The sequence below is a fragment of the Komagataeibacter intermedius TF2 genome (assembly GCF_000964425.1).
Taxonomy (GTDB): Bacteria; Pseudomonadota; Alphaproteobacteria; order Acetobacterales; family Acetobacteraceae; genus Komagataeibacter; species Komagataeibacter intermedius.
Genome location: NZ_BANF01000032.1, coordinates 1 through 41,334, shown reverse-complemented (window position 1 = coordinate 41,334; position 41,334 = coordinate 1). Strand labels below are relative to the sequence as shown.

Genomic DNA, 41,334 nt, shown 5'->3' with positions numbered 1-41,334 from the left:
GTCATCTATCTCCTCATGGATGGCATCAGCCAGAAGCTCGCCAGGCGGTTCCGCAGTGTGGATAATGGCGGCAATGACGGTCTGCCCGGACCGCAGGCTTCCACGTGACCCCCCTGTCCATCTTTGTCCGCAGGCCGGTCGCCACCATCCTGCTGACCGTGGCCCTGATCATCGGGGGGGTGATCGGGTACCTGACGCTGCCGGTGGCGGACATGCCCAATGTCGATTTCCCGGTCATTCAGGTGCAGGCGCAGCAGGCCGGTGGCTCACCCGAGGAAATCGCCAGTTCCATCGCGGCCCCGCTGGAGCGGCATCTGGGCGCGATCGCGGACCTGACGGAAATGACATCGCAGTCATCGGCCAACCAGGCGCGGATCACGCTGCAGTTCTCGCTTGACCGCGACATCAATGGCGCAGCCCGTGATGTGGAGGCCGCGCTACAGGCAGCGCATGCGGACCTGCCGTCATCCCTGCGGCAGAACCCCAGCTATTCCAAGGCCAACCCAAACGGCGCGCCGGTCATGATCCTAGCGCTGACATCGCGCACGCGCACCGCGCCGCAGTTGTATGACCTTGCCTCCAACGTGCTGCAGCAGCACCTGTCGCAGATACAGGGCGTGGGCCAGGTTGAGATCGGGGGCAGTTCACTGCCGGCCGTCCGGGTGGAAATGAACCCGCTGGCGCTGTACAAATTCGGTATCGGGTTTGAAGACATCCGCGCGGCCCTTGCATCGGCCAATGCCCATACGCCCAAGGGCTTCATTGACCAGGGCGACCACCGTTTCGTGCTGGCGACCAATGACCAGGCGCATAACGCGCAGGCCTACCGCGACCTGATCGTGGCCTATCACGACAGTCGCCCCGTCCGGCTGGAGGACGTGGCCTATGTCCATGATGGCGTGGAGGACCTGCGCAACGCCGGGTATGTGGATGGCAAGTCCGGGGTGCTGGCCATCATCTTCGCGCAGGCCGGGGCCAACATCATCAACACCAATGACCAGATCCGCGCCAAGCTGCCGACGCTGCGCGAGGCCCTGCCGGCGGATGTGGACCTTGGCAAATTCATGGACCGGTCCACCACTATCCGCGCGGCGCTGGCCGATACGCAGTTCACGCTGGTGCTGTCGGTCTGCCTTGTGGTGCTGGTGGTGCTTCTGTTCCTGCGTTCGCCCCGCATTACCATCATTCCCGCCATTGTCGTGCCGACATCCATCATCACCACCTTTGGCGTCATGCGGCTGATGGGATACTCGATCGACAATCTTTCGCTGATGGCGCTGACCATTTCCACCGGCTTCGTGGTGGATGACGCCATCGTGGTGGTGGAAAACATCAGCCGTCACATGGAAGCGGGCATGGACCGCCTGCAGGCCACCCTGCTGGGCACGCGCGAAGTGGCGTTCACGGTCATGTCCATTACCGTATCGCTGATTGCGGTGTTCCTGCCCATCCTGCTGCTCAGTGGCGTGGCGGGGCGGCTGTTCCATGAATTCGCCATGACGATGTCGATCACCATTGTCGTCTCCATGGGACTGTCACTGTCACTGACCCCCATGATGACGGCCCACCTGCTGCGCCAGCATGAAGTTCCCCGGTCAACCGGCGTGTTCGGACGGATTGGTATGTGGCTGGAAGCCGGCATAAATGCGACCCAGCAGGGATATGCCCGGTCGCTGGAATGGGCCATCACGCACCGACGGATCACCATCCTGTCCCTGCCCGTGACCATTGCCATCATGGTCGGCCTGTTCATCAAGATGCCCAAGAGCCTGTTTCCCGAATCAGACACCGGCATGCTGATGGGCCACCTTATGGGGGACCAGTCCATTTCGTTCCAGGCCATGCAGGGCAAGATCGCCACGACGCAGCAGGCCGTCCTTGCGGATCGGGATGTTGTCCATGTCATGGGTTTCATGGGGGGGCGCGGCAGTTCCAACCAGGCCAATATGTTCGTGACCCTGAAGGACAAGTCGCTCCGCAACGATACGCCCGCGCAGACCATTGCCCGCATAACGCGCCGGCTGCGCAACATGACGGGGGCGACCTTCTACATGTCCGCGCCCGGGCAGCTGCGCATCGGCGGACGGCAGAGCAATGCGGCCTACCAGTATTCGCTTCACTCCGATTCCTCGAAGGATCTGTACAAATGGACGCCGCTGCTGGTCACCGCGCTGCAGAAACATCCCGAACTGTCCGACATTTCATCGGACGTGCTGCAGGGCGGGTCGGCGCTGGATGTGCAGATCGACCGTGATACCGCAAGTCGCCTGAACATTACGCCACAGCTTGTATCCAACACGCTGTATGACGCCTATGGGCAGCGTTCGGCCTCGGTCATCTACAATTCCCTCAACCAGTACCGCGTGGTCATGGAAGTCGAGCCGCGGTTCTGGCAGGACCCCACGACACTCAAGCAGGTATGGGTCAGTGTCGCCGGCGGTACGGCGGGGGGCGGAACGCAGTCCAACACCATCCGGGTCAAGACCGATACGGGCACCACGCAATCGCAGCTGAGCGAGCAGTCCTTCCGCAACCAGATCGCCAATACGCTGGCGGGTGGGAACAGCACATCCACCGGGTCCGCCGTCTCCACCAGTTCGGAATCCATGGTGCCGCTGACATTGGTTTCCGTGCTGAAACCCACCAAGACGGCGCTAAGCATCAATCATGACGGGCAGTCGGTTTCCACCACGGTTTCGTTCAACCTGAGCAATGGCGTCCCGCTGAGCCAGGCGGTGCGGATCATCAATGAAGAAACCGTGCGCCTGCACATGCCCGCCAATATCCAGGGCAATTTTGCCGGCAACGCCGCACAGTTCCAGAAATCGGTCAACAATGAACCGCTGCTGATCCTTGCGGCCCTTGCCGCAGTGTACATGACGCTGGGTATCCTGTACGAAAGCTATGTGCATCCGCTGACCATTCTGTCCACCCTGCCTTCGGCCGGGGTGGGCGCGCTGCTGGCGCTGCAGTTTTTTGGCGAGGCATTTTCCCTGATCGCCATGATCGGGGTGATCCTGCTGATCGGCATCGTCAAGAAAAACGCCATCATGCTGGTGGATTTCGCCATCACTGCCGAGCGCGATGAAGGCCATACCGCGCTGGAGGCGATCCGTACCGCCTGCCTGCTGCGCTTTCGCCCGATCATGATGACCACCTTTGCCGCCGCCCTGGGTGCGCTGCCCCTGATATTCGGCCACGGCTATGGTTCCGAACTGCGCCGCCCGCTTGGTATCGCGATTGTGGGCGGGCTGGTCGTCAGCCAGGCGCTGACCCTTTACACGACACCGGTTGTCTATCTCTATCTCGACCATCTGGGGATAGCCTGCCGCACGCACTTCAACCGGCTGTATGGACGGCTGTCCCGACGCCATCGTCTTTCCCACCAGCAGGATTCCTGATCCGGATGACACCTTTCCCGCCATCCCACGCCCGCGCCGCCATCCGTCCATCTTCCACCGTCCGCCGTTCCGCGCGTCTTGCGCTGGCGGCCCTGCCGCTTCTGGCGCTGGCAGGGTGCATGGTCGGGCCGAAATACCATCGTCCTGCCGCCATCGTTTCCCCCCGTTTCAAGGAACTGCGCCCCGAACCAGGATGGGAAATGGCCAACCCGAAGCTGGCTGAACTGCCCAAGCATGACTGGTGGACCATCTATAACGATCCCGTCCTGAACGGGCTGGAATCGCAGGTCGCGATTTCCAACCAGAACATCAAGGAATACGAAGCCAGTTACCGTAACGCCCGCGCCCTGATCGACAGCGTGCGCGCGCAGCTTTTCCCGACCATAAGCGGCAGCCTGGGCTTTGACCGTGACGGGCATGGCGCGGGTTCGCTATCCTCGTCGGGCAGCAATTACGCAAAGGCGGGTTCGACCTACAACACCTATGACATCGGCCCCAGCGCCAGCTGGGACCTGGACATATGGGGCAAGATCCGGCGGCAGGTGCAGGAACAGGTGACCGCGGCACAGGCCAGCGCCGCCGATCTGGCCAATGCCACGCTGTCATATCAGGCACAGCTGGCGACGGCCTATTTCAACATGCGCTACCAGGACAGCCTGACCGACCTGCTGCAGCGCTATGTCAATTTCAACGAACAGGCGCTGCGGATCACCCAGAACCAGTTTGACGCTGGCACAGCCGATCCTACCGCCGTCCTTCAGGCGCGCACGACGTTGGAACAGAACCGTGCATCACTAATACAGGCGGGGATCAACCGCGCGCAGTATGAACATGCAATTGCCGTGCTGATTGGCAAGCCGCCCGCCGATGTCACCATCGCGCCTGCGCCGCTGTCGCGCGCGGTGCCGCCCATTCCGGTCTCGGTGCCGGCCGACCTGTTGCAGCGCCGCCCCGACATTGCCGCGGCCGAGCGCACGATGGAGCAGTACAACGCCATGATCGGCGCGGACATGGCCGCGTTCTATCCCGACATCACCATCAACGCCAGCTATGAACAGAGCGGCGGCGACCCCGTGACCTCTCTCATGTCGGCAATGAACCGCGTCTGGTCACTGGGGGCATCCGCAACCGAAATCCTGTTTGAAGGCGGGTCGCGTACCGCCGCCGTGCATGAAGCCAATGCCCAGTACGACAATGCTGTCGCCACCTACCGCCAGACCGTACTGACGGCATTGCAGAACACGGAAGATCAGCTGTCCAACCTGCGCATCCTGGCCCAGCAGTCCGTGCAGCAGCAGAAGGCGCTGGATTTTGCCAACCGCACGGTAGAGGTCTCGCTGAACCAGTACCGGGCCGGAACGGAAATTTATACGACCGTGATCACCAACGAGAACTCGGCCCTGAGCGATGCCGAAACCCTGCTGGGAATCCAGCAGCAGCGCATGGTCGACAGTGTCAGCCTGGTGCAGGCGCTGGGCGGCGGATGGGATGCGTCACGCCTGCCATCGAAAAACTCCTTGCAGAAGGACAACCCCCTGCTGCCGTCCTTCATTCAGAAGGACACCAACAAATAGATCAGAAAAAACCCCCTGCACCAACGGTGACAGGGGGTTTTTCGTGGGTAGCGGGTTGCTAGTTAAAAAGCGATCTGGCCGAGAGCAGCACGATCAGGACCACAATCACAAAAGCCAGAATGGCGACAAAGAACAGTATTTTCGCCATTCCTGCCGAAACGGCGGAAATGCCACTGAAGCCAAACAGCCCGGCGACCAGTGATACAATCAAAAAAAACAGCGCCAGTTTCAGCATGGCATTTTTCCCTGCAAATCAGTCATGCTGCCCCAACGCGACAGCACCAGATATGTTGCCTTCAGCCCCGGCGCCGCAGGAACACGCTTGCCAGAAAGCCGAGCACGGACGCCCCCAACAGCGTAAACAGCGGGCGGTCGGCTGTCACGTCACGCACGGTATCCAGAATTTCGCCCAGGCCCCGCTGAGCCACGCCACTCGCGCCCTGCAGGCGCGCGGATAGCGGGGTGCCGGCATCTCCGACAAAGCCATCCAGACCATCCTGAAGCCGGCCAATACCTTCTTCCAGATGCGCTTCAAAATTGGGGGGATTTGTCATGTTCCGTATTCCCTTGCTTGCCATCGGGGAGACAGGAAAGCCCGTCTCCCGCTGCCCAATGCCTTCATACCCGCAGGCAACAGACCCGTTGGTCCAGACTTATCATATCTCCGATGCCTGCCAATAGGCCGCATCCGCGCCCGGATCGTCCTCACCCGCGATCAGTCGGCGCATGCGCTCGGCCATGGCGCGCATTGCTGGGGCGGTGTGATCGCGTGGCCGTGCCCCAACGGCAAAATCCCCCCGCAGCCCGGCAGGATGTCCCTCCAAGATGATGACCCGGTCCGCAAGGATCAGGGCTTCGTCCAGATCATGGGTCACAAACAGTACGGTTCCCTGCCGCCGGGCATGGATCCGCAGCAGTTCGTCCTGCAGGGCACTGCGTGTAATGGCGTCCAGCGCGCCGAAGGGTTCGTCCATCAGCAGCAGGTCCGGTTCGACCGTCAGCGCGCGCGCCACCCCCACGCGCTGGCGCTGCCCACCCGAAAGCTGGCGTGGCCACCGCTCCGCCATGTCCGCAAGCCCGACAAGATCCAGCGCCGCCATGGCCCGTTCCCGCCGCTGCAGCCGTGTCAGGCCCAGCCCCTCCAGCCCCAGTTCCACATTCCGCCGCACACTGCGCCACGGCATGAGCTTGGCATCCTGAAACACCATGGCCGCCGGGCGATGGGCTGCCGTCGGGGATGGACGGAGGCTGACCGTGCCCTCGCTGGGGCGTATCAGCCCCATGATGACGCGCAGCAACGTGGATTTGCCAACACCCGATGGCCCCAGCACCGCGACGAATTCACCCCGCCTGATGTCCAGATTCACATGCCGGAGGATGAAGCTGCGCCCATGGTCATGCGACAGGCCGATATTTTCCAGCCTGACCACCACATCCCCCGGGATGGCGGCTGTCGTGACATGATCCGTAACCACCGCGTTCATCCCTGCCACCCCAGCAGCCGCCTGCGCACCAGCATGAAGACCGTGTCGGTCAGGGCATAGAGCAGCGCCATGGTCAGCATGTAGACCACCACAAGGTCGGTCGCCAGCAGGCTGGACGCCTGCATCATCCGCGCGCCAATTCCCGGTACGCCAAACAGTTCGGCCGCGACAACGGACATCCATGCCTGCCCCAGCCCCGTGCGCAGCCCCGCCAGCACACCGGGGGCCGAAGCCGGGATGACGACCGTGCGCAGTCGCGCCCAGAACCCGCCATGGCCGAAAGAGGCGGCAACTTCATACAGGTCCGGGTCGATGGCCTGCACGGCCCCGTACGCAGCATAGAAATTGATCCAGAAAACCGAAATGGCGATTACGAAGGTCGCACCGGCGGTATCCAGCCCGAACCACAGGATGGCGAATGGCACCCATGCCAGCCCCGGTATGGGCCGCAATACCCGCACGACACCGGACAGCAGTCCGTCCAGCAGGGGCACCGTCCCGCATAACAGCCCGATGAGCGTGCCCAGCACCGAACCGATAACCAGCCCCATCAGGTAATGGGTCAGGCTGTCGCGAATGGCCTGAACCCATGCGCCGCTACGTACTTCCCCCAACCATGCCGGACCAAGGCTGCTCGGCGCGGGCACCAGCCCGGATGGCACCCAGCCAAGCCGGATTGCCGCCTCCCATCCCCCAAACAGCACGACAAGGCCCAGCGCGCCCAGCAGCGGGCGCATCCAGATGGAACGGGTCAGCGTCACTGGGAAATCTGCCGGTAACTTTCGAGGTCGAACAGCGCGGACACCGGTTCCGCCTTGTGCAGCAGGCCAGTCTGCACCTCAAAGTCCTGCAGCTTGCTGACCGCATCCACAATGCTGGCAGGATCGGATACGTAGCTGGAAGCCGAAACCTTCAGCGCCTCGATGATGATGTCTCTGGGCAGCATGCCGCCCCCCAGCGCCTGCTGCACATAGGGTTCCGCCTGTTCCGGATCCGTGGCCAGCAGGTGCGTCGCCCTGACGAAGCTGGTCAGGAACGCAGTCTTCCACGCTGCGCGGTCTGGCGCGTCCTCGTTGACGATTGCCAGCACCGAGCCCGGCTGTCCCGGCATGATGTCATGTCCCGACGCCAGCACCCGCATGCCGGGCATACGGTGGCGGATAATGGTCAGCGCCGGTTCACGCAGGATGGCGCCATCCACCGCGCCTGCCAGGAACGCCTGCTGGGCGGCATCAATATCAATGCCGACAATATCCGCCACATCGGCCGGTTCCAGCCCGTTCCGGGCCTTGAGCCAGTAGCGCAGCAGCGTATCGGGCACGGACCCCAGCGGCTGGGCCGCGATCTTGGGCTTGTGACCTGCCTTTGTGGCAAAATCCGCAAAACGCTGGCGCAGCGCATCAGGTGTCAGGGCGACGGGCTGTTCCGGCAGGTCAGCAGCCAGCGCCCCGCGGGAGACAACTTCCAGTTCCTCCGTCGCGGCACTGGCGACAACCTTCACATCCGCGCCGTGCGCCCGGGCCTGCAGCAGGGGCAGCACGCCCGCCACATAGGCGTCAATCTTGCCCGATACCAGCGCCTGAATGGCCTGTGGGCCAGACTGGAAACGGACCAGCTGCATGTCGATCCCCGCATCCCGCGCCCAGTTCTTGCCCTGCATGACAAACAGCGGCGCCGAACCAATGACCGGAATATACCCAACGCGCACCGTTGCCGCGTGAACACTGCCGCACAGACCGATCATGGCGGTCACGGCATAAAGTCCACGGCGTATGGCACGCCCCAAAACTGATCCTGTCATGGCTGAAGCCCTGTCTGCTGCGCAGGCCCGATCCTGCGTATCAATGTAATATCGAAATATACATAATCGCGATTGAATATCTATATAACGATAAAAAAATGTTGGATTCTGTGGCGACATAAAAAAACCCGACCAGAGGCCGGGCTTTTTCACGCAGGAACCGAAGTTCCTCAGGCTGCCAGGTGATCTTCCTGGTTGGCTTCGGGGCGCGGACCGCTGTCCTTGCCCTTTGCCGACACATCGCGATCAACCAGTTCGATCACAGCCATATCGGCTGCATCACCGTGGCGCATGCCCGCACGCAGCACGCGGGTGTAACCACCCTGACGTGCCTTGTAACGGTCGGCCACCGTATCGAACAGCTTGGACACGATCTTGTCGTCACGCAGCTGGGCGAAAGCCTGACGGCGGGCGTGCAGGTTGCCACGCTTGCCAAGGGTGATCAGCTTTTCCACAACCGGGCGCAGCTCTTTCGCCTTGGGCAGCGTGGTGGTGATCTGTTCGTGCTTGATCAGGGCGACGGCCATGTTGCGAAACATGGCCAGTCGATGGGACGAGGTAACGCCGAGCTTACGGCCGGCAACACCGTGACGCATGATGTAATTTCCTGTTTTATCCGGTTCGGAGGATCAGAACGGCTCGTCGAGCCTCTTTGCCAGATCTTCGATATTTTCCGGCGGCCAGGCCGGGACATTCATACCCAGTGAAAGCCCCATGGCGGTCAGGACTTCCTTGATCTCGTTGAGCGACTTGCGACCGAAATTCGGGGTGCGCAGCATCTCCTGCTCGGTCTTCTGAACCAGATCACCGATATAGACGATGTTGTCGTTCTTCAGGCAGTTCGCGCTACGGACCGACAGTTCCAGTTCGTCAACCTTGCGCAGCAGGTTACGGTTGAACGGCAGGTCATCCTGCGGCTCTTCCGTACGCACGGTGCGCGGTTCATCAAAGTTGATGAACAGCTGAAGCTGGTCCTGAAGGATACGCGCGGCAAGCGCCACGGCATCTTCCGGTGTCACGGCGCCATTTGTCTCAACCGTCAGCAGCAGGCGGTCGTAATCGGTGACCTGACCCACGCGGGTCTGCTCCACCTTGTAGGACACGCGCCGCACGGGCGAGTAGATGGCATCAACCGGGATCAGGCCAATCGGCGCATCTTCCGGGCGGTTGGCCGCCGCGGGGACATAGCCCTTGCCCATGTTCACGGTGAATTCCATCCCGAACTTCACCCCTTCGTCCAGGGTGCAGATCACCAGATCGGGATTCATGACTTCGATATCATGACCGGTCTGGATCTGCCCTGCACGCACTTCGCCCGGCCCCGTGGCCGTCAGCACCATGCGCTTCGGTCCCTCACCATGCATTCGCAGTGCGAGCTGCTTGATGTTGAGGACGATGTCGGTCACGTCTTCACGAACACCCGCCACCGACGAGAATTCATGCAGTACGCCGTCAATCTGGATTGCCGTAACCGCAGCCCCCTGCAGGGACGACAGCAGAACCCGACGGATCGCATTGCCCAGCGTCATGCCGAAACCGCGTTCCAGCGGTTCGGCCACGACGGTCGCAATACGTGAAGGTTCCGCCCCCGGTTCGACTTCCAGCTTTTCCGGCTTGATCAGGGATTGCCAGTTTTTCTGGAGGACCAAGGTAATGGCCTTTCAAGACTGATCTGCCACCAGGTCCGGTAACAGATGGTACCCCGCACGGGGGTACCGGAATGACAATCTTCCCCCGCATGCGGGGGAATACGACTAAGCAGAATGCGGTTCAGACGCGACGACGCTTGCGCGGACGGCAGCCGTTGTGCGGAACCGGCGTCATGTCACGGATGGCCGTGATCGAGAAACCGACTGCCTGCAGGGCGCGAAGTGCGCTTTCACGCCCCGACCCCGGACCGGAAACCTCGATTTCCAGCGTTTCCATGCCGTGTTCACGTGCCTTGCGGCCCGCATCCTCGGCGGCAACCTGCGCCGCATACGGCGTGGACTTGCGCGATCCCTTGAAGCCCTGGGCACCAGCGGACGACCAGGCAATTGCATTGCCCTGCGCATCCGAAATGGTGATCATGGTGTTGTTGAAGGTGGACAGCACATGCGCCACACCGGAAATGATGTTTTTCCGCTCTTTCTTGCGAATACGCGGAGCCGCAGCTTTCGCCATAGTTTTCTCGATCCTGTCAGTTCAAACGGCGCATGGGGCGGGCGGCCACCATGCTTACATACCGGACAATCCGCTGATTAGCGGGTCGCCTTCTTCTTGCCCGCAATAGCCACGGCCTTACCCTTGCGGGTACGGGCGTTGGTATGAGTCCGCTGACCATGGACAGGCAGTCCACGCCGGTGACGCAGACCACGGTAGCAGCCAAGGTCCATCAGACGCTTGATGTTCATCGCCACTTCGCGGCGCAGATCACCTTCCACGCGATACTTGCTGTCGATCAGTTCACGGATCTTGCCGATCTCGTCATCAGACAGCTCGTTCACGCGCCGCTCAGCCGGGATTTCCAGCTGGTCGCAGATCGCCTGGGCCTTGGTAGCCCCGATACCATAGATATAACGCAGGCCAATGGTGACCCGTTTGTTGGTTGGGATGTTCACGCCGGCAATACGTGCCACGCCACTTACTCCTCGTCCGCCCTGTTTCAGGGCACTAACTATCAGGCAGGGCTGCTTCACACCACCTGCCCGATTGGCAGGAGCGCCGTGAACATACCGGTTTCAAAACCGGCCAACCCCATCATCATTCATTCCGGCCATACGAGCCGCGCCATCATGGCCGACTCATACGACGCTCATACCTTGAGGGCGCGCAATATACTGCTGCCCCCATGCGAGTCAATTATTTTGCATCACTTCTTCGTGATACGATCGATAACAGCGAAGACTTCCTTGGTCACTGCATCGATATCCGCCATCCCGTCAATACGGTACAGCCGCTTCTTTTCCTCGTAATACGGGAGGATCGGCGCGGTCTGTTCGCGGTAGGCCTTCAGGCGTGCTGCCACGGTGTCCCGCCGGTCATCTTCCCGGCGAATGAACTCATGCCCGCCACAGACATCACATGTGCCTGCCACCTTCGGCTTCCTGAACAGATCGTTATATCCCGCGCCACATTTTGCGCAGGTGTAACGACCCGCAATACGGTCCGCCAGAGCGTTCTCATCCACATCCAGCAGCAGCACGGCGTCGATATGCTGGCCACTGCGTGTCAGCATCTGGTCCAGCGCCCCTGCCTGCGCCCGCGTGCGCGGGAACCCATCCAGGATGAACCCCTTCGCACAATCAGGCTGGCGGATGCGGTTTTCAATCATGGCGATGATCAGGTCATCCGGCACAAGCCCGCCTTCTGCCATGATGGTCTTGACCTTCTGTCCCAGCGGGCTTCCCGCCGCGACTTCCGCCCGCAGCATGTCACCCGTCGAGATCTGGGCGATTCCATACCGTTCTTCCAGCCGCTTTGACTGGGTGCCCTTACCGGCACCCGGCGGACCAAGAAAGATAATATTCACCGCATTCTGCCCTTTCTGCCCCGTCCCCGGCGCATAAGTCCCTGATACTGGTGCGCGACCAGATGCGACTGCACCTGCGTCACCGTATCGATCGTCACCGTCACGATAATGATCAGACTCGTGCCACCAAAATAGAAAGGCACGTTGTAATGGCTGATCAGGATCTGCGGCAACAGGCAGACCGCGACAAGATAAAGCGCGCCAATGGTCGTGATGCGCGTCAGGATCCGGTCAAAGAAAGCAGCGGTATTCGCCCCCGGACGGATACCCGGTACAAACCCCCCCTGCTTGCGCAGGTTCTCCGCTGTTTCCTGCGGGTTGAAGGTAACCGCCGCATAGAAATAGGAGAAGAAGACGATCATCGCCGCATAGAACAGCATGTACAGCGGCTGTCCCTGCCCCAGTTCCTGTCCCAGGAAGGAGAGCCAGCCCGGCATGGAGCTGTTGTTGACGAATCCGGCAATCGTAACGGGAATAAGCAGCACGGAGGACGCAAAGATGGGCGGAATCGAGCCCGCCGTATTCACCTTCAGCGGCATATGGGTCGAATCACCCCCGAACATTCGCTGACCGACCTGTCGCTTGGGGTACTGGATCACCACGCGCCGCTGCGCCAGTTCCATGAATACGATGAAGGCGATCGTCACCGCCGCCAGCACCAGGAAGACCAGCACGAAGAACGGCGAAAGCGCGCCCGTGTAGCCAAGCTGGAACAGGCTGGCCAGTGCATTGGGCAGGTTTGCCACGATACCGGCAAAGATGATCAGCGAGATACCATTCCCGACCCCCCGCGACGTGATCTGTTCACCCAGCCACATCAGGAACATGGTTCCGCCCACAAGGGTCAGCACACATGACACGATGAAGAACAGGCCGGGAGAGACAACCGCAGATCCGGCCTCGGTATGCATGTTCTCCAGCCCGATGGCGATACCATACGCCTGGAACAGCGCAATCACGACCGTCAGGTAACGGGTGTATTCGTTCAGCTTGCGGCGTCCGCCTTCCCCTTCTTTCTTGAGAGCCTCAAGGGAAGGGATTGCTGCCGACATGAGCTGTACGATGATCGAGGCACTGATATAGGGCATGATGTTCAGTGCAAACACGGTCATACGCCCCAGCGCACCACCGGTAAACATATCGAACATGCCCAGAATCCCGCCCTGATGCCGGGCCAGAAGCTGCCCCATCACCGTCGCATCGACGCCAGGAACGGGGATATAGGTGCCAATCCGATATACGATCAGCGCACCCAGCGTGAACCAGATACGCTTTTTCAGCTCCGTTGCATTGGCAAAGGAATTGAAATTCAGATTGGCAGCCAACTGTTCGGCCGCGGAGGCCATGCGCCCATCCTTTCACAAGAACAGCGCCACCGCTGGAGGCGGGACGCTGTCATGATAAAAAAAACCGCAAAAAGTAATAAAGCGATGCGCCCGCCGAGTGCAAGCAGCATCGCTTTTATTATGCTCCGGGTACAGAACGTGCCTGTTCCCGGGACCGGTCATTCCGCGGCAGGAGCCTGCTGCTTCTGCGCCTTGACCTGCACCTTTCCGCCCGCCTTTTCGACAGCGGCGATGGCACCAGCCGAAGCACCCGACACTTCAATTGTGACGGCATGCGTCAGTTCACCGTCCGCCAGAAGGCGGATACCGGCGAAACGGCCGGAACCGGCTAGACCAGCCTTGGTCAGGGCTTCTTCCGTCACCACAGCCTTGGCATCGACCTTGCCTGCCGCGATCGCCTTGTCCAGCGCACCCAGATTCACGATCGCATATTCCTTGCGGAAGATGTTCTTGAATCCACGCTTGGGCAGACGACGGTAGATCGGCAGCTGGCCGCCTTCAAAACCGTTCAGGGACACACCGGAACGCGCCTTCTGACCCTTCACACCCTTGCCCGACGTCTTGCCCTTGCCAGAGCCGATGCCGCGACCAAGACGCTTCTTGGTATAGCGCGCGCCTTCGTTGTCACGAAGTTCGTTCAGGTTCATCTCAATCCTCCACCTTGATCAGGTGGGACACCTTGCGGATCATACCGCGAACCGAAGGGGTATCCTCCAGCTCGCGCGTACGACCAATCTTGTTCAGGCCCAGGCCGATCAGCGTAGCCTGCTGACCCGGCTTCTGTCCGTTCCCGGAATGCACCTGGGTGACGCGCACTTTTGCCTTGGTATCAGACATCGGCCGTAGCCTCCGTCGTTACCGCAGCCTCACGGCGCCCCAGAATGTCCGAAACCTTCTTGCCACGGCGGTTGGCAACCGAACGCGGGCTGGCGCAACGCTCCAGCGCGGCAAACGTTGCCTTGACCATGTTATGCGGGTTCCGGGTCCCGAGGGACTTCGCCACCACGTCATTGATGCCCAGGCTTTCAAACACTGCGCGCATCGGACCACCGGCAATGATGCCCGTGCCCGCATCAGCGGAACGCAGAACAACCTTGCCCGCACCGAAGTGACCAGCCACATCGTGATGCAGCGTACGGCCTTCCTTCATGGGAACGCGGATCATCGTCCGCTTGGCGCGGTCGGTTGCCTTGCGGATCGCCTCGGGAACTTCACGGGCCTTACCCGCGCCGAACCCGACACGACCCTTCTGGTCACCAACAACAACCAGGGCTGCGAATGCAAAGCGACGACCGCCCTTTACCACCTTCGCAACGCGGTTGATCGTGACCAGCTTGTCGACCAGATCATCGCCTTCGCGGTCGCGATCGCGACCACCCCGGCCGCCTTCTCTCGGTTCACGTGCCATTATGCGTGACCCTTTCGTCAGAACGAGAGACCGCCCTCACGGGCAGCCTCCGCCAGGGCCTTGATACGCCCATGATAGAGATACGCGCCGCGGTCGAAAACGACCTTCGACACACCTGCAGCCACCGCACGCTCCGCCAGAAGCTTGCCGACTGCGCCCGCTGCCTTGACGTCCGTACCACCCTTGAGGGTCGTACGCAGGTCCTTGTCCAGGCTTGATGCTGCGGCAAGGGTCCGGCCAGCGGCATCGTCGATCACCTGCGCGTAGATGTTCTTGCCCGAACGGAACACCGACAGACGCGGACGACCACCGCTCTTGCGGCGAAGCTGGAAACGCAGGCGCTGACGCCGCCGTTCCCGCAGATCCTTCTGCGTGCTCATTATTTCTTCTTACCTTCCTTGCGACGGATGGTTTCCGTTTCATAACGGACACCCTTGCCCTTGTAGGGCTCGGGCTTGCGGAAGCTGCGAATGTCCAGTGCGACCTGACCAACCCGCTGCTTGTCAATACCTTCGACCGTGACCGCCGTGGGACGTGGGGTCGTGATCTTGATCCCTTCGGGAATCGCATAGACGATGTCATGCGAATAACCGAGGTTCATGACCAGGTTCTTCCCCTGCACCGCGGCACGATAACCTGTCCCGGAGATTTCCAGCGTCTTGGAAAACCCTTCGGACACGCCCTTGACCATACCCGCGATCAGGGAACGGGTTGTTCCCCACATCATGCGGGCCTGTGCCTGGGTATCGACCGGCTTGACGGCAACCTTGCCATCCGCAACATCAACCGAGACGTGGCTGGACAGCGGCAGCCTGAGTTCACCCAGCTTGCCTTTTGCCGTCAGCACACCGTCAGCAATGGAAACCTGAACGCCCGACGGTAATTCGACGGGATATTTGCCCACTCGCGACATTTATCCCTCCTTAGAATACACGACAGAGGACTTCACCGCCAACATTGGCAGCGCGGGCCTCCGCGTCGGACAGAACACCGCGCGGCGTCGACAGGATCGACACGCCCAGCCCGGCATACACACGCGGCAGTTCCTTGATCTTGGAATAGACGCGGCGTCCCGGCTTGGACACACGGTGAATTTCTTTGATGACCGGCTCACCATCGAGATACTTCAGCTCGATGCGCAGCTGGGCCACACCTTTACGCAGTTCCTCGCGGGAAAAACCACGGATATATCCCTCGCGGCGCAGGGCCTCGAGAACACTGGCGCGCAGCTTGGAAGCCGGCGCCACGCATGCAGCATGCCGTGCACGCTGCGCATTGCGGATCCGGGTGAGCAGATCACCCAAAGGATCAGAAAGTGACATCGTTCCCTGCCCTTACCAGCTCGATTTGACCATGCCCGGGATCTGACCATTAGAGGCCAGGTCGCGCAGGGCGATACGGCAGAGTTCGAACTTTCTGTAATTGGCGCGAGGACGCCCCGTCAACTTGCAGCGCAGACGCACGCGGACGCGCGAACCATTGCGAGGAAGTTCAGCAAGCTTGAGCGATGCATCGAAGCGATCTTCAACCGGCAGAGACCGGTCCATGATGATGTTCTTCAGTGCAGTCCGCTTAGCCCGGTCCCGGTTTGCCATGCGCTCGCGCTTGACATTCCGGTTAACGGCGGAAATTTTGGCCATGCCTTGTTTTACCCTCCGGAACCTGTCGGGCCATTCCCAACGGTTTTCCAAACAACGTGTGTATTAGGTCTTCTGGACTTCAGACGGAAGCCCTTTCGCTACATTTTTATGCAGCGAAGGGCAGATCAAACGCCTTGAGCAGAGCCTTTGCTTCCGCATCCGTCTTCGCGGTGGTCACGAAGATGATGTCCATGCCACGGATTTCGTCAACCTTGTCGTATTCGATTTCCGGGAAGACAATCTGTTCCTTCAGGCCCATCGCAAAGTTGCCACGACCGTCGAAACCCTTGTTCGCCGGCAGCCCGCGGAAATCACGCACGCGTGGCAGGGCGATCGTCACGAAACGATCCAGGAACTCGAACATCTGCGCACGACGCAGTGTCACCTTGCACCCGATCGGCAGCCCTTCACGGATCTTGAAACCGGCGATGGCCTTCTTGGCCACGGTCTTGACCGGCTTCTGACCTGCGATCAGGGTCATTTCCTTGACGGCCGCGTCCAGCTTCTTCTGATCGCCGGCAGCTTCACCCACGCCCATGTTCAGGACAATCTTCTCAAGACGCGGAACCTGCATCTCGTTCTTGTACCCGAACTGCTCACGCAGCTTCGCGCGCATCTCATCCTGGTAGCGCTTCTGCATGCGCGGCACAGGACGGGCTTCTTTCACTTCAGACATACCCGCCTCCTCAGCCTTCGATAACTTCGCCGGTCGCCTTGGCGACACGAACCTTGCGACCATCTTCCAGAACACGGAAGCCGACCTTCGTCGGGTCACCGCTCTTAGGATCGATCAGCTTCAGGTTGGACAGGTGAACCGGCATTTCCTTCTGGACAATGCCGCCCTGCTCACCCATGCGGGAAGGACGGGTGTGACGCTTTGCAATCGCCACGCCGCGCACGACAGCCTTGTTGGCTGCGGGCAGGACTGTAACAACCTCGCCACGGGTTCCCTTGGAACCGCCGGTGGTGACCAGAACCTGATCACCCTTCTTGATACGAGCAGCCATTACAGCACCTCCGGTGCCAGCGAGATGATCTTCATGAACTTGCGCGCACGCAGCTCGCGCACGACCGGGCCAAAGATACGGGTGCCAATCGGCTCCTGCTGCTTGTTGATCAGCACGGCCGCGTTGCGGTCGAAGCGGATGGCGCTGCCATCGGCGCGACGTACGGGGTAAGAGGTACGGACGATCACCGCCTGGTGCACGTCGCCCTTCTTGACCTTGCCGCGGGGAATGGCTTCCTTGACGGACACGACAATCACGTCGCCGACCGAGGCAGTCTTCCGCTTGGAACCGCCCAGCACCTTGATGCACTGCACCTGACGGGCACCGGAATTGTCGGCCACGTCAAGGTTGGTCTCGGGATGGATCATGGTCTATGCCCTTCTTTACGCCTGCGCACCAGACGTGGCACCGGCGGCAGCCGCGAGCGGCTGGCCATTCCGGACAACGACAGTCCAGGTCTTGCGGCGGGAAATCGGCTTGCATTCTTCAATGCGCACCGTGTCGCCCACCTTGCATTCATTCAAGCCGTCATGCGCCGCATACTTTTTTGAGCGACGAATGAACTTCTTATACAACGGATGGATAACACGACGATCGACAAGAACCGTTACGGTCTTGTCCATCTTATCGCTGGTTACCCGTCCGGTCAGGACGCGCCTTGGCATCGCCCGTCTCCCTTCAGGACTTTACGGCCGGCGCGTGGCCAGCGGAACTCTTCTTTACAACCTCGGTTGCAACAGTCTTCACACGCGCGATTTCACGACGAACCTCGCGCATGCGGGACTGCCCCTCGGTCTGACCGGTCGCATGCTGGAACCGAAGATTGAACTGCTCGCGCTTCAGATCGACGAGAAGCGTATCCAGTTCTTCAACAGTCTTGGCACGCAGATCGGCCGGCTTTGTTGCCTTTGCCATCTCACGCCTCTCCGATACGGGTCACGAACTTGGTCTTGATCGGCAGCTTCGCCGCACCCAGAGCCAGCGCTTCACGCGCGACTTCCGGCGACACGCCTTCGATCTCGAACAGGATTCGACCCGGTTTCACACGAGCCACCCAATATTCAGGCGACCCCTTGCCGGACCCCATACGCACTTCTGCTGGCTTTGTCGAGACCGGAAGATCAGGGAAAATTCGAATCCAGACACGACCGGCACGTTTCATGGCGCGGGTAATGGCACGACGGGCAGCTTCGATCTGACGGGCAGTGATCCGTTCAGGCTGCAGAGCCTTCAGGCCAAAAGCCCCAAAATTCAGGGTTGTGCCACCCTTGGCCAACCCATGAATACGCCCCTTGTGGGCCTTGCGGTACTTTGTCCGCTTGGGAGAAAGCATTTTCTAAATCCTCACGCGCCGCCTGGCGCATCTAGGTCCATTTGACCCCGCAATTAGCGCTGCGGGGCCTGTTCGGCGGCGCGACGGTCCTGCGCCAGCGGATCATGGGCAAGAATCTCGCCCTTGAAGATCCAGACCTTCACACCACAGGTGCCATAGGTCGTCTTGGCGGTCGCCACACCATAATCAATGTCCGCACGCAGCGTATGCAGCGGCACGCGGCCTTCACGATACCATTCAACGCGCGCGATTTCCGCGCCGCCCAGACGGCCCGAGCAGTTGATCCGGATCCCCTGCGCACCAAGACGCATGGCGGACTGCACGGCACGCTTCATGGCGCGACGGAAGGCAACACGACGTTCCAGCTGCTGGGCGATGTTCTCGGCCACCAGCGTCGCATCGATTTCCGGCTTGCGGATCTCGACGATGTTCAGCGCGACATCGGTCTTGGCCATACGGGCCAGATCCTTGCGCAGCACATCGATGTCCTGACCTTTCTTGCCGATCACCACGCCCGGACGCGCCGCGTAGATGGTCACGCGCGGCTTCTTGGCCGGGCGTTCGATCACCACGCGGGACACGCCGGCGCCCGACAGCTTGCGACGCAGGTAGGACCGCAGCTTCAGGTCATCATGCAGCAGACGCGCATAGTCGGCATCAGCATACCAGCGGCTGTCCCATGTCCGGTTAATACCGAGCCGCAGCCCGATCGGATTAACTTTATGTCCCATGGATCAGGCCGCCTTCTTTTCGGTTTCAGCTTCGGGCTTCTTTTCCGCCACGACAATGGTCAGATGGCTGAAGAACTTCTCGATGCGGGCCGAACGGCCACGACCACGTGCGTGGAAACGACGCATCACGATCGACTTGCCCACCTCTGCACGGGCAACAACCAGCTGGTCAACGTCCAGCTGATGGTTGTTCTCGGCGTTGGCGATCGCGCTTTCCAGGGTCTTCTTGACCTGCTGGGCGATACGACGCTTGGAGAATGTGAGGGTAGCAATCGCCTGCGCAGCCGGCTTGTTGCGGATCAGACCCGCAACAAGGTTCAGCTTGCGCGGGCTGATGCGGATGTTCCGCGTCAGCGCCTGCGCCTCGGTTTCCGCGAGCGTGCGCGGATGCTTAGGCTTGCTCATGATCAGCCCCGCTTCGCTTTCTTGTCCGAAGAATGACCCGTGAAGGTACGGGTCGGTGAAAACTCACCGAACTTGTGCCCCACCATATTCTCGGAAACCTGCACCGGCAGGAATTTATGCCCGTTATAGACGCCGAACGTCAGTCCGACGAACTGCGGCAGGATGGTGGATCGACGCGACCAGATCTTGATCACTTCGTTACGGCCCGACGCGCGCGATGCATCGGCTTTGTTCAGCAGATACCCGTCCACGAACGGGCCCTTCCAGACGGAACGTGCCATCTTAAATGCCCCTTACTTGCCGGTCTTCCGGCGACGGATAATCAGACTGTCCGTACGCTTGTTGACCCTGGTCTTGTAACCCTTAGTCGGCTTGCCCCATGGCGTAACCGGATGACGACCGCCCGAGGTCCGCCCTTCACCACCACCATGCGGGTGATCAACCGGGTTCATGACGACACCACGGTTATGCGGACGGCGGCCCAGCCAGCGGTTACGGCCGGCCTTGCCCAGATGCTGGTTCATGTTATCCGGGTTGGACACGGCACCGATGGTAGCCATGCACTCCGCACGGACGACACGCAGTTCACCGGACTGCAGCTTGATCTGGGCATAGCCCACATCCTTGCCGACCAGCTGTGCGTAGGTACCAGCGGAACGGGCAATCTTGCCACCACCACCGGCCTTGAGCTCGATGTTGTGGATGATCGTTCCCACCGGAACCGCCGACAGGGGCATTGCATTGCCCGGCTTGATGTCAGCCCGGGCGCCAGCAACGACCTGGTCACCTGCCTTCAGGCGCTGCGGTGCGATGATGTAGGCCAGTTCGCCATCTTCATACTTGATGAGGGCGATGAAGGCCGTGCGGTTGGGATCATACTCAAGACGTTCCACCGTGCCGACCACATCGAACTTGCGACGCTTGAAATCGACATAGCGGTAGGACTGCTTATGTCCGCCACCAATAAAACGCGAGGTGGTGCGACCGTGGTTGTTACGGCCGCCGCTCTTGTTCTTCCCCTCGGTCAGGCCCTTGACGGGCTTGCCTTTCCACAGCTCCTTGCGGTCGATCAGAACCGTTCCGCGCAGGCTGGGGGTAACTGGATTAAAGTGCTTCAATGCCATTTCTTGTCACCCCACGTCAGACCAGCTTCGCGGTCAGGTCAATGGACTGACCTTCTGCAAGCTGGACAAACGCCTTCTTCACATCCGAGCGCTGGCCGGGACGTCCCTTGAAGCGCTTGGCCTTACCCTTCTGGATGAGCGTGTTGACACCCAGAACCTTCACACCAAACAGCGTCTCGACCGCTACCTTGATTTCCGGCTTCGTCGCATCGATCGCAACCTTGAAACCGACCTGATTCTTCTCGGACAGGGCCGTGGCCTTTTCCGTGATCAGGGGCGCGCGGATAATGTCGTACATCGCTTCGCGCGACATGCGTTCCGCTTTCTTGCGGATTGCCGGGATGTTGGTCATGCCAGACGCTCCTTCAGTCCCTCAACACCTGCGCGGGTGATTGCCAGCACATCGTGGTTCAGGATGTCATAGACATTCGCACCGATGGTCGGGAGAATGTCGATCTTCGGAAGGTTACGCGCGGCACGGCCGAAGTTTTCTTCAACGGCGGCATCCACGATCAGGGCGGAAGTCCAGCCCAGAACCTTCAGCTTCTTCGCAAGCTCAGCCGACTTGCCCGAGGCGGTCGCCGCATCAAGCACGACCAGCTTCCCTTCCGCCGCCTTCTGCGACAGCGCGGAGATCAGGCCCAGACGGCGCACCTTCTTGGGCAGGTCATAGCCATGATCACGCACGACCGGACCATGGACCACACCACCGGTGCGGTACTGCGGCGAACGCAGTGAACCCTGACGGGCGCTGCCGGTGCCCTTCTGGCGGTACGGCTTCTTGGTCGTGCCGGAGATTTCCCCCATGCCCTTGACCTTATGCGTACCGGCCCGGCGCTTTGCCAGCTGCCAGTGCACCACGCGCGCCATGATATCCGTGCGCGGCGTTGCGGCGAAAATCTCGTCGGGAAGGCTGGCCTTGCCTGCGCTTCCGTTATCGAGGGTTTTGATATCGTAATCCATTGCCCTCTATCCTCAGCCCGCGGCCTCAACCAGGGCCGCCGGATACGGCGCCTCGGCATGACGGGCCTTCTTGATCGCATCACGAACCAGAACCGATTCATTCTTTCCGCCCGGCACGGAGCCGCGGATCATGATCAGGTTCTTTTCGGCGTCAACAGCCGCAATCTCAAGGTTCAGCGTGGTTACACGCTCGGAACCGAGATGACCGGCCATCTTCTTGTTCTTGAAAACCTTGCCCGGATCCTGACGGTTACCCGTCGAACCGTGCGAACGGTGACTGATCGAGACACCGTGGGTGGCTTCGAGACCGGCAAAGTTCCAGCGCTTCATCGCGCCGGCAAAACCTTTACCCTTGCTGGTGCCGGTAACGTCCACCTTCTGTCCCACCACGAAGTGGGTGGCAGACAGAGAAGCCCCGACGTCCAGGACGGCATCATCCGCAACGCGGAATTCAGCCAGCTTCTTCTTGGGCTCGACCTTGGCCTTGGCAAAATGGCCGCGGTTCGGCTTCGACACATTTTTGACCTTGGCCTTGCCCGACCCGAGCTGAACGGCGGTGTAGCCATCACGCTCGGTCGTACGGACATCAACCACCTGCAGATCATCAACCTGCAGGACAGTCACCGGCACATGTGTGCCGTCTTCCTTGAACAGCCGGGTCATACCCAGCTTTTTTGCGATCAATCCGGTGCGCATCGTCTGGACCTTAGAGTTTAATCTCGACATCCACGCCAGCGGCGAGGTCGAGTTTCATGAGAGCGTCCACGGTCTGCGGGGTCGGCTCGACAATGTCGAGCAGCCGGCGATGGGTCCGAATTTCGAACTGCTCGCGGCTTTTCTTATCCACGTGGGGGGAGCGGTTCACGGTGAACCGTTCAATATGCGTCGGCAGCGGGATAGGACCCCGAACCCGCGCACCCGTACGCTTCGCCGTGTTGACGATCTCTTTCGTGCTGTTGTCAAGCACCCGATGATCGTACGCCTTCAGGCGAATGCGGATGTTCTGGTTGTCCATCTTTCTGTTTCAGTCCAACTTTACCTGATTCGGGGGAACCCGATCCGCAATGGAAACCCGGCCGGATCGCTCCGACCGGGATCCCACACTTCAGTTACTGTCCAATCACGCCGTGATGGAAGCAACAACACCTGCACCAACGGTGCGGCCACCTTCGCGGATAGCGAAGCGCAGGCCTTCATCCATGGCGATCGGAGCGATCAGCTCCACATCCATGGCGACGTTATCGCCAGGCATGACCATTTCCGTGCCTTCCGGCAGGTGAACAACGCCAGTGACGTCGGTCGTGCGGAAATAGAACTGCGGACGATAGTTGGTGAAGAACGGCGTGTGACGGCCACCCTCTTCCTTCGTCAGGATGTAGGCTTCCGCCTTGAACTTGGTGTGCGGGGTGATGGAACCCGGCTTTGCCAGCACCTGGCCACGCTCAACGTCTTCACGCTTCGTGCCACGCAGCAGCGCGCCGATGTTGTCACCTGCTTCACCGCGATCAAGCAGCTTGCGGAACATTTCAACGCCGGTCACGGTCGTCTTCTGCGTCGGACGCAGACCAACGATCTCGATTTCGTCGCCAACGTTCACGGCGCCACGCTCGACACGGCCCGTCACCACGGTGCCACGACCGGAGATGGAGAACACGTCTTCGATCGGCATAAGGAACGGACGGTCGATCGGACGCTCCGGCTGCGGAATGTAGTCGTCAACGGCGTTCATCAGGTCGAGGACGCGGTTTTCGCCAACTTCCGGATCACCGTCTTCCAGCGTCACCAGGGCTGAACCCTTGATGATGGGGATATCGTCGCCGGGGAACTGGTAAGCGGACAGCAGCTCACGCACTTCCATTTCGACGAGTTCCAGCAGTTCCGGATCGTCAACCTGGTCAACCTTGTTCAGGAACACGACCAGTGCCGGCACGCCAACCTGACGGGCCAGCAGGATGTGCTCACGCGTCTGCGGCATCGGACCGTCAGCAGCGGACACAACCAGGATCGCGCCATCCATCTGCGCGGCACCGGTGATCATGTTCTTCACATAGTCGGCGTGGCCGGGGCAGTCGACATGTGCGTAGTGACGCTTTGCGGTCTCGTACTCGACGTGGGCGGTCGAGATGGTGATGCCACGGGCGCGTTCTTCCGGCGCGGCGTCGATCATGTCGTACGCCTTGAATTCCGCACCACCGGCCTTCGCCAGCGTCTTGGTGATAGCAGCGGTCAGCGAGGTCTTGCCGTGATCGACGTGACCAATCGTACCGATGTTACAGTGCGGCTTATTCCGCTCAAATTTAGCCTTTGCCATCGTTTTCTCCGTTAACTCAGCCTCGTGCTGAGAGTCGGGTTGGAAAGTTCCGTTTCGGAAGCCGGGCCGGTAGATATACCGGACAGACCGCCTTTACCAGCGGTAATGACTGAATGCCTTGTTGGCTTCGGCCATGCGGTGCGTGTCTTCGCGCTTCTTGACCGCTGCGCCACGATTGTTGACGGCATCAAGAAGTTCGTTCGACAGGCGATCCTGCATGGTGTTCTCGCCCCGCTTGCGCGATGCGTCGATCAGCCAGCGGATCGCCAGCGCCTGACGGCGCTCAGCCCGGACTTCGACCGGAACCTGATAGGTGGCGCCACCAACACGGCGGGAACGCACCTCGACAGCCGGCTTGACGTTGTCCAGCGCGCTGTGGAACATGACCACAGGGTCCGCAGCCGCGCCACCACGGCGACGCAGCACCTCAAGGGCGCCATAGACGATCCCTTCAGCGGTGGACTTCTTGCCGTCGTACATCAGGGCGTTCATGAAACGCGTAATGACGACATCACCAAATTTCGGATCGGGGAGAATCTCGCGCTTTACTGCGCGATGACGGCGACTCATGCCTCGTTATTCCTTTTACTTAGGACGCTTCGCGCCATAGAGCGAGCGACGCTGACGACGCTTGGCGATACCCTGGGTGTCCAGAACGCCGCGCAGGATGTGATAACGCACGCCAGGAAGATCCTTAACGCGACCACCACGGATCAGGACAACACTATGTTCCTGGAGGTTATGCCCCTCACCTGGAATATAGCTCACAACCTCATAACCGTTGGTCAGGCGTACTTTCGCCACCTTACGCAGAGCCGAGTTCGGCTTCTTTGGTGTGACTGTGTAAACACGAGTACAAACGCCACGCTTCTGCGGACAGCCCTGCAGAGCAGGAACCTTGTTGCGTTTGGCTGCGGGCTCGCGACCTTTCGCGATCAACTGGTTGATGGTCGGCATACGCCTTTCCCGATCCTTACAAAATTCGGCCGGCCAACCCCATATCTGGTTGCCGACTGTCGTTCACAACAAAACCCCAACGAATGACAACCATCCGTTCGGGCATCATATTTACATCCGGCCTGGGCAGCCCGATTCCCGGACTGCGGCACCGCATGCCTGCATGCTGCATTCGACGGCCAACGACGTCTTTCAGACAGGGCTAGCCGAGGGCGCGTTACCTACGGGCAAACTGACCAAAAGTCAAGCCTTGCGCAGGATTCGCTAGCAGTCCGACAGAGCGACTCTGTTCCACCGGACTCGGAGCACCGCTCCGTCAGGCCGCTGATACCGCCTGAATCGGATGGTGACAATAGTGCAGCACCGAATCATGCCAGATACCGACCTGCGGTACCTGGCATTTCACTCGTATTGTTACTCGGCGGCCTTGGTCGTGGCCACCGCAGCGCGGGCCTGAGCCAGACGCTGCTTGTCTTCGCCCGCCGCAACGGCACGGAGCTTGTTCATCACGCTGCCCGTCCCTGCCGGGATCAGGCGACCGACAATCACGTTCTCCTTCAGGCCGTTCAGCGTATCCTTCTTACCTGCTGTGGCAGCCTCTGTCAGGACACGTGTGGTCTCCTGGAAGGATGCGGCGGAGATGAAGGACTGCGTCTGCAGCGACGCCTTCGTGATGCCCTGCAGCACAGGCATGGCAACAGCCGGACGTTCGCCCATGTTCAGGCGCTTCGTGTTCTCTTCCTCGTACTCGATACGGTCCACCGTCTCACCGATCAGGTAGGTCGTATCACCCGGCTCAAGGATTTCCACCTTCTGCAGCATCTGGCGGACAATGACTTCAATGTGCTTGTCATTGATCTTCACGCCCTGCAGTCGGTAGACATCCTGGATCTCGTTGACCAGATAGTCGGACAGCGCCTCGACACCCAGAACCTTCAGGATGTCATGCGGCACGCGCGGACCATCGACCAGCGGATCGCCAACCTGGACGAAGTCGCCTTCCTGAACGGAAACGTGCTTGCCCTTGGGGATCAGGTAATCCGTTTCCTCACCCGTCTCGTCGTTCTTCACGATGACACGGCGCTTGGACTTGTAGTCCTTGCCGAATTCCACACGCCCCTCGGTTTCCGAGATGATGGCATGGTCCTTCGGACGACGCGCCTCGAACAGTTCGGCCACGCGCGGCAGACCACCGGTAATGTCACGCGTCTTGGACCCTTCACGCGGAATACGGGCCAGCACGTCACCTGCGTTGACCTGCGCGCCGTTCTCGACCGACAGCAGCGAGTCAGGCGACAGGAAGTAGCGGGCATCGTTACCGTTGGCCAGCTTCACGACATCGCCGTTGGCATCCTTCAGCTGCAGGCGCGGACGCAGGTCGATCCCCTTGGAAGCCTGCTTGTAATCCACGACCACCTTGGATGTCAGGCCGGTCACCTCATCCATCCGCTCCACCAGGGTGATGGAGTCGATCAGGTCGAGGTATTCAACCTTACCGGGCTGCTCGGTGATGATCGGCAGGGTGTACGGATCCCACTCGGCCATTTTCTGGCCGCGTGTTACCGCTGCCCCGTCTTCCACCAGCAGGCGCGCACCATAGGGCACACGGTAACGGGCGCGTTCGGTACCACGATCATCCGTCAGCAGGATTTCGCAGTTACGCGACATGACGATGGGCACGTTCTGACTGTTATGCACAACGTTCTTGTTGCGGATCGTCACCTTGCCGTCACGCGACGCCTCGACCATAGACTGCTCGGCGCCACGCTGCGCCGCACCACCGATATGGAAGGTACGCATGGTCAGCTGGGTGCCCGGCTCACCAATGGACTGCGCAGCAATGACACCCACGGCTTCACCGATATTGACAGGCGTGCCGCGTGCGAGGTCACGGCCATAGCAGTGACCACATACGCCTACACGGCTGTCACAGGTCAGCACGGAACGGATCAGCAGGCTTTCGACACCCGCCTTCTCGATCTGCTCCGCCTGGGCTTCCTCGATCAGCGTGTTGCGCGGGAACAGTACCTTGCCGGTCGCCGGATCCAGCACATCAGCTGCCAGCGTACGACCCAGCATACGCTCGGACAGGGATGCAACGACTTCGCCGCCATCCATGACCGCACGGACCGTCAGGCCACGCTCGGTGCCGCAATCTTCCTCGACGATGATGCTGTCCTGCGCCACGTCGACCAGACGGCGGGTCAGGTAGCCCGAGTTCGCGGTCTTCAGCGCGGTATCGGCCAGGCCCTTACGTGCACCATGGCTGGACGTGAAGTAATCGAGAACCGACAGGCCTTCCTTGAAGTTGGCGATGATCGGCTGTTCGATGATCTCACCCGACGGCTTGGCCATCAGGCCACGCATGCCGGCCAGCTGCTTCATCTGTGCTGGCGACCCACGGGCACCGGAGTGGCTCATCATCCACACCGAGTTGGTCGGCTTGCCGATTTCCTGCTTGGAAATCTCCTTCATCATCGCGGCCTGCACTTCGTCCGTGCAGCGCGACCATGCATCGACCACCTTGTTGTAGCGCTCGCCTGCGGTAATCAGACCGTCCTGATACTGCTGCTCGAACTCCTTCACCTCGGCTGCGGTGCGATCGACCAGTTCCTTCTTCTCGGTCGGGACGATCATGTCGTCCTTGCCGAAGGAAATGCCCGACTTCGCCGCATGACGGAACCCGAGGCCCATCAGGCGATCACAGAAGATCACGCATTCTTTCTGGCCGCAGTGACGGTAGACCGCGTCGATGACGTCCGACACGATCTTCTTGGTCAGCTGGCGGTTGATCAGCGAGAACGGCAGCGCTGCATTGCGCGGCAGGATCTGGGCCACGAGCATGCGGCCCGGCGTGGTCACGACGGTTTCGCGCGTGACCTTGCCCTCGGCATCGACATTCTCGATCCGCGCACGGATCTTGTCATGCAGCTTCACGGCGCCGGTGCTGAGCGCATATTCCACTTCGCCAACGCTGGAGAAGGACGGCGCACCCGCAACCGTCACCTGCCCCTTGTCGTCATAGCTGTTCTGGTCAGGGGTGGCGCGGAATTCCGGTGTCTCGAGGCTGAGGTAATACAGCCCGAGCACGATATCCTGTGACGGCACGATGATGGGCTTGCCGTTGGCGGGGCTGAGGATGTTGTTGGTGGACATCATCAGCACGCGCGCTTCCAGCTGGGCCTCGAGGCTCAGCGGGACGTGCACGGCCATCTGGTCACCGTCAAAGTCCGCGTTGAAGGCGGTGCAGACCAGCGGGTGAAGCTGGATCGCCTTGCCTTCGATCAGCACCGGTTCGAACGCCTGGATGCCCAGACGGTGCAGCGTCGGCGCACGGTTGAGCATGACGGGGTGTTCGCGGATCACTTCTTCAAGGATATCCCAGACCTCGGGACGTTCCTTTTCCACCATCCGCTTTGCGGCCTTGATGGTGGTGGCATGACCGTATTTTTCCAGCTTGGAATAGATGAACGGCTTGAACAGTTCCAGCGCCATCTTCTTGGGCAGGCCACACTGGTGCAGCTTCAGTTCCGGCCCGACCACGATGACCGAACGGCCGGAATAGTCGACGCGCTTGCCCAGCAGGTTCTGACGGAAGCGACCCTGCTTGCCCTTCAGCATGTCGGACAGCGACTTAAGCGGACGCTTGTTTGCGCCGGTGATGGCGCGGCCACGACGACCGTTGTCAAACAGCGCATCGACCGATTCCTGCAGCATGCGCTTTTCGTTACGGACAATGATGTCCGGCGCACGCAGTTCGATCAGCCGCTTGAGACGGTTGTTACGGTTGATGACGCGACGGTACAGATCGTTCAGGTCCGACGTGGCAAACCGGCCGCCATCCAACGGCACCAGCGGGCGCAGTTCGGGCGGGATGACCGGTACCAGGTCAAGGATCATCCATTCCGGACGCGATTCACTGTCGGCGAAGGCCTCGACCAGCTTCAGGCGCTTGACCAGCTTCTTGCGCTTGGCCTCGGACGTGGTGTCCTTCAGTTCCTGACGCAGTTCTTCCTTTTCGACCTTGCAGTCGATGCGTTCCAGGATCTTCTTGATCGCTTCCGCGCCGATCCCGACCTCGATCCCCTCGTCGCCATGTTCATCCATGACATCAAGGTACTGGTCTTCCGTCAGCAGGCTGTACTGCTTGAGCGGCGACGTGCCGGGCTCCAGAACCACATAGCTTTCGAAATACAGGATCTTTTCCAGATCCTTCAGCGTCATGTCGACCATCAGGCCGATACGGCTGGGCAGCGACTTGAGGAACCAGATATGGGCGACGGGGCTGGCGAGTTCGATATGGCCCATGCGCTCGCGCCGGACCTTCGCCAGCGTCACTTCAACGCCGCACTTTTCGCAGATGATACCGCGGAATTTCATCCGCTTGTACTTGCCGCACAGACATTCATAGTCCTTGATCGGACCGAATATCCGCGCGCAGAACAGGCCATCACGTTCCGGCTTGAATGTCCGGTAGTTGATGGTCTCGGGCTTCTTGATCTCGCCGTACGACCAGGAACGGATCTGCTCGGCCGAAGCCAGCTGGATCTTGATCTGATCGAAGGTCATGGCCTGGCCGCCCTGACCAAGGATCTTCATGAGTTCATTCATGCGCCGCAAACCCCCTGAGGGAATGAAGCGGAAGCAGCCGCGTTACCTGCTTCCACTCCTGAAAGAAAAATGTATGGACCGACGTGCAACATAAGGTCCGGTCAGGAACCGCTCTGTTCCAGGTCAACATTCAGGCCAAGGGACTTCAGTTCCTTGATCAGGACGTTGAAGCTTTCCGGAATACCAGCTTCGAAATCATCCTGCTCACGCACGATGGCTTCATACACCTTGGTACGACCGGATACGTCATCCGATTTGACCGTCAGCATTTCCTGCAGTGTGTAGGCGGCGCCGTAAGCTTCCAGCGCCCACACTTCCATTTCACCAAAGCGCTGCCCACCGAACTGCGCCTTACCACCCAGCGGCTGCTGGGTCACCAGCGAGTACGGACCGATGGAACGGGCATGGATCTTGTCATCGACAAGGTGATGCAGCTTGAGCATGTAGATGTAACCAACGGTGGTCTTACGCTCAAACGGCTCGCCCGTGCGCCCGTCAATCAGCTGCGACTGCCCGGATTTGTCCACACCAGCCTTCTGCAGCATGGTCTCGATATCCGGGATGGACGCGCCATCGAACACCGGCGTTGCGATCGGCACGCCCTTGCGCAGGTTGCCACACAGCTCCAGCAACTGGGCATCGGTCATGTCACCGATCTGCTCGTCATACACCTTGTCGCCATAGATCGACTTCAGTTCATCCAGCAGTTCCTGCCGCTTTTCACCGTGGCGCTGGTAATCATCGGCCAGCTGCGCCACCTGACGCCCTATATTGGCGCAGGCCCAGCCCAGATGCGTCTCAAGGATCTGCCCCACGTTCATGCGCGACGGCACGCCCAGCGGGTTCAACACCAGATCGACCGACGTGCCATCCTCAAGGAACGGCATGTCCTCGACCGGCACAACGCGGGAGACGACACCCTTGTTGCCGTGACGGCCGGCCATCTTGTCACCCGGCTGCAGCTTGCGCTTCACCGCGACAAAGACCTTGACCATCTTCATCACGCCCGGCGGCAGTTCGTCGCCGCGCTGCAGCTTTTCCACCTTGTTGTCGAAACGGGCCTGGATCTTGGCAACGGCGGCATCGAATTCACGACGCAGCGTTTCCAGTTCCGCCATGACCTCGTCAGACATCACGGTGATGTTGCGCCATGCGCCACGCGGATGTTCGGACAGGACCTCATCCGTGATGACCGTGCCCGAACGGATACCCTTGAAACCCGTGCCTGCCGTCTGGCCAATCAGGTGTTCACGCAGACGGTTGTAGAACGAACGTTCCTGAATGGCGCGTTCATCGTCACGATCCTTGGCAAGGCGTTCGATCTCGGCGCGCTCGATGGCCATGGCGCGCTCGTCCTTGTCCACGCCACGGCGGGAGAACACACGCACGTCAACAATGGTGCCCGTCGTGCCCGGCGGCAGCTTGAGCGACGTGTCACGGACGTCGGACGCCTTTTCACCGAAGATGGCGCGCAGCAGCTTTTCTTCCGGCGTCATCGGGCTTTCGCCCTTTGGCGTGACCTTGCCGATCAGGATGTCACCGGGGTTCACCTCGGCGCCCACATACACGATCCCCGCTTCGTCGAGGTTGCGCAGTGCTTCCTCACCGACATTCGGGATGTCGCGGGTGATTTCTTCCTGACCCAGCTTGGTATCACGGGCCATGACCTCGAATTCCTCGATGTGGATCGAGGTAAAGACGTCATCACGCGCGATCCGCTCGGAAATCAGGATCGAATCTTCGAAGTTGTAACCGTTCCAGGGCATGAATGCGACGAGCACGTTGCGGCCCAGCGCCAGTTCACCCAGTTCCGTGGACGGACCATCAGCGATGATCTCACCCGCACGGACCTGGTCCCCCACGCGCACCAGCGGACGCTGGTTGATGCAGGTGGACTGGTTGGAACGCATGTACTTGCGCAGGCGGTAGATATCCACGCCCTGCGTCGCACCGGCATCATCCGTCGCGCGGACAACGATACGCGCGCCATCGATCTGGTCCACGATACCATGGCGACGCGCGACGATTGCGGCACCCGAGTCATGCGCCACGGCCGCTTCCATGCCCGTGCCGACCAGCGGCGCATCGGAACGCACCAGCGGCACGGCCTGACGCTGCATGTTCGAACCCATCAGCGCGCGGTTGGCGTCATCGTTCTCAAGGAACGGAATGAGGGCCGCGGCGACCGAGACAAGCTGCTTGGGCGACACGTCGCATGCCGTCACATCCGTGGGCGGAACCTGGCGGAAGTCACCGCCACGACGCACCGAAACCAGATCATCCGTCAGGTGGCCCTGCGCGTCCTGGCTGGCATCCGCCTGGGCGACGACCAGCTTTTCTTCTTCCATGGCGGAAAGATATTTCCAGCCATCCTGAAGGACGCCGTCTTCCACCATGCGGTACGGGGTTTCGATAAAGCCGTACTTGTTCACCTTGGCGTAGGTGGCCAGTGAGTTGATCAGACCGATGTTCGGGCCTTCCGGCGTCTCGATCGGGCAGATACGGCCATAATGCGTCGGGTGCACGTCACGGACCTCGAAGCCCGCGCGCTCACGTGTCAGGCCCCCCGGACCCAGTGCGGAAAGACGACGCTTGTGCGTGACTTCCGACAGCGGGTTGGTCTGGTCCATGAACTGGCTGAGCTGGGAGGAACCAAAGAACTCACGCACCGCGGCGGCGGCCGGCTTGGCGTTGATCAGGTCATGCGGCATGACCGTATCGATATCGACCGAACCCATGCGCTCGCGGATGGCGCGCTCCATGCGCAGCAGGCCGACGCGGTACTGATTTTCCATCAACTCGCCAACCGAACGCACGCGACGGTTGCCAAGGTTGTCGATGTCATCGATCGCGCCGCGACCGTCCTTCAGTTCGCACATGATCTTGACGGTGCGCAGGATGTCTTCCTTGCGCAGGACGCGCACCGTGTCGGGCACATCCACGCCAAGGCGCATGTTCATCTTCACGCGGCCCACGGCGGACAGGTCATAACGGTCGGGGTCGAAGAACAGGCCGGAGAACATGGCTTCCGCCGTCTCGGGCGTCGGCGGCTCGCCGGGGCGCATGACACGGTAGATGTCGGTCAGCGCCTCATCGCGCGAGGCATTCTTGTCCACTGCAAGCGTATTGCGGATCCACGGGCCATTGGCCGCATCCACCGCCAGGGTGGACAGCGTGGTCAGGCCGACTTCCTCAAGCTCTTCCAGCTTCTGCTCGGTCAGTTCGTCACCGGCTTCGGCATAGATCTCGCCCGTGTGCTCGTTGACGATGTCGGATGCGATGAAACGCCCGATCAGGCCAGCGGGACCGACCAGCACTTCCTTGGTGGTTTCCGCGATCTTACGGACCATGCGGGCAGTCAGCTTCGCATCGACCGGAGCCACTTCCTCACCCGTCTGGGCGTCGATCAGCGGCTCAAGCAGCTTCATGCCACGAAAGGCGTCCGCATCGAAACGGCGGGCCCAGCCCTTTTCCGTCTTGGCGAATTCGACCTTGCCATAGAAGTAGCTCAGGATCTCATCCGGGGACATGCCCTGGATTTCCATGGACTCCACATCCCCGCCCTCGGCGGCCTTTGCGGCGCGGGCAGCTTCGGATTCCGCGCCTTCCAGCGCGTACAGCAGCGTGGTGACCGGCAGCTTGCGCTTGCGGTCGATGCGGACATAGATCAGGTCCTTGCTGTCGAATTCGAAATCAAGCCACGAACCACGATAGGGAATGACACGCGCAGCGAACAGGAACTTGCCCGAAGAATGGGTCTTGCCCTTGTCGTGATCGAAGAACACGCCCGGGCTGCGATGCATCTGGCTGACGATGACACGCTCGGTCCCGTTGATGATGAAGGTGCCGTTATCGGTCATGAGCGGCATGTCGCCCATGTAGACCGGCTGTTCCTTGATATCGCGGATCGAGCGCGACCCGGTATCTTCATCCACGTCCCACACGATCAGGCGCAGGATCACCTTCAGCGGCGCGGCAAAGGTCAGGCCACGCTGAATGCATTCCTCAACGTCGTATTTCGGCTCCTCCAGCTCGTAGCTGACGAATTCCAGACGCCCGCGCCCTGCAAAGTCATTGATCGGAAAGACGGAACGGAACACTTCCTGCAGGCCCGTCGGCGTCCGGCTGTCGGGCGCGACATTCATCTGAAGGAACGTTTCGTAGCTTGCCCGCTGCACGTCGATCAGATTGGGCATCGGAGCGACCTCGGGTATGTGCCCGAAGCTCTTGCGGATGCGTTTGCGTCCCGTGAACGATTTTGTAATCGCGTTCATCGCCTATCCAGCCCCCATCCACACAGGTCCGCACGACCGTGACACGAATATCACGCGGACTGCGCGGCCCGTAAAAATCCTTGGCGGGCCGCATCCGGGCGTAATGCCCTGACCGACCCCATCTACCACCAAAGGCACCCGAAGCCTTGCGGCCAGGGTGCCTGTAACGGCCAAGGGGGCGGAAACCAGACGGTTTCCACCCTCACCTGAACAATTAGCCAGAGTGCGTCATAACGGACGCATCCCGATTGGCCAACTTATTTGATTTCGACAGCAGCGCCGTTGTCTTCAAGGGTCTTCTTGATCTTTTCGGCTTCATCCTTGCTGGCGCCTTCCTTGATGGTCTTGGGCGCGCCCTCGACCAGATCCTTGGCTTCCTTCAGGCCCAGACCCGTGATCGCGCGGATTTCCTTGATCACGTTGATCTTCTTGTCGCCCGCCTTGGTCAGGACAACGTCGAACTCGGTCTTCTCTTCAGCCGGCGCGCCACCAGCAGCAGCACCCGGAGCAGCAGCCACGGCAACCGGAGCGGCAGCGGAAACGCCCCACTTTTCTTCCAGCAGCTTGGACAGCTCGGCAGCTTCCAGAACGGTCAGAGCGGACAGGTCTTCAACAATCTTGTTCAGATCGGCCATAATTTTGGTCTTCCTAATTTATACACTGGTTGGCACAGCACAATCCCGTTTTTTCGGGAAAATGCCATTTTGTTGATAACCCGGCGGGCCGGGTCATAGGTCTCAGGCTGCTTCGCCCGTCTTGGCATAGGCACCAAAAACCCGTGCAAGCTGTCCGGCCGGCGCCTGGAGCACGCCTGCGATACGCGTTGCCGGCGTGGAGATAAGCCCCACCAGCTGCGCGCGCAGAACGTCCAGGGACGGCAGCTCGGCCAGAGCCTTGATGCTTTCGACGTTGAGCGTCTGGGCACCAAGCGATCCACCGAGCAGAACAAGCTTGTCATTGGTTTTGGCGAACTCGACCAGCACCTTCGCCACTGCTACGGGTTCATCCGCCCACGACAACGCGGTCGGCCCCTTCAGCAGCGGCTTGATGCCTTCGAACTGGGTCCCTGCCAGGGCGAGAGAGGCCAGCCGGTTCTTCGCGACCTTGTGTGTAGCTCCTGCCGCACGCACGCGACGCCGAAGTTCCGTCACATCAGCCACGCTCAGCCCGTCATTACGGGTGACGATGACCATGGACGTCTTCGCGAACACGGCTGCGAGGGAGGCAACAAACTCCCGCTTCTCCGTACGGTCCAAATCCCGTCTCCATCATCATCTGCCGGCATAGACCGGCAGATAGGGTTTACCCTTGGGGCGCGCGGCAAGCCTGCGACACCCCGGTTCGCCTGTCCTTTCAAACGGAACAACCAGTGCGGGCTTTCGCCCCGATCCGGCAATCCCCGTCTCCCGGTTGCAGCCCGTGCGGGCAATCAAGGCTTGCGCCACATCCGGTCATGGACAGGTTCGGAAAATGGCGACAGGGTCGCCATCTCCTGTTCCCTCGCCCTTTTTACGGGGCAAGGTCATCCTTCAGTCGATCAGCCCGCAGTGAAAGCGGACGCGTCAACCGTAACACCCGGCCCCATGGTGGAGGACAGGGCGATCTTCTTGACATACGTGCCCTTCGCACCCGCGGGGCGGGCCTTCTGGACGGCGTCCACGAACGCACGGATGTTTTCGGCCAGCTTGGCTTCGTCAAACGATGCCTTGCCAACGCCTGCGTGCACGATACCGGCCTTTTCCGCGCGGTATTCGACCTGACCGGACTTGGCTGCGGAAACCGCGCCCTTCACGTCCATGGTCACGGTGCCCAGCTTGGGGTTGGGCATCAGGCCACGCGGGCCAAGGATCTTGCCCAGACGACCGACCAGCGCCATCATGTCCGGCGTCGCGATGCAGCGGTCAAACTCGATTTCGCCCGCCTTCACCTTTTCAGCCAGATCCTCGGCACCGACCACGTCGGCACCGGCGGCCGTCGCTTCCTCGGCCTTCGGGCCACGGGCGAACACGCCAACGCGCAGGGTCTTGCCCGTGCCGTTGGGCAGGGACAGCAGGCCACGGACCATCTGGTCGGCATGACGCGGGTCGATGCCAAGGTTCATGGAGATTTCGACGGTCTCGTCAAACTTCGCCTTGGCGTTCTGCTTGACCAGGTTGATGGCCTCATCAAGACCATACTGCTTCATGCTATCGACAGCGGCGCGGGCTGCGGTCAGACGCTTGTTCTTTGCCATTGTAATCAGCCCTCCACCACGTCGAGACCCATGGAGCGGGCGGAACCCGCCAGCATGCGCACGGCGCCGTCGATATCGTTGGCGTTCATGTCTTTCTGCTTCGTCTCGGCAATCTCGCGCAGCTGCGCGATCGTGACCTTACCAACGGACGCGGCCTTGCCTACGGTCGAGCTGCCCTTGGAAACCTTGGCGGCCTTCATCAGGAAGTAGGTGTTCGGCGGGGTCTTGGTAATGAAGCTGAACGTACGGTCGGCATACGCGGTAATGACGACGGGAATCGGCATACCGGGTTCGAGACCCTGCGTCTTCGCGTTGAACTCCTTGCAGAACTGCATGATGTTCAGGCCGCGCTGACCCAGTGCCGGACCAACCGGCGGGGACGGATTCGCCTTGCCGGCGGGGATTTGCAGCTTGATGTAGCCAACGATTTTTTTGGCCATATCCGGGGCTCCTGACTGTTTCACCCGGACCGCGGTTCTGGTGGCCCGCCCCTGCCCCGCATGGGCAGGAAGCGCGACCTCCCGCGTTCCGATAAGAGGCGCGCACCTACCGCTATTTGGAGGGTGCTGTCAAGTCCCCGTCATGAAATGACTTGCCCGACAGGTCCAGGGAATCGGGGCCATTATCAACATTCACGCCACTGAAGGACCGCGGCATGCGCATATGTGTGTACTGCAGGGGACCAAACGGCTTGATCTGCTTGTTATTGGGCAGTTCGGCCGAACTCCAGCCGCCACCCAGTGAGCGGATCAGTTCCACCTGCGCCTGCATGTAGCGCGTTTCCACCTGCACTTCTGCAATACGAGCCTGCAGTGCGGCGACCTGCGCCACCACTACGTCGAGGTAATTGGTCAGACCACCGGTATAAAGCTGCATGGTCATGTTCTGCGTGCGCATGGAGGCCTGCACGGCTTCGGCCTGCTGGACGGATTCGATATTTAGGTCATGGGTCAGGCTCAGGCCGTCTTCCACATCCTTGAACGCATCCAGCACGATGGCGCGGTACTGGTCTTCCGCCTGCCGGTACTGCGACCAGTTGCGCTGCACTTCCGCACGCCGCAAGCCGCCCTGGAACAGGGGCATGACCGCCTGCGCGGCGTAGTTGTACATGCCGTTGGCGAATTTATCGAGCGTGAAGCCGTTATCCATGAAACCGGCTGTCGCGCTGAAGGTTACACGTGGGAAGAACGCCGCACGTGATACGCCTATGGCCCGGTTGGCCGCCGCCATGTGTCGTTCGGCACTGGCAATGTCGGGACGCCGTTCCAGCAGGGTGGCGGGAACGCCAACAGGCGTCGCGACCTTGGGAAACGTAATCTGCGCACGGGGCTGGATATGGAAACTGGTCGGCGTCACATTCACCAGAATCGCAATGGCGTGTTCCATCACGGCGCGCCGGGCCTGCAGGTCCGTATCCGATGCCTGGGTGGAGGACAGCTGCGTCTGCGCACGCGATACGTCGATCCCGGCCGCAATCGCACCAGCCTGCCGCATCTTGGTAATCTTGACCGCAGTTTCGTAATATCGGATCGAGTCGAGATAGACCGCATGCTGCGCATCCATCCCGCGCAGCTGCATGTAGTCATTGGCCAGTTCGGACTGGATGCTCAGCCTTGCCACCGCGAAATCGGCTGCCGCCGCCTGCGCCAGCCGCTGCTGGACACGCCTGCGGTTACGGATGGCGGACCAGAAATCCGGCTCCCACCGCGCGGCGGCGCTGTACTGTTCGGATGACATGTAGATCGGACCCTGCGACCCCGCACCACGCCACAGCCTGTGGCTGGATGCCTGGTTCTGGGACGCCCCTGCCCCGCCGGTGATCTGCGGATACAGGTTCGACTGTGCTTCCGCCGCGATGTCACGCGCCTGGGTAAAGGCTTCCGCATCGGCCTGCAGGTTGGGGTTCAGGTGACTGGCGCGTTCCTCCAGTTCATCAAGGGTGGAGTCGTGGAAGACCTTCCACCAGTCACCACGGGTCGCAGCATCCTGCGGGGTGCCGAACTGCACCACCCCGTCGCCCTTCCAGTTGTCAGGCAGCAGGTAATGCTGGCCACGATATTTGGGGGCCAGGTCAACGCAGCCCGCCAGCGTGCCGGCAATGGCGGCGCATCCCGCCAGCGAAAGCATGCGGCGCGACAGGCGGGCGCATGGCAGGTCGCGTGGCGCTCCATTCATTGGCGCACCCCCGTATCGCCTGCATTGCTGTCCCCTGCCGGCATGGCCCGCACGTCGTCACCCTTGTCCACCGCTGGCGAAGCCGTGGCGCCAGCGTCATTATATCCCGGCGTCGCGCCGACCAGATAGACCTTCTGGCCCTCCAGCAGCCCCGCGGAAGGGTTGTTCACAATCCGGTCCTTTGGACCGATACCCGCCAGAACCTGCACTTTCGTCCCCAGATTGGTGCCAACCGTTACATTACGCAGGCGTATGCGGTCATCGGCGTCCACGACCGCCACCTGCATGCCCTGCGCGCGAAACACAAGGGCACCTTCGGGAACTATCAGGATATCGGGGTCACCGGGTGCGACAAAGTGTACATTGGCATAGGAATCCGGCCACAGTTCACGCTTGTCGTTATCCACCACCAGTTCCGTCGTCACGGTACGCGTGCCGGCGCTGAATGCCTTTGCCGTGGCAAGGAACTTGGCCTTGAACACCCGCCCCGGATACTGCGGCACCGATACATCGCCTTCCAGCCTGGGGCTGATGATGTCGGCATAATCCTGCGGCACGGATACGAACACGCGCATGCGGTGCACGTCCGCCACGCTGAACAGTTCGGTCGCGTTCCCGCGTGAGGAGACGTCCCCGCCACCGGCATTCACGTAATCGCCCACATCCGCCAGGCGGGATGTCACCACGCCATCAAACGGGGCCACGATCTGCTTGAACGCGATCAGCGCGGCATAGCGGGAGACTTCATGCCGCGCGGCCTCGACCTCCGCCTGGTTGACTTCGGCATTGGCGGCCTGAACATCTACTTCCTGCTGCGACACGGCCTGCGTGCCCTGCAGCGCGCGCCAGCGTCGGGCCGTGATCTGCGCCAGCCTGTACCGTGCCATGGCCACGTCAAAATTGGCCTTGGAGGCGGCGTACTGCGCATCCAGCCCCGGTGTATCAATGGTGGCGAGGATCTCGCCCGCCTTCACCTTCGCGCCAATGTCCTTGTACCACATCTGCACATAGCCCGAGACCTGCGCAAAGATCGGCGCCTGATACCATGCCGAGATATTGCCCGGCAGGTCCAGCGTGCGGGTCTTGGGCCCCTTTTGCGGCAGGATCACCTGCACGCGGGGAATGGCCGCATCCTGTGCCGCGTCCTTCAGGTGCGAGACATGAATCCGGCGTTCAAGGATGCCACCCGCGACAATGGCGGCCACCACAACCCCACCCAGGGTGACATACAGCCGTGCACGCCCGGACATGCGCGGCGGGGGGTTTTCGCCTGTGGCGGTCATGCGTGCTCTCCTTCGCCAACGGCGGACTTCTTGGACTTTCTGGAATGAATCAGGGCGAATACGCAGGGTACGAACAGCAGCGTGGCGCAGGTCGCCACCAGCAGGCCGCCCATGACGGCACGGCCCAGCGGGGCATTCTGCGAATTGCTTAGCGACATGGGCAGCATGCCGATGATCATGGCCGACGCCGTCATCAGCACGGGGCGGATACGTTCATACCCCGCCTCGATCGCGGCCCGCAGCGCATCTCCATGCACATCCATCCGTTCCCGCGCGAACGAGACGACAAGGATGGAATTGGCCGTGGCCGTGCCCATGCACATGATCGCCCCCGTCAGCGCCGGCACCGACAGCGCGGTATGCGTCAGGAACAGGCTCCATGAAATACCGGCCAGCGCACCGGGCAGCGCGGTGATGATGATGAACGGGTCCATCCACGACTGGAAGTTGACCACGATGATCAGGTACACCAGCAGGATCGACATCGCCAGCCCGCCGATCAGCTGGGTATAGGCACCGTTCATGGTTTCCGCCTGACCACGGATTGTCAGGCTGGAGCCTGCGGGCAGGTCCTTGCGCACGCTGTCCACCACCCGCGTGACTTCACGCGAGACCGCGCCAAGGTCCAGTCCCTCGGTCGAGGCATAGATATTGAACACCGGCATGATGTTGTAGTGCGAGACCTCGCCCGGCGTGCCTGTCTGCACGATATCGCTCAGCCCGCCCAGAATCTGGGGCGCCTTGTCCTGCGGGTTGCCATCCCCCTTGTCGATGGGAATGGTCTCCAGATCGTTCATGGTCTGCAGGAACTGCAGCGGCGTCTGGATATCCACCAGGTGCGACACCCCGGTCTTGGGGTCCAGCCAGTAGGTGGGCGCCACCTGCCCGCTGCCCGACAGGACGGCCAGCGCATTGTTCGCCACATCCGCTTCGGTCAGGCCGGTGCCCAGCGCATAGGTACGGCGCGCATTGACGCGCAGCGTGGGCGTATTCAACGGTTCCTGCACCGCCACGTCGGCAATGCCGGTGACATGGCGCAGCTTTTCGGCCAGCTTTTCGGCAAAATCGAAATTGGCGTACAGGTTGCGCCCCGTCACCTGCACATCCAGCGGCGCGGGCAGGCCGAAGTTCAGGATCTTGGCCGTAAGGTCAGCCGGCATGAAGGTGAGTTCGGTTCCGGGGAATTTCTCCGCCAGTCCCTTGCGCAGGATGGTGCGGAATTTGGCGACGGGCGCTTCCTCGTTCTTCAGCGTCACGGTCAGGTCACAGTCCTGCGCGCCCACGGTCGGCGTGGGAATGAAGGCCTGGTTGAGCGGGCTGAACGGCAGGCCGCAGTTATTGACGATCCCCTCGACCTGTCCCGGCAGCAGGCGTTCGATCTCGTCATTCACCAGCATGGAAATCTTGCCGGCTTCCGCGATCTTGGTGCCCATCGGCGCGCGCATGTGCAGCGCCAGCGCATTGGAATTGATTTCGGGGAAGAAGTCCTGCCCCGCGAACACCAGCAGCACGAGCGAGGAAAACGCCCCGATACCGAATATCGGCACGAACCGCCCGCGTATGCTGATCAGGTGTTCCAGAATGGCGCGGTAGCGGTTGCGGAAGGTCACGAATTTCCGCTCGAACCCCTGCTGGAAGCGACCGAAGATATTACGCGGCTCCTGATGCCCGCCCGCGGCCCTGGCTGCCGCATGGGCCGCGACCTGTGCCGCCAGCATGTATTTGGCCATGGTCGGCACCAGCGTGCGCGACAGGATGAAGG

At 60.9% G+C, this 41,334-nt stretch carries 47 protein-coding genes; 2 read left to right on the top strand and 45 right to left on the bottom strand.

Annotated features, from left to right (window positions below; genetic code table 11):
• Positions 1–104: 104 nt before the first annotated feature.
• Together B7449_RS06445 and B7449_RS06440 are read left to right on the top strand one after the other, a co-directional pair.
• Positions 105–3,401 carry an efflux RND transporter permease subunit gene (locus B7449_RS06445; protein ID WP_039732867.1) on the top strand — a complete coding sequence of 1,099 codons (3,297 nt, stop codon included), beginning with the start codon at positions 105–107 and terminating at the stop codon, positions 3,399–3,401.
• Between the two features lie 5 nt (positions 3,402–3,406).
• Positions 3,407–4,975: an efflux transporter outer membrane subunit gene (locus B7449_RS06440; RefSeq protein ID WP_039732868.1), complete on the top strand. Its 1,569-nt coding sequence runs from the start codon at positions 3,407–3,409 to the stop codon at positions 4,973–4,975.
• A gap of 58 nt (positions 4,976–5,033) precedes the next feature.
• On the opposite strand, the gene B7449_RS06435 is transcribed toward B7449_RS06440, so the two are convergent.
• The 45 genes from B7449_RS06435 to B7449_RS06220 form a co-directional block, all read right to left on the bottom strand.
• Entirely contained in the window at positions 5,034–5,210 is a 177-nt protein-coding gene (locus B7449_RS06435) for a DUF1328 domain-containing protein (RefSeq protein ID WP_039732869.1), read from the bottom strand.
• Between the two features lie 61 nt (positions 5,211–5,271).
• The gene (locus tag B7449_RS06430; protein WP_039732870.1) at positions 5,272–5,529 is read right to left on the bottom strand and encodes a hypothetical protein; all 258 of its coding nucleotides are present in this window, start codon (positions 5,527–5,529) and stop codon (positions 5,272–5,274) included.
• Positions 5,530–5,631: 102 nt separating this feature from the next.
• On the bottom strand, positions 5,632–6,459 hold the full coding sequence (locus B7449_RS06425) for an ABC transporter ATP-binding protein (RefSeq protein ID WP_039732871.1): 828 nt from the start codon (positions 6,457–6,459) through the stop codon (positions 5,632–5,634).
• Positions 6,456–7,196 carry an ABC transporter permease gene (locus B7449_RS06420; protein WP_039732887.1) on the bottom strand — a complete coding sequence of 247 codons (741 nt, stop codon included), beginning with the start codon at positions 7,194–7,196 and terminating at the stop codon, positions 6,456–6,458. The genes B7449_RS06425 and B7449_RS06420 overlap by 4 nt, the downstream gene beginning before the upstream one ends.
• 20 nt (positions 7,197–7,216) lie before the next feature.
• Complete coding sequence (locus tag B7449_RS06415) at positions 7,217–8,260, bottom strand: ABC transporter substrate-binding protein (protein WP_039732872.1); 1,044 nt, start codon at positions 8,258–8,260, stop codon at positions 7,217–7,219.
• A 170-nt stretch (positions 8,261–8,430) separates the two neighbouring features.
• Positions 8,431–8,856: a 50S ribosomal protein L17 gene (gene rplQ / locus B7449_RS06410; protein ID WP_010513067.1), complete on the bottom strand. Its 426-nt coding sequence runs from the start codon at positions 8,854–8,856 to the stop codon at positions 8,431–8,433.
• Between the two features lie 33 nt (positions 8,857–8,889).
• On the bottom strand, positions 8,890–9,909 hold the full coding sequence (locus tag B7449_RS06405; protein WP_007399646.1) for a DNA-directed RNA polymerase subunit alpha: 1,020 nt from the start codon (positions 9,907–9,909) through the stop codon (positions 8,890–8,892).
• 121 nt (positions 9,910–10,030) lie between these two features.
• Positions 10,031–10,423: a 30S ribosomal protein S11 gene (rpsK, locus tag B7449_RS06400; protein WP_003621069.1), complete on the bottom strand. Its 393-nt coding sequence runs from the start codon at positions 10,421–10,423 to the stop codon at positions 10,031–10,033.
• A 77-nt stretch (positions 10,424–10,500) separates the two neighbouring features.
• Positions 10,501–10,878, bottom strand: a complete 378-nt coding sequence (rpsM, locus tag B7449_RS06395; RefSeq protein WP_010506706.1) for a 30S ribosomal protein S13 — start codon at positions 10,876–10,878, stop codon at positions 10,501–10,503.
• A gap of 233 nt (positions 10,879–11,111) precedes the next feature.
• Positions 11,112–11,771 carry an adenylate kinase gene (locus B7449_RS06390; protein ID WP_039732874.1) on the bottom strand — a complete coding sequence of 220 codons (660 nt, stop codon included), beginning with the start codon at positions 11,769–11,771 and terminating at the stop codon, positions 11,112–11,114.
• Complete coding sequence (gene secY / locus B7449_RS06385; protein WP_039732875.1) at positions 11,768–13,117, bottom strand: preprotein translocase subunit SecY; 1,350 nt, start codon at positions 13,115–13,117, stop codon at positions 11,768–11,770. The genes B7449_RS06390 and secY overlap by 4 nt, the downstream gene beginning before the upstream one ends.
• 158 nt (positions 13,118–13,275) lie before the next feature.
• A complete protein-coding gene (gene rplO, locus B7449_RS06380; protein ID WP_039732876.1) occupies positions 13,276–13,764 on the bottom strand; it encodes a 50S ribosomal protein L15 in 489 nt (162 codons plus the stop codon).
• A 1-nt stretch (position 13,765) separates the two neighbouring features.
• Complete coding sequence (rpmD, locus tag B7449_RS06375; protein ID WP_010506714.1) at positions 13,766–13,954, bottom strand: 50S ribosomal protein L30; 189 nt, start codon at positions 13,952–13,954, stop codon at positions 13,766–13,768.
• The gene (gene rpsE, locus B7449_RS06370) at positions 13,947–14,525 is read right to left on the bottom strand and encodes a 30S ribosomal protein S5 (protein WP_010513074.1); all 579 of its coding nucleotides are present in this window, start codon (positions 14,523–14,525) and stop codon (positions 13,947–13,949) included. Before rpsE ends, rpmD begins: the two co-directional genes overlap by 8 nt.
• 17 nt (positions 14,526–14,542) lie before the next feature.
• Positions 14,543–14,905 (bottom strand): 50S ribosomal protein L18, encoded by a 363-nt coding sequence (gene rplR, locus B7449_RS06365; RefSeq protein WP_025439063.1) that lies wholly within the window; start codon positions 14,903–14,905, stop codon positions 14,543–14,545.
• Positions 14,905–15,438 carry a 50S ribosomal protein L6 gene (gene rplF / locus B7449_RS06360; protein ID WP_039732877.1) on the bottom strand — a complete coding sequence of 178 codons (534 nt, stop codon included), beginning with the start codon at positions 15,436–15,438 and terminating at the stop codon, positions 14,905–14,907. The genes rplR and rplF overlap by 1 nt, the downstream gene beginning before the upstream one ends.
• Before the next feature lie 10 nt (positions 15,439–15,448).
• Positions 15,449–15,847 carry a 30S ribosomal protein S8 gene (rpsH, locus tag B7449_RS06355; RefSeq protein WP_010506719.1) on the bottom strand — a complete coding sequence of 133 codons (399 nt, stop codon included), beginning with the start codon at positions 15,845–15,847 and terminating at the stop codon, positions 15,449–15,451.
• Positions 15,848–15,859: 12 nt separating this feature from the next.
• Positions 15,860–16,165 carry a 30S ribosomal protein S14 gene (rpsN, locus tag B7449_RS06350; protein WP_010506721.1) on the bottom strand — a complete coding sequence of 102 codons (306 nt, stop codon included), beginning with the start codon at positions 16,163–16,165 and terminating at the stop codon, positions 15,860–15,862.
• 106 nt (positions 16,166–16,271) lie between these two features.
• The gene (gene rplE / locus B7449_RS06345) at positions 16,272–16,841 is read right to left on the bottom strand and encodes a 50S ribosomal protein L5 (RefSeq protein ID WP_039732878.1); all 570 of its coding nucleotides are present in this window, start codon (positions 16,839–16,841) and stop codon (positions 16,272–16,274) included.
• A gap of 10 nt (positions 16,842–16,851) precedes the next feature.
• A complete protein-coding gene (gene rplX / locus B7449_RS06340; RefSeq protein WP_010506725.1) occupies positions 16,852–17,172 on the bottom strand; it encodes a 50S ribosomal protein L24 in 321 nt (106 codons plus the stop codon).
• The gene (gene rplN / locus B7449_RS06335; protein ID WP_007399629.1) at positions 17,172–17,540 is read right to left on the bottom strand and encodes a 50S ribosomal protein L14; all 369 of its coding nucleotides are present in this window, start codon (positions 17,538–17,540) and stop codon (positions 17,172–17,174) included. Before rplN ends, rplX begins: the two co-directional genes overlap by 1 nt.
• Positions 17,541–17,555: 15 nt before the next feature.
• Complete coding sequence (gene rpsQ, locus B7449_RS06330) at positions 17,556–17,837, bottom strand: 30S ribosomal protein S17 (RefSeq protein WP_010506727.1); 282 nt, start codon at positions 17,835–17,837, stop codon at positions 17,556–17,558.
• A 13-nt stretch (positions 17,838–17,850) separates the two neighbouring features.
• Positions 17,851–18,087: a 50S ribosomal protein L29 gene (rpmC, locus tag B7449_RS06325; RefSeq protein ID WP_010506728.1), complete on the bottom strand. Its 237-nt coding sequence runs from the start codon at positions 18,085–18,087 to the stop codon at positions 17,851–17,853.
• 1 nt (position 18,088) lies between these two features.
• A complete protein-coding gene (gene rplP / locus B7449_RS06320) occupies positions 18,089–18,505 on the bottom strand; it encodes a 50S ribosomal protein L16 (RefSeq protein ID WP_014105026.1) in 417 nt (138 codons plus the stop codon).
• A 53-nt stretch (positions 18,506–18,558) separates the two neighbouring features.
• On the bottom strand, positions 18,559–19,236 hold the full coding sequence (gene rpsC / locus B7449_RS06315) for a 30S ribosomal protein S3 (RefSeq protein ID WP_010506729.1): 678 nt from the start codon (positions 19,234–19,236) through the stop codon (positions 18,559–18,561).
• Between the two features lie 3 nt (positions 19,237–19,239).
• Positions 19,240–19,641 (bottom strand): 50S ribosomal protein L22, encoded by a 402-nt coding sequence (rplV, locus tag B7449_RS06310; protein WP_007399624.1) that lies wholly within the window; start codon positions 19,639–19,641, stop codon positions 19,240–19,242.
• Between the two features lie 2 nt (positions 19,642–19,643).
• Positions 19,644–19,922 carry a 30S ribosomal protein S19 gene (rpsS, locus tag B7449_RS06305; protein ID WP_007399623.1) on the bottom strand — a complete coding sequence of 93 codons (279 nt, stop codon included), beginning with the start codon at positions 19,920–19,922 and terminating at the stop codon, positions 19,644–19,646.
• 12 nt (positions 19,923–19,934) lie between these two features.
• A complete protein-coding gene (gene rplB, locus B7449_RS06300; RefSeq protein WP_010513082.1) occupies positions 19,935–20,765 on the bottom strand; it encodes a 50S ribosomal protein L2 in 831 nt (276 codons plus the stop codon).
• Positions 20,766–20,781: 16 nt separating this feature from the next.
• Positions 20,782–21,078, bottom strand: coding sequence for a 50S ribosomal protein L23 (locus B7449_RS06295; RefSeq protein WP_010506732.1), 297 nt, complete (start codon positions 21,076–21,078; stop codon positions 20,782–20,784).
• A 35-nt stretch (positions 21,079–21,113) separates the two neighbouring features.
• Entirely contained in the window at positions 21,114–21,728 is a 615-nt protein-coding gene (rplD, locus tag B7449_RS06290; RefSeq protein ID WP_010506735.1) for a 50S ribosomal protein L4, read from the bottom strand.
• A gap of 12 nt (positions 21,729–21,740) precedes the next feature.
• Entirely contained in the window at positions 21,741–22,424 is a 684-nt protein-coding gene (rplC, locus tag B7449_RS06285) for a 50S ribosomal protein L3 (protein WP_039732879.1), read from the bottom strand.
• A gap of 10 nt (positions 22,425–22,434) precedes the next feature.
• The gene (gene rpsJ / locus B7449_RS06280) at positions 22,435–22,743 is read right to left on the bottom strand and encodes a 30S ribosomal protein S10 (protein ID WP_007282720.1); all 309 of its coding nucleotides are present in this window, start codon (positions 22,741–22,743) and stop codon (positions 22,435–22,437) included.
• A 105-nt stretch (positions 22,744–22,848) separates the two neighbouring features.
• Positions 22,849–24,039, bottom strand: coding sequence for an elongation factor Tu (gene tuf, locus B7449_RS06275; protein WP_039732882.1), 1,191 nt, complete (start codon positions 24,037–24,039; stop codon positions 22,849–22,851).
• A gap of 93 nt (positions 24,040–24,132) precedes the next feature.
• Complete coding sequence (gene rpsG, locus B7449_RS06270) at positions 24,133–24,609, bottom strand: 30S ribosomal protein S7 (RefSeq protein ID WP_007399617.1); 477 nt, start codon at positions 24,607–24,609, stop codon at positions 24,133–24,135.
• A 15-nt stretch (positions 24,610–24,624) separates the two neighbouring features.
• Positions 24,625–24,996: a 30S ribosomal protein S12 gene (rpsL, locus tag B7449_RS06265; RefSeq protein WP_023979007.1), complete on the bottom strand. Its 372-nt coding sequence runs from the start codon at positions 24,994–24,996 to the stop codon at positions 24,625–24,627.
• 414 nt (positions 24,997–25,410) lie between these two features.
• Positions 25,411–29,607 (bottom strand): DNA-directed RNA polymerase subunit beta', encoded by a 4,197-nt coding sequence (gene rpoC, locus B7449_RS06260; RefSeq protein ID WP_039732883.1) that lies wholly within the window; start codon positions 29,605–29,607, stop codon positions 25,411–25,413.
• 101 nt (positions 29,608–29,708) lie between these two features.
• Positions 29,709–33,881, bottom strand: a complete 4,173-nt coding sequence (rpoB, locus tag B7449_RS06255) for a DNA-directed RNA polymerase subunit beta (protein WP_039732884.1) — start codon at positions 33,879–33,881, stop codon at positions 29,709–29,711.
• A 257-nt stretch (positions 33,882–34,138) separates the two neighbouring features.
• Positions 34,139–34,516, bottom strand: coding sequence for a 50S ribosomal protein L7/L12 (gene rplL / locus B7449_RS06250; RefSeq protein WP_010506747.1), 378 nt, complete (start codon positions 34,514–34,516; stop codon positions 34,139–34,141).
• A 102-nt stretch (positions 34,517–34,618) separates the two neighbouring features.
• Entirely contained in the window at positions 34,619–35,137 is a 519-nt protein-coding gene (gene rplJ, locus B7449_RS06245; protein WP_010513092.1) for a 50S ribosomal protein L10, read from the bottom strand.
• A gap of 15 nt (positions 35,138–35,152) precedes the next feature.
• Positions 35,153–35,326 (bottom strand): hypothetical protein, encoded by a 174-nt coding sequence (locus B7449_RS21030; protein WP_158003640.1) that lies wholly within the window; start codon positions 35,324–35,326, stop codon positions 35,153–35,155.
• A gap of 92 nt (positions 35,327–35,418) precedes the next feature.
• Positions 35,419–36,114 carry a 50S ribosomal protein L1 gene (gene rplA / locus B7449_RS06240; protein ID WP_010513093.1) on the bottom strand — a complete coding sequence of 232 codons (696 nt, stop codon included), beginning with the start codon at positions 36,112–36,114 and terminating at the stop codon, positions 35,419–35,421.
• 5 nt (positions 36,115–36,119) lie between these two features.
• Positions 36,120–36,554 carry a 50S ribosomal protein L11 gene (gene rplK, locus B7449_RS06235; RefSeq protein WP_039732885.1) on the bottom strand — a complete coding sequence of 145 codons (435 nt, stop codon included), beginning with the start codon at positions 36,552–36,554 and terminating at the stop codon, positions 36,120–36,122.
• A 112-nt stretch (positions 36,555–36,666) separates the two neighbouring features.
• On the bottom strand, positions 36,667–38,289 hold the full coding sequence (locus B7449_RS06230; RefSeq protein WP_052952422.1) for an efflux transporter outer membrane subunit: 1,623 nt from the start codon (positions 38,287–38,289) through the stop codon (positions 36,667–36,669).
• Positions 38,286–39,572: an efflux RND transporter periplasmic adaptor subunit gene (locus tag B7449_RS06225; RefSeq protein WP_048883505.1), complete on the bottom strand. Its 1,287-nt coding sequence runs from the start codon at positions 39,570–39,572 to the stop codon at positions 38,286–38,288. Before B7449_RS06225 ends, B7449_RS06230 begins: the two co-directional genes overlap by 4 nt.
• Positions 39,569–41,334 (bottom strand): efflux RND transporter permease subunit (locus tag B7449_RS06220; RefSeq protein WP_048883501.1); only part of this gene is annotated, 1,766 nt, incomplete at its 5' end. The genes B7449_RS06220 and B7449_RS06225, both read right to left, overlap by 4 nt.

Excerpts from the sequence above, each read along its gene's own strand:
- B7449_RS06440 (WP_039732868.1), top strand. The coding sequence starts at position 3,407 with ATGACACCTTTCCCGCCATCCCACGCCCGCGCCGCCATCCGTCCATCT.
- B7449_RS06435 (WP_039732869.1), bottom strand. The coding sequence starts at position 5,210 with ATGCTGAAACTGGCGCTGTTTTTTTTGATTGTATCACTGGTCGCCGGG.
- B7449_RS06430 (WP_039732870.1), bottom strand. The coding sequence starts at position 5,529 with ATGACAAATCCCCCCAATTTTGAAGCGCATCTGGAAGAAGGTATTGGC.
- B7449_RS06425 (WP_039732871.1), bottom strand. The coding sequence starts at position 6,459 with ATGAACGCGGTGGTTACGGATCATGTCACGACAGCCGCCATCCCGGGG.
- B7449_RS06420 (WP_039732887.1), bottom strand. The coding sequence starts at position 7,196 with ATGCGCCCGCTGCTGGGCGCGCTGGGCCTTGTCGTGCTGTTTGGGGGA.
- B7449_RS06415 (WP_039732872.1), bottom strand. The coding sequence starts at position 8,260 with ATGACAGGATCAGTTTTGGGGCGTGCCATACGCCGTGGACTTTATGCC.
- rplQ (WP_010513067.1), bottom strand. The coding sequence starts at position 8,856 with ATGCGTCACGGTGTTGCCGGCCGTAAGCTCGGCGTTACCTCGTCCCAT.
- rpsK (WP_003621069.1), bottom strand. The coding sequence starts at position 10,423 with ATGGCGAAAGCTGCGGCTCCGCGTATTCGCAAGAAAGAGCGGAAAAAC.
- secY (WP_039732875.1), bottom strand. The coding sequence starts at position 13,117 with ATGGCCTCCGCGGCCGAACAGTTGGCTGCCAATCTGAATTTCAATTCC.
- rplO (WP_039732876.1), bottom strand. The coding sequence starts at position 13,764 with ATGAACCTGAACGAACTTCGTGACAACGAAGGCGCGCGCTATACCAAG.
- rpmD (WP_010506714.1), bottom strand. The coding sequence starts at position 13,954 with ATGTCTGATACCAAGGCAAAAGTGCGCGTCACCCAGGTGCATTCCGGG.
- rpsE (WP_010513074.1), bottom strand. The coding sequence starts at position 14,525 with ATGGCACGTGAACCGAGAGAAGGCGGCCGGGGTGGTCGCGATCGCGAC.
- rplR (WP_025439063.1), bottom strand. The coding sequence starts at position 14,905 with ATGAGCACGCAGAAGGATCTGCGGGAACGGCGGCGTCAGCGCCTGCGT.
- rplF (WP_039732877.1), bottom strand. The coding sequence starts at position 15,438 with ATGTCGCGAGTGGGCAAATATCCCGTCGAATTACCGTCGGGCGTTCAG.
- rpsH (WP_010506719.1), bottom strand. The coding sequence starts at position 15,847 with ATGTCACTTTCTGATCCTTTGGGTGATCTGCTCACCCGGATCCGCAAT.
- rpsN (WP_010506721.1), bottom strand. The coding sequence starts at position 16,165 with ATGGCCAAAATTTCCGCCGTTAACCGGAATGTCAAGCGCGAGCGCATG.
- rplE (WP_039732878.1), bottom strand. The coding sequence starts at position 16,841 with ATGTCTGAAGTGAAAGAAGCCCGTCCTGTGCCGCGCATGCAGAAGCGC.
- rplX (WP_010506725.1), bottom strand. The coding sequence starts at position 17,172 with ATGGCTGCTCGTATCAAGAAGGGTGATCAGGTTCTGGTCACCACCGGC.
- rplN (WP_007399629.1), bottom strand. The coding sequence starts at position 17,540 with ATGATCCATCCCGAGACCAACCTTGACGTGGCCGACAATTCCGGTGCC.
- rpsQ (WP_010506727.1), bottom strand. The coding sequence starts at position 17,837 with ATGCCAAGGCGCGTCCTGACCGGACGGGTAACCAGCGATAAGATGGAC.
- rpmC (WP_010506728.1), bottom strand. The coding sequence starts at position 18,087 with ATGGCAAAGGCAACAAAGCCGGCCGATCTGCGTGCCAAGACTGTTGAA.
- rplP (WP_014105026.1), bottom strand. The coding sequence starts at position 18,505 with ATGCTTTCTCCCAAGCGGACAAAGTACCGCAAGGCCCACAAGGGGCGT.
- rpsC (WP_010506729.1), bottom strand. The coding sequence starts at position 19,236 with ATGGGACATAAAGTTAATCCGATCGGGCTGCGGCTCGGTATTAACCGG.
- rplV (WP_007399624.1), bottom strand. The coding sequence starts at position 19,641 with ATGAGCAAGCCTAAGCATCCGCGCACGCTCGCGGAAACCGAGGCGCAG.
- rpsS (WP_007399623.1), bottom strand. The coding sequence starts at position 19,922 with ATGGCACGTTCCGTCTGGAAGGGCCCGTTCGTGGACGGGTATCTGCTG.
- rplB (WP_010513082.1), bottom strand. The coding sequence starts at position 20,765 with ATGGCATTGAAGCACTTTAATCCAGTTACCCCCAGCCTGCGCGGAACG.
- B7449_RS06295 (WP_010506732.1), bottom strand. The coding sequence starts at position 21,078 with ATGTCGCGCGAAGCGATGTACGACATTATCCGCGCGCCCCTGATCACG.
- rplD (WP_010506735.1), bottom strand. The coding sequence starts at position 21,728 with ATGGATTACGATATCAAAACCCTCGATAACGGAAGCGCAGGCAAGGCC.
- rplC (WP_039732879.1), bottom strand. The coding sequence starts at position 22,424 with ATGCGCACCGGATTGATCGCAAAAAAGCTGGGTATGACCCGGCTGTTC.
- rpsJ (WP_007282720.1), bottom strand. The coding sequence starts at position 22,743 with ATGGACAACCAGAACATCCGCATTCGCCTGAAGGCGTACGATCATCGG.
- tuf (WP_039732882.1), bottom strand. The coding sequence starts at position 24,039 with ATGGCAAAGGCTAAATTTGAGCGGAATAAGCCGCACTGTAACATCGGT.
- rpsG (WP_007399617.1), bottom strand. The coding sequence starts at position 24,609 with ATGAGTCGCCGTCATCGCGCAGTAAAGCGCGAGATTCTCCCCGATCCG.
- rpsL (WP_023979007.1), bottom strand. The coding sequence starts at position 24,996 with ATGCCGACCATCAACCAGTTGATCGCGAAAGGTCGCGAGCCCGCAGCC.
- rpoC (WP_039732883.1), bottom strand. The coding sequence starts at position 29,607 with ATGAATGAACTCATGAAGATCCTTGGTCAGGGCGGCCAGGCCATGACC.
- rpoB (WP_039732884.1), bottom strand. The coding sequence starts at position 33,881 with ATGAACGCGATTACAAAATCGTTCACGGGACGCAAACGCATCCGCAAG.
- rplL (WP_010506747.1), bottom strand. The coding sequence starts at position 34,516 with ATGGCCGATCTGAACAAGATTGTTGAAGACCTGTCCGCTCTGACCGTT.
- rplA (WP_010513093.1), bottom strand. The coding sequence starts at position 36,114 with ATGGCAAAGAACAAGCGTCTGACCGCAGCCCGCGCCGCTGTCGATAGC.
- rplK (WP_039732885.1), bottom strand. The coding sequence starts at position 36,554 with ATGGCCAAAAAAATCGTTGGCTACATCAAGCTGCAAATCCCCGCCGGC.
- B7449_RS06230 (WP_052952422.1), bottom strand. The coding sequence starts at position 38,289 with ATGAATGGAGCGCCACGCGACCTGCCATGCGCCCGCCTGTCGCGCCGC.
- B7449_RS06225 (WP_048883505.1), bottom strand. The coding sequence starts at position 39,572 with ATGACCGCCACAGGCGAAAACCCCCCGCCGCGCATGTCCGGGCGTGCA.